Annotated in this window: 49 protein-coding genes and 5 other annotated features; of the genes, 39 read left to right on the top strand and 10 right to left on the bottom strand. The window is 36.6% G+C overall.

The genetic code is table 11. The features are described from left to right. Positions 1–231: 231 nt before the first annotated feature. From citZ to K5S59_RS22835, 4 genes are all read left to right on the top strand, one after another. A complete protein-coding gene (citZ, locus tag K5S59_RS22850; protein ID WP_170956880.1) occupies positions 232–1,380 on the top strand; it encodes a citrate synthase in 1,149 nt (382 codons plus the stop codon). Positions 1,381–1,540: 160 nt separating this feature from the next. Next, entirely contained in the window at positions 1,541–2,833 is a 1,293-nt protein-coding gene (icd, locus tag K5S59_RS22845; RefSeq protein WP_000206899.1) for an NADP-dependent isocitrate dehydrogenase, read from the top strand. Between the two features lie 19 nt (positions 2,834–2,852). Then, on the top strand, positions 2,853–3,791 hold the full coding sequence (gene mdh, locus K5S59_RS22840; RefSeq protein ID WP_000153242.1) for a malate dehydrogenase: 939 nt from the start codon (positions 2,853–2,855) through the stop codon (positions 3,789–3,791). 217 nt (positions 3,792–4,008) lie between these two features. Beyond that, positions 4,009–4,482 (top strand): MaoC family dehydratase, encoded by a 474-nt coding sequence (locus K5S59_RS22835; RefSeq protein ID WP_000914190.1) that lies wholly within the window; start codon positions 4,009–4,011, stop codon positions 4,480–4,482. A 56-nt stretch (positions 4,483–4,538) separates the two neighbouring features. On the opposite strand, the gene K5S59_RS30275 is transcribed toward K5S59_RS22835, so the two are convergent. After that, complete coding sequence (locus K5S59_RS30275; protein ID WP_001241580.1) at positions 4,539–4,670, bottom strand: hypothetical protein; 132 nt, start codon at positions 4,668–4,670, stop codon at positions 4,539–4,541. A gap of 101 nt (positions 4,671–4,771) precedes the next feature. Between K5S59_RS30275 and K5S59_RS22830 the strand changes: the two genes are divergently transcribed. From K5S59_RS22830 to K5S59_RS22740, 19 genes are all read left to right on the top strand, one after another. Continuing rightward, entirely contained in the window at positions 4,772–5,008 is a 237-nt protein-coding gene (locus tag K5S59_RS22830) for a hypothetical protein (protein ID WP_001267378.1), read from the top strand. Between the two features lie 148 nt (positions 5,009–5,156). Next, on the top strand, positions 5,157–5,876 hold the full coding sequence (gene phoP, locus K5S59_RS22825; protein WP_001065221.1) for a two-component system response regulator PhoP: 720 nt from the start codon (positions 5,157–5,159) through the stop codon (positions 5,874–5,876). Further along, complete coding sequence (gene phoR / locus K5S59_RS22820; protein WP_063262652.1) at positions 5,869–7,632, top strand: sensory box histidine kinase PhoR; 1,764 nt, start codon at positions 5,869–5,871, stop codon at positions 7,630–7,632. Before phoP ends, phoR begins: the two co-directional genes overlap by 8 nt. Positions 7,633–7,915: 283 nt before the next feature. Next, complete coding sequence (gene polA, locus K5S59_RS22815) at positions 7,916–10,549, top strand: DNA polymerase I (protein ID WP_120450919.1); 2,634 nt, start codon at positions 7,916–7,918, stop codon at positions 10,547–10,549. Between the two features lie 12 nt (positions 10,550–10,561). Beyond that, positions 10,562–11,392 carry a DNA-formamidopyrimidine glycosylase gene (gene mutM, locus K5S59_RS22810; RefSeq protein ID WP_001114500.1) on the top strand — a complete coding sequence of 277 codons (831 nt, stop codon included), beginning with the start codon at positions 10,562–10,564 and terminating at the stop codon, positions 11,390–11,392. 72 nt (positions 11,393–11,464) lie between these two features. Further along, the gene (gene ytaF, locus K5S59_RS22805) at positions 11,465–12,097 is read left to right on the top strand and encodes a sporulation membrane protein YtaF (protein ID WP_000281742.1); all 633 of its coding nucleotides are present in this window, start codon (positions 11,465–11,467) and stop codon (positions 12,095–12,097) included. Between the two features lie 53 nt (positions 12,098–12,150). Then, positions 12,151–12,753, top strand: a complete 603-nt coding sequence (coaE, locus tag K5S59_RS22800; protein ID WP_120450918.1) for a dephospho-CoA kinase — start codon at positions 12,151–12,153, stop codon at positions 12,751–12,753. 109 nt (positions 12,754–12,862) lie between these two features. Next, a complete protein-coding gene (locus K5S59_RS22795) occupies positions 12,863–13,891 on the top strand; it encodes a glyceraldehyde-3-phosphate dehydrogenase (RefSeq protein ID WP_000198978.1) in 1,029 nt (342 codons plus the stop codon). 387 nt (positions 13,892–14,278) lie between these two features. Then, positions 14,279–14,662 (top strand): adenosylmethionine decarboxylase, encoded by a 384-nt coding sequence (gene speD / locus K5S59_RS22790; protein WP_002003660.1) that lies wholly within the window; start codon positions 14,279–14,281, stop codon positions 14,660–14,662. A 285-nt stretch (positions 14,663–14,947) separates the two neighbouring features. Beyond that, complete coding sequence (nrdR, locus tag K5S59_RS22785) at positions 14,948–15,409, top strand: transcriptional regulator NrdR (RefSeq protein WP_001203687.1); 462 nt, start codon at positions 14,948–14,950, stop codon at positions 15,407–15,409. A 152-nt stretch (positions 15,410–15,561) separates the two neighbouring features. Beyond that, a complete protein-coding gene (locus tag K5S59_RS22780) occupies positions 15,562–16,968 on the top strand; it encodes a replication initiation and membrane attachment family protein (protein ID WP_212981825.1) in 1,407 nt (468 codons plus the stop codon). A 33-nt stretch (positions 16,969–17,001) separates the two neighbouring features. Beyond that, positions 17,002–17,940 carry a primosomal protein DnaI gene (gene dnaI / locus K5S59_RS22775; protein ID WP_000400114.1) on the top strand — a complete coding sequence of 313 codons (939 nt, stop codon included), beginning with the start codon at positions 17,002–17,004 and terminating at the stop codon, positions 17,938–17,940. A 278-nt stretch (positions 17,941–18,218) separates the two neighbouring features. Further along, positions 18,219–19,100 carry a putative sporulation protein YtxC gene (gene ytxC, locus K5S59_RS22770; RefSeq protein ID WP_000569620.1) on the top strand — a complete coding sequence of 294 codons (882 nt, stop codon included), beginning with the start codon at positions 18,219–18,221 and terminating at the stop codon, positions 19,098–19,100. A gap of 31 nt (positions 19,101–19,131) precedes the next feature. Continuing rightward, positions 19,132–19,360 (top strand) — a binding site (T-box leader). A gap of 47 nt (positions 19,361–19,407) precedes the next feature. After that, complete coding sequence (gene thrS / locus K5S59_RS22765; protein WP_000786073.1) at positions 19,408–21,345, top strand: threonine--tRNA ligase; 1,938 nt, start codon at positions 19,408–19,410, stop codon at positions 21,343–21,345. A 210-nt stretch (positions 21,346–21,555) separates the two neighbouring features. Further along, positions 21,556–21,676: a sequence feature (ribosomal protein L20 leader region), on the top strand. A 62-nt stretch (positions 21,677–21,738) separates the two neighbouring features. Beyond that, positions 21,739–22,242: a translation initiation factor IF-3 gene (infC, locus tag K5S59_RS22760; RefSeq protein ID WP_000973214.1), complete on the top strand. Its 504-nt coding sequence runs from the start codon at positions 21,739–21,741 to the stop codon at positions 22,240–22,242. A gap of 21 nt (positions 22,243–22,263) precedes the next feature. Beyond that, positions 22,264–22,464, top strand: a complete 201-nt coding sequence (gene rpmI, locus K5S59_RS22755) for a 50S ribosomal protein L35 (RefSeq protein ID WP_001125946.1) — start codon at positions 22,264–22,266, stop codon at positions 22,462–22,464. A gap of 37 nt (positions 22,465–22,501) precedes the next feature. Next, positions 22,502–22,858, top strand: a complete 357-nt coding sequence (gene rplT / locus K5S59_RS22750) for a 50S ribosomal protein L20 (RefSeq protein WP_001138364.1) — start codon at positions 22,502–22,504, stop codon at positions 22,856–22,858. 470 nt (positions 22,859–23,328) lie between these two features. Further along, positions 23,329–23,820 carry a dUTP diphosphatase gene (locus K5S59_RS22745; protein WP_000365056.1) on the top strand — a complete coding sequence of 164 codons (492 nt, stop codon included), beginning with the start codon at positions 23,329–23,331 and terminating at the stop codon, positions 23,818–23,820. Positions 23,821–23,889: 69 nt separating this feature from the next. Further along, the gene (locus K5S59_RS22740; protein ID WP_000163547.1) at positions 23,890–24,975 is read left to right on the top strand and encodes a M42 family metallopeptidase; all 1,086 of its coding nucleotides are present in this window, start codon (positions 23,890–23,892) and stop codon (positions 24,973–24,975) included. 40 nt (positions 24,976–25,015) lie between these two features. Here the strand turns inward: K5S59_RS22740 and K5S59_RS22735 are convergent, their stop codons facing one another. After that, complete coding sequence (locus tag K5S59_RS22735) at positions 25,016–25,633, bottom strand: TetR/AcrR family transcriptional regulator (protein ID WP_000023671.1); 618 nt, start codon at positions 25,631–25,633, stop codon at positions 25,016–25,018. A gap of 297 nt (positions 25,634–25,930) precedes the next feature. Here K5S59_RS22735 and K5S59_RS22730 point away from each other — a divergent pair, with 297 nt between their 5' ends. Both K5S59_RS22730 and K5S59_RS22725 read left to right on the top strand, forming a co-directional pair. Then, a complete protein-coding gene (locus tag K5S59_RS22730; protein WP_001071407.1) occupies positions 25,931–26,584 on the top strand; it encodes an HlyD family secretion protein in 654 nt (217 codons plus the stop codon). A gap of 12 nt (positions 26,585–26,596) precedes the next feature. Then, a complete protein-coding gene (locus K5S59_RS22725; RefSeq protein ID WP_000094776.1) occupies positions 26,597–28,396 on the top strand; it encodes a DHA2 family efflux MFS transporter permease subunit in 1,800 nt (599 codons plus the stop codon). Between the two features lie 23 nt (positions 28,397–28,419). On the opposite strand, the gene K5S59_RS22720 is transcribed toward K5S59_RS22725, so the two are convergent. The 5 genes from K5S59_RS22720 to sspI form a co-directional block, all read right to left on the bottom strand. Then, the gene (locus tag K5S59_RS22720) at positions 28,420–28,776 is read right to left on the bottom strand and encodes a hypothetical protein (RefSeq protein ID WP_000467060.1); all 357 of its coding nucleotides are present in this window, start codon (positions 28,774–28,776) and stop codon (positions 28,420–28,422) included. Between the two features lie 38 nt (positions 28,777–28,814). Then, positions 28,815–29,186 (bottom strand): DNA-binding protein, encoded by a 372-nt coding sequence (locus K5S59_RS22715; RefSeq protein WP_098872287.1) that lies wholly within the window; start codon positions 29,184–29,186, stop codon positions 28,815–28,817. 141 nt (positions 29,187–29,327) lie between these two features. Further along, complete coding sequence (locus K5S59_RS22710; RefSeq protein WP_098259097.1) at positions 29,328–30,041, bottom strand: CPBP family intramembrane glutamic endopeptidase; 714 nt, start codon at positions 30,039–30,041, stop codon at positions 29,328–29,330. 289 nt (positions 30,042–30,330) lie between these two features. Then, positions 30,331–30,888, bottom strand: a complete 558-nt coding sequence (locus K5S59_RS22705) for an HD domain-containing protein (protein ID WP_098872288.1) — start codon at positions 30,886–30,888, stop codon at positions 30,331–30,333. Between the two features lie 176 nt (positions 30,889–31,064). Continuing rightward, entirely contained in the window at positions 31,065–31,274 is a 210-nt protein-coding gene (sspI, locus tag K5S59_RS22700; RefSeq protein ID WP_000009509.1) for a small acid-soluble spore protein SspI, read from the bottom strand. A gap of 82 nt (positions 31,275–31,356) precedes the next feature. On the opposite strand from sspI, the gene K5S59_RS22695 reads away from it, so the two are divergent. The 5 genes from K5S59_RS22695 to K5S59_RS22675 all read left to right on the top strand — a co-directional run bounded on the left by K5S59_RS22695 (position 31,357) and on the right by K5S59_RS22675 (position 38,012). Then, a complete protein-coding gene (locus K5S59_RS22695) occupies positions 31,357–32,154 on the top strand; it encodes a TrmH family RNA methyltransferase (protein ID WP_120450917.1) in 798 nt (265 codons plus the stop codon). A gap of 48 nt (positions 32,155–32,202) precedes the next feature. Beyond that, positions 32,203–32,431: a binding site (T-box leader), on the top strand. 43 nt (positions 32,432–32,474) lie between these two features. Continuing rightward, entirely contained in the window at positions 32,475–33,509 is a 1,035-nt protein-coding gene (pheS, locus tag K5S59_RS22690; protein WP_000388217.1) for a phenylalanine--tRNA ligase subunit alpha, read from the top strand. 18 nt (positions 33,510–33,527) lie between these two features. Then, positions 33,528–35,948, top strand: a complete 2,421-nt coding sequence (pheT, locus tag K5S59_RS22685; RefSeq protein ID WP_098872325.1) for a phenylalanine--tRNA ligase subunit beta — start codon at positions 33,528–33,530, stop codon at positions 35,946–35,948. Between the two features lie 134 nt (positions 35,949–36,082). Beyond that, positions 36,083–36,334 (top strand) — a binding site (T-box leader). Positions 36,335–36,386: 52 nt separating this feature from the next. Then, the gene (asnS, locus tag K5S59_RS22680) at positions 36,387–37,778 is read left to right on the top strand and encodes an asparagine--tRNA ligase (protein WP_000432171.1); all 1,392 of its coding nucleotides are present in this window, start codon (positions 36,387–36,389) and stop codon (positions 37,776–37,778) included. 99 nt (positions 37,779–37,877) lie between these two features. Then, positions 37,878–38,012 carry a YuzL family protein gene (locus K5S59_RS22675; protein WP_000039594.1) on the top strand — a complete coding sequence of 45 codons (135 nt, stop codon included), beginning with the start codon at positions 37,878–37,880 and terminating at the stop codon, positions 38,010–38,012. Between the two features lie 42 nt (positions 38,013–38,054). Here K5S59_RS22675 and K5S59_RS22670 read toward each other — a convergent pair whose 3' ends face one another. Both K5S59_RS22670 and K5S59_RS22665 read right to left on the bottom strand, forming a co-directional pair. Continuing rightward, complete coding sequence (locus tag K5S59_RS22670; protein ID WP_098067718.1) at positions 38,055–38,306, bottom strand: hypothetical protein; 252 nt, start codon at positions 38,304–38,306, stop codon at positions 38,055–38,057. A gap of 228 nt (positions 38,307–38,534) precedes the next feature. After that, positions 38,535–38,711: a hypothetical protein gene (locus tag K5S59_RS22665; RefSeq protein WP_220784091.1), complete on the bottom strand. Its 177-nt coding sequence runs from the start codon at positions 38,709–38,711 to the stop codon at positions 38,535–38,537. Positions 38,712–38,853: 142 nt separating this feature from the next. Here K5S59_RS22665 and K5S59_RS22660 point away from each other — a divergent pair, with 142 nt between their 5' ends. Further along, on the top strand, positions 38,854–39,708 hold the full coding sequence (locus K5S59_RS22660) for a CPBP family intramembrane glutamic endopeptidase (RefSeq protein WP_120450915.1): 855 nt from the start codon (positions 38,854–38,856) through the stop codon (positions 39,706–39,708). A 68-nt stretch (positions 39,709–39,776) separates the two neighbouring features. Here K5S59_RS22660 and rnhC read toward each other — a convergent pair whose 3' ends face one another. Then, the gene (gene rnhC / locus K5S59_RS22655; protein WP_120450914.1) at positions 39,777–40,715 is read right to left on the bottom strand and encodes a ribonuclease HIII; all 939 of its coding nucleotides are present in this window, start codon (positions 40,713–40,715) and stop codon (positions 39,777–39,779) included. Between the two features lie 124 nt (positions 40,716–40,839). Between rnhC and zapA the strand changes: the two genes are divergently transcribed. The 8 genes from zapA to K5S59_RS22615 all read left to right on the top strand — a co-directional run. Continuing rightward, positions 40,840–41,109 (top strand): cell division protein ZapA, encoded by a 270-nt coding sequence (gene zapA, locus K5S59_RS22650; RefSeq protein WP_000082701.1) that lies wholly within the window; start codon positions 40,840–40,842, stop codon positions 41,107–41,109. 1 nt (position 41,110) lies between these two features. Continuing rightward, positions 41,111–41,650, top strand: a complete 540-nt coding sequence (locus K5S59_RS22645) for a CvpA family protein (RefSeq protein WP_220784090.1) — start codon at positions 41,111–41,113, stop codon at positions 41,648–41,650. 55 nt (positions 41,651–41,705) lie between these two features. Further along, a complete protein-coding gene (polX, locus tag K5S59_RS22640) occupies positions 41,706–43,424 on the top strand; it encodes a DNA polymerase/3'-5' exonuclease PolX (protein WP_120450913.1) in 1,719 nt (572 codons plus the stop codon). A 19-nt stretch (positions 43,425–43,443) separates the two neighbouring features. Further along, positions 43,444–45,804 carry an endonuclease MutS2 gene (locus tag K5S59_RS22635; protein ID WP_000893711.1) on the top strand — a complete coding sequence of 787 codons (2,361 nt, stop codon included), beginning with the start codon at positions 43,444–43,446 and terminating at the stop codon, positions 45,802–45,804. 195 nt (positions 45,805–45,999) lie between these two features. Then, positions 46,000–46,689, top strand: a complete 690-nt coding sequence (locus tag K5S59_RS22630) for a 23S rRNA pseudouridine(2604) synthase RluF (protein WP_000700718.1) — start codon at positions 46,000–46,002, stop codon at positions 46,687–46,689. A 108-nt stretch (positions 46,690–46,797) separates the two neighbouring features. Continuing rightward, positions 46,798–47,048, top strand: a binding site (T-box leader). Between the two features lie 114 nt (positions 47,049–47,162). After that, the gene (gene brnQ6 / locus K5S59_RS22625; RefSeq protein WP_120450912.1) at positions 47,163–48,488 is read left to right on the top strand and encodes a branched-chain amino acid transport system II carrier protein BrnQ6; all 1,326 of its coding nucleotides are present in this window, start codon (positions 47,163–47,165) and stop codon (positions 48,486–48,488) included. Between the two features lie 504 nt (positions 48,489–48,992). Further along, on the top strand, positions 48,993–49,700 hold the full coding sequence (gene isdC / locus K5S59_RS22620) for a heme uptake protein IsdC (RefSeq protein WP_001226909.1): 708 nt from the start codon (positions 48,993–48,995) through the stop codon (positions 49,698–49,700). Between the two features lie 19 nt (positions 49,701–49,719). Beyond that, a partial coding sequence (locus K5S59_RS22615) for an NEAT domain-containing protein (RefSeq protein ID WP_212981896.1) occupies positions 49,720–51,194 on the top strand: 1,475 nt, incomplete at its 3' end.

Genomic DNA, 51,194 nt, shown 5'->3' with positions numbered 1-51,194 from the left:
TTGTTTTATGTTGTTTTTATCATAAAACTCTTCGGAATTAATTTTCCTCACTAACTTGTTGTTTTGAGCGTGAGGATTCGGGGAGACATTCACGCTCATGCTTTCCATGTAAACAATGGACATAAGAGGGGAACATCGCAACAAATTTGCATGATCGTGCATTTTGCTTGCCTAAAGAGTGAACGGGCGTTCATAATTCAAAAGGGGAGCAAATAGATATAAGGAGCAAGGTTGGGAGAATTTTCAGGAAAAGGAGAGAATGTCATGACTGTTATTCGAGGTTTAGAAGGGGTAGTAGCAACAACATCATCTGTGAGCTCTATTATTGATGATACATTAACTTATGTTGGGTATAATATTGATGATTTAGCTGAGAATGCTACATTTGAAGAAGTAGTGTACTTATTATGGCATCGCAAGCTTCCGAATGAACAAGAACTAGCGAAATTTAAAGAGACTGTATCGGAATACTATAAAGTTCCAGGTGAGATTTTAACATATTTGAAACAAGTAGATTTAAAGATCGCACATCCGATGTCTGTTTTACGAACTGCAATTTCCATGCTATCATTATACGATGAGAGCGCTGAAATTATGGATGAAAACTCCAATTATTTGAAAGCGGTTAAATTGCAGGCTCAAGTGGGAACTTTAGTTGCTGCTTATGCAAGAATTCGTAAAGGTTTAGATGTTGTTGAGCCTAGAAACGATTTATCATTAGCTGCAAACTTCTTGTACATGTTAAATGATCGCGAGCCAAATGAAGTTGAAATTGAAGCTTTTGATAAGGCGCTTGTACTTCACGCAGATCATGAGTTAAACGCTTCTACATTTACTGCACGTGTTTGTGTAGCTACACTTTCAGATGTATATTCTGGTATTACAGCAGCAATCGGTGCGTTAAAAGGTCCTCTTCACGGCGGGGCAAATGAAAATGTAATGAAGATGTTAACTGAAATTGGCGAAGAAGAAAATGTAGAATCATATATTCATAATGCTCTTCAAAATAAAGTGAAAATCATGGGCTTTGGCCACCGTGTATATGAGCAGGGTGATCCGCGTGCAAAACATTTACGCGAAATGTCCAAGAGATTATGCGTGCTTTTAGGAGAAGACAAATGGTATAATATGTCTATCAAAATTGAAGACATTGTAACAAAAGAAAAAGGTCTTCCACCAAATGTTGATTTCTATTCAGCTTCTGTATACCATTGTTTAGGAATTGACCATGACTTATTTACACCTATTTTTGCAATTAGCCGTATGTCAGGCTGGTTAGCTCATATTCTAGAACAATATGAAAACAACCGTTTAATCCGTCCACGTGCTGATTATAATGGACCAACACATCAAGTGTATGTTCCAATTGCACAACGATAAGCGAAAAACACTATTTTGATAGTGAAAATACGCTTTCAAAAGTCTGATTTTTTCGGAAAGACGTAATGATTAGAATATTTTAATTTGAATAACGGTTTGAACTGAGGGGTTATTCCCTCAGTTTCATACATATGAAATTTCAAACATGGGGGTTATCACATTGACGACAGGTGAAAAAATTACTGTAACTAACGGTGTTATGAATGTACCAAACAATCCGATTATTCCATTTATCGAAGGAGATGGAATTGGTCCTGATATTTGGGCAGCTGCATCTCGTGTACTAGAAGCAGCAGTTGAAAAAGCTTATGATGGTGAGAAGAAAATCGTTTGGAAAGAAGTGCTTGCAGGGGAAAAAGCATTCAACCAAACAGGCGAGTGGTTACCAGAAGAAACTTTAAATTTAATCCGTGAATATTTAATCGCGATTAAAGGTCCACTTACAACTCCAGTTGGCGGTGGTATTCGTTCTCTAAACGTAGCACTTCGTCAAGAATTAGATTTATATGTATGTCTACGTCCAGTTCGTTATTTTGAAGGTGTTCCTTCACCTGTAAAACGTCCGGAAGATACTGATATGGTTATTTTCCGTGAGAATACAGAAGACATTTATGCTGGAATTGAATATGCACAAGGATCTCCAGAAGCAGAAAAAGTTCTTGCTTTCTTAAAAGAAGCAATGGGTGTTAATAAAATCCGCTTCCCAGAAACATCTGGTATTGGTATTAAACCAATCTCAGAAGAAGGGACAAAGCGTCTTGTTCGTGCTGCAATTCAATATGCAATTAACGAAAAACGTTCTTCTGTTACATTAGTTCATAAAGGAAACATTATGAAATTTACAGAAGGTGCTTTCAAAAACTGGGGTTACGAAGTAGCGGAACAAGAATTCGGCGACAAAGTATTTACTTGGGCTGAATATGACCGTATCGTTGAGAAAGATGGTAAAGATGCAGCGAATAAAGCGATGGCAGATGCTGAAGTGGCTGGAAAAATCATCGTAAAAGATTCTATTGCAGACATCTTCTTACAACAAATTTTAACTCGTCCACGTGAGTTCGATGTTGTTGCAACAATGAACTTAAACGGAGACTACATCTCTGATGCACTTGCTGCACAAGTAGGTGGAATTGGTATTGCACCTGGTGCAAACATTAACTATGTGACTGGACATGCTATTTTTGAAGCTACACACGGTACAGCTCCAAAATATGCAGGTTTAGACAAAGTAAACCCATCTTCAGTTCTTCTTTCTGGTGTATTATTATTAGAGCACTTAGGATGGAACGAAGCTGCGAAATTAGTAACTGCTTCTGTTGAGAACACAATTGCTTCAAAAGTAGTAACTTATGATTTCGCACGCTTAATGGAAGGTGCAACAGAAGTGAAATGTTCTGAGTTCGCTAATGAACTTATTAAAAACATGGATGTAGCGATAATCAAAAACGCATAATTAAAGCGGGGGGTAAATTATGACAATCAAACGCAAGAAAGTTTCAGTCATCGGTGCAGGATTTACAGGAGCAACAACAGCATTCTTATTAGCACAAAAAGAACTTGCAGATGTTGTATTAGTGGACATTCCACAACTGGAAAATCCAACAAAAGGGAAAGCGTTAGATATGTTAGAAGCGAGCCCAGTACAAGGTTTTGATGCTAACATTATTGGAACATCTGATTACGAAGATACTGCTGATTCTGACGTTGTCGTTATTACAGCAGGTATTGCGCGTAAGCCTGGTATGAGCCGTGATGACTTAGTAGCAACAAACTCTAAAATTATGAAAAGCATTACGCGCGACATTGCAAAACATTCACCAAATGCGATTATTGTTGTATTAACAAATCCAGTTGATGCAATGACATATTCTGTATTTAAAGAAGCAGGATTCCCGAAAGAGCGTGTTATCGGTCAATCGGGCGTATTAGATACAGCTCGTTTCCGTACATTTATTGCACAAGAATTAAATCTTTCTGTGAAAGACATTACAGGATTTGTTCTTGGTGGCCATGGTGACGATATGGTACCTCTAGTACGTTATTCTTATGCAGGTGGCATTCCGTTAGAAACGTTAATTCCGAAAGAGCGTTTAGAAGCAATCGTAGAACGTACTCGTAAAGGTGGCGGCGAGATTGTAGGCTTATTAGGAAACGGTAGTGCATATTACGCACCAGCTGCTTCTTTAGTTGAAATGACAGAAGCAATCTTAAAAGATCAACGCCGTGTATTGCCGGCTATTGCGTACCTTGAAGGTGAATATGGTTATAGCGACCTTTACTTAGGGGTACCAGTAATTCTAGGTGGTAACGGAATTGAAAAAATTATTGAATTAGAACTTCTTGCAGATGAAAAAGAAGCGTTAGATCGCTCTGTAGAATCTGTACGTAATGTAATGAAGGTTCTTGTTTAATAATTAAATATAAGCGGAAAAAGATTCGGGGCCCCGAATCTTTTTCTACTATTTATTCAAATGTTTTTTTTGGAATAATATGAAAACGCTATCATTTGGTGTATCCTATAATGAAACTATAGATTTATACTATACATTGCCCTCATCATAGTAAATTTTGGATTAGGTATCGGTTTTAGTAGGATAATAAGGTGAAAAAATCGGAGGGGGTTGTAACATGTTAAAGAAAAAAGTTCAAATTGGTCGTAGAATGGATGAAATTACAGTAGGAGAGAAATTATCTATCACTGAAAAAATTGAGGATAAAGATTTGTTATTGTACTTAGGGTTAACAAATGATGCCAATCCATTATATATTCAGCATGATTACGCATCCCAAACTCCGTATGAAAAGCCGATTGTACCAAGCATTATGCTAACGGGAATGATTACAACGGCAGTTACGAAATATTTACCAGGTCCAGGTAGTCATATTACAAGGAAGGACCTTACGTTCGTGAAGCATGTTCACCATTATGAAACGTTACAAATCCACTTTGAAGTTGTGGCTGTCTCTGAGGAGGAACATACAATTGATATGCTTGTATCTGCTCATGATGAAAAAGGAGAAACGGTTGTAAAAGGTTCCTTAACAGTAACGCCGCCTTTTAAATCAGTTTCTATTATGGAAAAAGCATTAGATAATTTTTAAAAAATGAAAATATGAATAGCGCTAGCATACCTTCTATAAGGGAGCTAGCGCTATTTTTAGTTGAAGAATCCTTGTGCAAATCCTTCAGCGAAATCGGAACAACCTGTTTTAATCGTGTCCCAGCTTGGGGCGTTGAATGTAAGAATGCACGTTACTATTAAAGACAGAATAGGTAGCACTAGTCGCATAATAGAGTCTCCTTATACCTTATATTTGGATTTTTAGATTAACAGTATTTACTATATCGTGATTTGATAATTGAAGTCAATTTAAGGAGTGGTTTTTTAAGATGAGATGGAAAAGAGAAGATGTTATCTTTGAAACGATAAGAGAAGCTGAAGTGTGGGCAGACGGGGTAGCGAATGAAATGTATGGAAGAGTATTTGATGGATATGAAACGCTAGATTATAAAATAGCGTATGCTCTTGCATTTTTGTTAGCGCAAAATCGAGAATTTAATATTTATACGAATGTGGAGTTTAATAACGATATAGAAGTGTATAAAGTATGGATAACAACACGTTAATTGGAGTGAATGAGTAATAACAATAGCACAATCTGAATCCATGTATAGACAATTATATTGAGAGGGGCCTTGTTTTCTAGTATGATGAGAATAACGGGGAAAATACTAGGATGAAGAAGGTTTCAAGTCTATAACTTGGAGGAAAAGAATGAACAATCGTATTTTAGTAGTTGATGATGAGGAATTTATCTTAACTTTAATTGAATTTAATCTACAACAAGCTGGGTTTGAAGTGATAACAGCGATGGATGGAGAAATGGCGCTTCAAAAAGCGACAACAGAACGCCCAGATTTAATTATATTAGATTTAATGCTTCCAAAAATGGATGGTATGGAAGTATGTAAAGAATTACGATTGCAGCGCGTTATGACGCCGATTTTAATGTTAACAGCAAAAGATGATGAATTTGATAAGGTGCTAGGTCTTGAACTTGGGGCAGATGATTATATGACGAAGCCATTTAGCCCAAGGGAAGTTGTTGCGCGTGTGAAGGCAATTTTGCGCCGCACGAAATTGCAACAAGAAGAACAAGTTAAAGATACATCAGATGAAGAGAGCATCACAATTGCTGAACTTAAAATTTTGCCAGAATTTTATGAGGCTTATTTCCAAGGAAGAAAGCTTGAATTAACACCAAAAGAATTTGAACTACTTGTTTATCTTGCGAAAAATAAAAGTCGCGTGTTGACACGTGATCAATTATTAAGTGCTGTATGGAACTATGATTTTGCCGGTGATACACGAATTGTTGACGTTCATATTAGCCATTTGCGCGATAAAATTGAACAAAATACGAAAAAACCGACGTACATTAAAACGATACGTGGTTTAGGATATAAATTAGAGGAGCCAAAAGGGGATGAATAAATTTCGTTCCAGGCTTCTTTTTACATTTGTTTCTCTTATTGTTTTTATTTTAGTTGGACTAGGTTTATTGCTGGAAACTGTGTTTGAAAACTACTATATAGAACATGCCAAAGAGAGAATGGTAAAAGAGACAGAGTATGTTGCAGTATTAGCAGAAGAACAGGGTTTTGATGATGTTTTAAAAAATCCATATGTATTTGAAAAGTTAGAAGAAAAAATACAGGCTTCTATTGCATTTGTAGATGAAAAAAAGAAAGTACAATATAGCGGCGGAGAACAGTCTGCGTTTAGCCAAGGGATAATGAAAGAACTTACTTCTGAAACAACGAAACAAAGAAATAAAGTCATTACGAAAGAAACAGATCAGAATAATGAATTTTACCATGCGGTTTTCGTTCAAGATGTGGCAGGAAAACAAGGGTATATTTTGGTGAAAAGTACAATTGAGCCTTTGAAAGCTGTTCATCAAAAAACGTGGGGATTATTAATTATCGGATTTGTTATCGCTTGTCTCGTAGTCGTATTTTTAGGTATGAAAATTACAGGGCAATATATTAGGCCAATTGAATCCGTTACGAAAGTTGCTATCGAATTAGCGAAGGGAAATTATAAAGCACGCGCTTATGAAAGTCATTCAGATGAAACAGGAATGCTGAGTAAAGCGATTAATATTTTAGCCCGTAATTTACAAGAGATGACACTTGAGCAAGAAATGCAACAAGATCGTCTGCATACGTTAATTGAAAATATGGGCAGCGGAATGATTTTAATTGATAGCCGCGGTTATATAAACCTTGTAAACCGTTCGTATAAGGAGACTTTCCACGTAACAGATGAAGAATATTTAGATCGTTTATATTATGAATCGTTTCATCATACAGAAATTATAGAGCTCGTGGAAGAAATCTTTATGACAGAAGTGAAAGTGCGTAAACAAATGTTATTGCCGCTTGGAATTGAGCGAAAGCATTTCGAAGTATATGGAGCACCAATTATCGGGACGAACCATGAATGGAAAGGGATTGTCCTTGTATTCCATGACATTACTGAGCTAAAGAAATTAGAACAAATGAGAAAAGACTTTTTAGCGAATGTTTCTCATGAACTAAAGACACCGATTACTTCTATTAAAGGTTTTTCAGAAACGCTCTTGGACGGTGCGATGGATAATAAAAAATTCTGCGAACATTTCTTGCACATTATTTTAAAAGAAAGTGAACGCATGCAAGGGTTAATTGAAGATTTATTAGATTTATCAAAGATTGAGCAACAAGGATTTAAATTGAGTATGGGGACCGTTGATATGAAGGGACTTCTTGAAGACATTCATATGGTGCTTGATAACAAAGCAGGAGAAAAAGAAATTTCTTTACAAGTAAATGCGCTAAAAGGAGTCTCGGTCATTGGAGATCCGAGTCGTTTGAAGCAAATCTTTATTAATTTAATAAATAACGCAATCGTATACACGCCGGCTGGAGGCGTTGTTTCTGTAGAATTAGCAGAAGATAAATATAATGCTTATATAAAAGTATCGGATACGGGAATTGGTATTAGTAAAGATGAAATTCCGCGTATTTTTGAACGCTTTTACCGAGTGGATAAAGCGAGAAGTAGAAATACTGGTGGTACAGGCCTTGGGTTATCAATTGTAAAGCATTTAGTTGAGGCGCATCACGGTACGATTACAGTGGATAGTGAAGTTGGGGAAGGGACAACATTTACAGTTGTTTTACCAAAATCAGCAACTGAAAAATAGGATGAAGGATGTTTACAATATATTAACAATGGCTTAATTAAATATTAATAAAGGTCTGTTAATATAATACATGAAAACCCCTTCATCCAAGGAGTAATTTTGGACGAGAATAGTTATGCTATTCTCGTCACTTCCCTTTTATATTAGTAAACGTTTGTATATATAATAGAAAATAGCCGTTATTTTTCTTCTCTCTATTAGTCATGTTAATATAGAGAGAGGAAAGGAACGGTTTTTTTCTGTGAAAAAAATCATTTCAAATTTGTATGGGGAGGTTTCTGTTTTGGAAAAAAAGGTCGTATTAGTAGATGGTAATAATATCGCGTATCGTGCTTTCTTTGCACTACCGCTTTTAAATAACGACAAAGGTATACATACGAACGCAATTTACGGTTTTACAATGATGTTAATGAGAATATTAGAGGAAGAAAAACCGACGCATATGTTAGTAGCGTTTGATGCGGGTAAAACAACGTTCCGTCATAAAACGTATAGTGATTATAAAGGAGGACGTCAAAAGACTCCACCTGAATTGTCAGAGCAATTCCCGTTTATTCGTGAGATGCTTGATGCATTCAACGTACCGCGTTATGAATTAGAAAATTATGAAGCGGATGACATTATGGGAACGCTAGCGAAAGAAGCAAGTGAGCAAGGAGCAAATGTAAAAGTTATTTCAGGAGATAAAGATTTACTTCAGCTTGTTTCTGATAACACGCTTGTATGCATTCCTCGAAAAGGGATTACGGAAGTAGATGAATATACGAAAGAAGCTTTATTTGAGAAATACAGCTTATCACCAAAGCAAATTATCGATATGAAAGGTTTAATGGGAGACCAATCAGATAATATTCCAGGGGTACCAGGAGTTGGTGAAAAAACTGCGATTAAATTGTTAACACAGTTTGGAACGGTTGAAGAAGTGTATGAAAATATAGAGCAAGTAAGCGGAAAGAAATTAAAAGAAAAACTGGAAGCAAATAAAGACCAAGCTCTTATGAGTAAAGATCTTGCAACTATTATTACAGATGCGCCGATTACAGTGCATGTGGATGATATGGAGTATAAAGGGTATGAAGCAAGTGATGTTATTCCAATGTTCGAGAATTTAGGATTTACATCTCTTTTAAATAAATTAGGTGTTACGCCAGAAGAAACGGCTCCAGCTGAATTAGATGATATTACATTTGATATTGTGGAAGAAGTTACAGAAGAAATGCTTCAGCAAGATAGTGCGCTTATTGTTGAAGTACAAGAAGATAACTATCATAAAGCGGACATTCAAGGTTTTGGTATTCAAAATGAAAATGGCTGTTACTTTATTCAGACAGACATTGCTCTTAAGTCAGATGCTTTTAAAGAGTGGCTTGCAGATGGAGAAATGAGAAAGCATACATTTGATGCGAAGCGTGCGATCGTTGCACTTAAATGGAACGGGATAGATATGCAAGGGATTGACTTTGATCTATTAATTGCTGCTTATTTACTTGACCCGGCTGATACGGATAAAGATTTCCGTACTGTAGCGAAAATGAAAGAAACGCATGCCGTGAAATCCGATGAAGAAGTTTACGGAAAAGGTGCAAAGCGTGCTGTTCCAGAGCTAGAAGTAGTAGCGGAGCATGTAGCTCGTAAAGTGCACGTATTATATGATGTAAAGCAAACATTCGTAGAAGAGTTACAAAAGAATGAGCAATATGAACTGTTTACAGAGTTAGAATTACCACTTGCGCGTGTATTAGCTGATATGGAAGTAAAAGGTGTAAAAGTTGATACGGAGCGTCTTCGTAATATGGGAGAAGAACTTGCAGGTAGATTAAAGGAAATGGAACAGGAAATTTATAAACTTGCGGGAACAGAATTTAATATTAATTCGCCGAAGCAGCTTGGTGTTATTCTGTTTGAGAACTTAAACTTACCAGTTATTAAAAAGACGAAAACAGGTTATTCTACGTCAGCTGATGTACTAGAAAAGCTTATGGATCGCCATGAAATCATTCCAAACATTTTACATTATCGTCAATTAGGGAAACTAAATTCAACTTATATTGAAGGTTTATTAAAAGTTGTACATGAAGATTCATCTAAAATCCATACTCGTTTTAATCAAGTATTAACGCAAACAGGTCGATTAAGTTCAACGGATCCGAACTTGCAAAATATCCCGATTCGATTAGAAGAAGGAAGAAAGATTCGTCAGGCATTCGTTCCATCAGAAGAAGGATGGATTATGTATGCGGCAGATTATTCACAAATTGAACTTCGTGTATTAGCTCATATTGCAAATGATAAAGGGCTAGTTGATGCGTTCCAACGTGACATGGATATTCATACGAAAACAGCTATGGATGTATTTGGCGTTGAAAAAGATGAAGTAACTTCAAATATGAGACGACAAGCGAAAGCTGTTAACTTCGGAATTGTATATGGTATTAGTGATTATGGTCTTTCACAAAACTTAGGAATTACAAGAAAAGCAGCAGCGGAATTTATTGAAAAGTATTTAGAAAGCTTCCCTGGTGTACAAGAATACATGGACGACATCGTAAAAGATGCGAAACAAAAAGGATATGTGGCTACATTATTAAAGCGCCGCCGTTATATTCCAGAAATTACGAGTCGTAATTTCAATTTACGTAGTTTTGCTGAGCGTACAGCTATGAATACACCAATTCAAGGTACTGCAGCAGATATTATTAAAAAAGCGATGATTATTATGGCAGATCGTTTAGAAGAAGAAGGATTACAAGCTCGTCTTCTTCTGCAAGTACACGATGAATTGATATTTGAAGCACCACAAGAAGAAATTGAAAAATTAGAGAAGCTTGTACCAGAAGTAATGGAGCATGCAATTGAACTCGCAGTTCCGCTGAAAGTTGATTATTCTTACGGTCCAACTTGGTACGACGCAAAATAAGGAAGTGATGAGATGCCTGAATTACCAGAGGTTGAAAACGTCAGACGGACACTTGAAAATCTTGTAACAGGAAAAACGATTGAAGATGTCATTGTTACTTATCCGAAAATAGTAAAACGACCGGATGATGTAGAAATTTTTAAAGAAATGTTAAGAGGCGAGAAGATTGAAAATATAAAGCGAAGAGGGAAATTTTTGCTTTTATATGTAACGAATTATGTTATTGTTTCACATTTGCGTATGGAAGGTAAGTTTTTACTGCATCAAGAAGACGAGCCAATTGATAAGCATACGCATGTCCGTTTCTTATTTACAGATGGAACTGAATTACATTATAAAGATGTGAGAAAGTTTGGTACGATGCATCTCTTTAAGAAAGGTGAAGAATTGAATCAAATGCCTCTTGCTGACTTAGGTCCGGAGCCGTTTGATGCTGAATTGACACCGCAGTATTTACAAGAAAGATTGCAAAAGACCAATCGTAAAATAAAAGTCGTATTATTAGACCAGCGACTTTTAGTAGGGCTTGGAAATATATATGTAGATGAAGTTTTATTCCGTTCTCAAATTCATCCTGAACGAGAATCGTCGTCTTTAACAGCAGAAGAAGTTGAACGAATTTACGAGGCGACTGTTACAACGTTAGGTGAAGCAGTGAAGCGTGGCGGAAGTACAATTCGAACGTATATCAACTCGCAAGGGCAAATTGGTTCGTTCCAAGAACTTCTAAATGTATATGGAAAAAAGGGAGAACCGTGTGTAACTTGCGGTACGATATTAGAAAAAACAGTTGTTGGCGGAAGAGGAACGCATTACTGCCCAATTTGTCAGCCGAGAATATAGAAAAGAAATAACATCGGATAGGCATTTGTCATATACATACAGCAGGGCTATGTATAAGGGAGGAGCTTACCGATGTACCTTTATTTATCTCTTATTTTATTAGCTTTTACATTAAGCTTAGATAGCTGTAGTGTAGGGCTAACATATGGTTTAAGAAGTGTAAGAATTCCACTAAGATCAATTATAATTATCGGAATGTGTTCAGCGGCTGTTATGCTTGTTTCAATGGGAATTGGACATATGATAGCGAAAGTATTTTCACCTGTTATCGCAACGCGTATCGGTGGGCTTGTTCTTATTGGAATTGGAATTTGGGTGTTATACCAATTTTTTCGAAGTGAGAAAAAAGAAGAACCGAAGCAAGAGGAGAAGGTTTGGAAATTAGAAATTGCTTCACTCGGGCTAGTGATTCAAATTTTACGGAAACCGACTGTTGCAGATTTTGATAAATCAGGCACCATTTCTGCAGGAGAAGCATTGCTTCTTGGTATCGCTCTTTCTATAGATTCGTTTGGTGCCGGAATTGGTGCATCTTTATTAGGGTATGCACCTGCTATGATGGCGATATTAGTTGCAGTGATGAGTTCTTTGTTTTTATTTATTGGAATGAAACTTGGAACGGTTTTATCAAATATGAAATGGTTACAAAAATTTACATTCCTGCCTGGGGTATTACTCATTATTATTGGAATTTGGAAGATGTAAGTATGGGCGTGGAACATTAGTTTCGCGCCTTTTATATTGTGAGGAGGATTATGATGACAGTAGTAATTGGATTAACGGGAGGCATTGCAAGCGGGAAAAGTACGGTATCAGAAATGTTCCGTGAACTGAGTATACCAGTTATTGATGCGGATATTATTGCGAGAGAAGTTGTAGAGCGAGGAAAACCAGCATATAACAAAATAGTAGAAGTGTTTGGAACGGAAGTATTAAAAGAAGATGGAGAATTGGATCGGCCGAAATTAGGAAGTGTCGTTTTCTATAATGAAGAAAAACGACTGCAGTTAAATAAAATTGTTCATCCTGCGGTGCGTGAGGAAATGAATAGGCAAAAGGAAATGTACATAAAAGAAGGTATGCAAGCGGTTGTGCTAGATATTCCTCTTCTGTTTGAAGGGAAATTAACAAGTCTCGTTGATCGTGTTTTAGTTGTAGCAGTTAAGCCACATACGCAATTAGAACGTTTAATGAAACGAAATAATTTTTCAGAAGAAGAAGCAACGGCGCGTATTCAATCTCAAATGCCGTTAGAAGAAAAAGTGAAGAATGCAGATGAAGTGATAAATAATGATGGCACAATTATGGGAACGAAAACACAATTACAGGTGATTTTAAAGAATTGGAACATTATTGACTAAAAAATTGTGAAATTAATGAAAATGCTTAGTGACATATCCCCTTTTTGTGTTATACTATTATTGGGATTGGAGATAAATAGTATAACGCATTCAAGGGGGATAACATATTATGACTCGTGTGGCAATTAATGGATTTGGACGTATTGGGAGAATGGTATTTCGTCAGGCAATAAAAGAAAGCGCATTCGAAATTGTAGCAATCAATGCAAGCTATCCATCTGAAACGTTAGCACATTTAATTAAATATGATACAGTTCACGGCAAGTTTGACGGAACAGTAGAAGCATTCGAAGATCACTTATTAGTTGATGGGAAAATGATTCGCCTTTTAAACAACCGCGATCCAAAGGAATTGCCTTGGACAGATCTAGGTGTTGAAGTTGTAATTGAAGCAACTGGTAAATTTAATTCAAAAGAAAAAGCAATTCTTCATGTTGAAGCTGGAGCGAAAAAAGTGATTTTAACAGCGCCTGGTAAAAATGAAGATGTAACAATTGTAGTTGGTGTGAACGAAGACCAATTAGATATTACAAAACATACTGTTATTTCAAATGCATCTTGTACAACAAACTGTTTAGCGCCTGTTGTTAAGGTGTTAGATGAGCAGTTTGGAATTGAAAACGGTTTAATGACAACTGTTCATGCTTATACAAATGACCAAAAAAATATTGATAACCCACATAAAGATTTAAGAAGAGCGCGTGCTTGCGGACAATCGATTATTCCGACAACGACAGGTGCTGCGAAAGCGCTTGCAAAAGTTCTTCCGCACTTAAACGGAAAGCTTCATGGTATGGCACTTCGTGTACCAACGCCAAACGTGTCTCTTGTTGACTTAGTAGTAGATGTAAAACGTGATGTGACAGTTGAAGCTATTAATGAAGCATTCAAAACTGTTGCAAACGGTGCATTAAAAGGTATTGTAGAATTCAGCGAAGAGCCTTTAGTATCTATTGACTTTAATACAAATACACACTCAGCTATTATTGATGGTTTATCTACAATGGTAATGGGTGATCGTAAAGTGAAAGTACTTGCTTGGTATGATAACGAGTGGGGCTACTCTCGTCGTGTTGTAGATCTTGTAACGTTAGTTGTTGACGAATTAGCGAAACAAAAAAATGTGCAACATATTTAAGTGAATAAGGGAGAGGGCAAGTGAATATTTGCCCTCTTTTTTTATTTTTTTCTGAAAAGGAAAAAAATTATAGGAGTATATTTTTGAAAGTGGACATACCACGAAACGTTGTGATTACTGTATTTGTGAATCATTTATTTTTTTTAGGGAAAAGTAAAGAGGAAAATATGACAGAAAATCGAAAAAACTGTTGTTGCAAAATGAAAATAAACAAAGTATACTAACACTCGTAAACTTAAGAGCTGAGGTACGTAGTCACTACTTAAAGGGTTAGGACCTCTCTGGACTAACTTTCCCCCGTGGTAGTGGAGCAAGCCAAATTGCAAATTAGTTTTCAATTCGAACAGTTAGAATAAATTTACAAGGGGGAACTGTAGAATGGATACTATGGATACGATGGGTCGTCACGTAATCGCTGAACTTTGGGATTGTGATTTCGACAAGCTTAATGACATGCCGTATATTGAACAATTATTTGTGGATGCAGCACTGAGAGCTGGTGCTGAAGTGCGTGAGGTTGCTTTCCATAAATTTGCACCACAAGGTGTAAGTGGAGTAGTAATTATCTCGGAATCACATTTAACAATTCATAGCTTTCCGGAGCACGGTTACGCAAGTATTGATGTTTATACTTGTGGGGATCGTATTGATCCAAATGTTGCTGCAGAATATATTGCAGAAGGTTTAAACGCGAAAACGCGTGAGAGCATCGAGCTTCCTCGAGGCACTGGTAGCTTCGAAATTAAGCAGAGAGAAACAAAAGCTCTTTAAAAAAGAACATAATTGATTTAAAATGTAAAGAGGTGTATAATGCACCTCTTTTTTAGTTTATAAAAAAGGAAAAATATAACGTACTCGTTAGTGAGATAAATTGAGCTCTTATGAATAAGTTAACGCCCCATCTATCATCTTAGTTTTGAAAACGAGATGATAAAATAATGTGCGTAAACTTAAAGTGGTAAGAGAGTTAGAATGAGTTATATAATATTATATATATATTGTCAGATGAAGTAAGTAGAGGAAAAATAAAGAGTATAGTGTAAAGGAGTGAATATATTGCGTTGTCCATCCTGTTCTCATAATGGTACAAGAGTGTTAGATTCGCGTCCGGTAGACGAGGGGCGCTCTATTCGAAGAAGGAGAGAGTGTGAAAGTTGTTTAAGTCGCTTTACAACATTTGAAAGAGTAGAAGAATCACCTCTTATCGTTGTAAAAAAAGAAGGCACACGTGAAGAGTTTAATAAAGAAAAGATTTTACGCGGCTTAATTAAAGCGTGCGAAAAAAGACCAGTATCTTTAAGGCAATTAGAAGAAGTAACTCAAAGTGTGGAACGTGAACTTCGTAATTTAGGTATATCAGAAGTGAAAAGTGATATGATTGGTGAAATTGTTATGGAAGAACTGCGTGATATTGATGATGTTGCTTACGTGCGTTTTGCTTCTGTATATCGCCAATTTAAAGATTTAAATGTATTTATTGAAGAATTAAAAGATATACTGCAAAAAGAAAGAGAGTAGAAGTTGTATTTTATTCTCTTTACATACCGTAAGGAATGAGATAAGAGAGCTAGAAGCGAAAGCTAATAGCTCTTTTTCGCTAAGAAATTATATAATGAAGATAGAACGAATGAAGTAGAGGATAGATTGGATGAGAGAAAGGAAAAGCAAGAATGGAAAAACAGTCATGGATGGAGCTATTGCCAATTGATCGTTATAAAGTAAGTGCGAAAGGGTTACTGCATAATTACGACCGAAAAGTGTTAACGATGTTGTATCAGCCGTTAGTAGGTAGTAGAGCTTTTAGCTTGTACATGACGCTATGGGGAGAGTTAGAGCAAGATCGTGTGTTTGGAAAAGAGAATACACATCATTCCCTTATGGTGACCATGCAAATGCAGCTTCCCGAAATATATGAGGAACGAGTAAAATTAGAGGCAATTGGGCTTTTGAAGGTATATATTAAGAAAGAAAAAGATATTCGAATGTTTATATACGAATTGCAACCGCCTTTATCTCCGAAACAATTTTTTGATGATATTGTGTTAAGTATCTTTTTATACAATCGATTGAGTCGGACAAAATATAATCAAGTAAAGCAATATTTCTTAGAAGAAGAATTTGATTTTGCTTCTTATGAAAATGTTACGCGTTCTTTCAATGATGTGTTTGGTTCGTTTAATCCAGGACAGCTTGAGCATGCGCAAGAAGATCTTCGTATTCCAAAAACGACAGCTATGCCAAGTAACGAGAAGGGAGACGCTCCAAAGGTTTGGAATGATTTCTTTGATTTCTCCTTATTTGTAGATGGCTTGTCCGCTCTTGTCCCTAAAAAGGCGATTACAGATCAAGTGCGAGAATGTGCCATTACACTTGCTTACGTGTACGATGTAGATGTGTTATCGATGCAAAATATCGTTCTTGGTACGGTGACAGAGATGCAGACAATTGATATCGAAAGGCTTAGAAAAGGAGCACGTGATTGGTATCAGTTCGAAAACGGTCAAGCGTTACCTGTATTAAGTGAAAGAGTACAACCGCACGCTGCACGTATGATGGAAGGGAAAGAGCCTTCTACGCAAGAAGAGATGTTAATAAAACAGTTAGAGGAAATCTCACCAAAACAACTATTGAAAGAAATCTCTGGTGGTGCAGAGGCGACAAAGGCTGACTTGCAGATCGTTGAAGATGTAATGATTAATCAAAAATTAACGCCAGGTGTTGTGAATGTACTTATTTATTACGTTATGCTACGCTCAGATATGAAGCTTGCAAAAACGTATGTGGAGAAAATTGCTGGGCATTGGGCACGTAAAAAGGTCGGTACAGTAGCTGAAGCAATGGCGTTAGCGAAAGAAGAGAATCGTCAATATCAAGAATGGGCTGAGACGAAGAAAAAAGGCCGTACGTCGAAGAAAACGATAAGAAAAGAAATGGTACCAGATTGGCTGAAAGAAGAGCCGAAAGAACAAGAGAAAGAAACAGTGAAGAAAGATGTAAGTAAGAAAAAAGATGCAAGTACGTTAGATGATGAACGAAAACGACTAGAAGAAGTGTTAAAAAAATATAAGCGTGATTAATAGAAGAGAATGAACGCTCTTTGAGGTGAGAAAATGGAGCATATTCAAAATTCATTTGCAAAGTTAATGGAAAATAAAAATTTTAAAAATAGATATGAAGTATTAAAGGCGGAAGTAATGGCACATCCGCGTGTGAAAGAATTTATAGACGAACATCAAGGTGAAGTAACAACTTCTATGATTGAGCGCAGCCTTGTGAAGTTATACGAATATATCGGACAAAGTGTAGGTTGCGCAGATTGTCCGGATTTAGGTTCGTGTAAAAACATGCTGCAAGGATATGAGCCAAAGCTCGTTATTCAGGGGAAGATGATTGATATTCAATACGATCGTTGCGTGAGAAAAGTAGCATATGACGAGAGAAAGAAATATGAAAAACTCGTTCAAAGTGTATATATGCCAACTGACATTTTACAGGCAACGATGGAAAACTTAGATCCTTCAGATTTAGATGCGCGTATTGATGCAATTGGTGCAGCTAATGAATTTTTAAGTACATATGAACCTGGTAAAAAAGTACAAGGTTTATATTTGTACGGTAAATTTGGTGTAGGGAAAACGTATTTGTTAGGAGCAATGGCGAATGAGCTTGCTCAAAAGAAAATCAGTTCGATGCTCGTATACTTCCCAGAATTTTTACGTGAAATTAAAAGTTCGATTCAAGATAATTCGATTGGGGAAAAGATTGATGCGGTGAAACGCGTACAAGTTTTAATGCTAGATGATATCGGAGCAGAAGCGATGTCAAGCTTTGTACGTGACGATGTGCTTGGTGCAATTTTGCAATTCCGTATGTTAGAAAACTTACCGACGTTCTTTACGTCTAACTTTGATTTCAAGGAATTGGAACATCATTTAACGTATACACAGCGTGGTGAAGCAGAACAAATGAAAGCAGCACGTATTATGGAACGAATTAAATATTTAGCGAAGCCAATTCCAATTGGCGGGAAAAACCGACGTCATAAGTAAAGAGTAAGCTGAAAAGCTTGCTCTTTTTTTCGTTTTGAACACTTTTTAGACTAGGTGAATTGTAAAACGAAAAGTTCTTATGGAAAATTCATTGTAGCTTGTATCATTTTTTTCTCCCTCCCTTAATATATATAAAATTAGCAAGCCATATCGAGTGGATCTTCTAACGATAGGAAATGTAATTCTACTAAGAGTGAACTTCACGCGGGACGGACTCTTATAGGATTTGTAACGTATAGATACAATCCTTTAGAGCAGGGATAAAAGGGGGGACAAAAGTGATTGAAATTTGCTTCGAAGAAAAAAATGATGCTATGCATGTATATAGACAACTACTGAAAAGGGCGGAACTGTTATATAAGGAAACGAGTGTGTATTTACAGGAACAAAAAGTGGTGATTCACATACCAGTATGTGAATCGAATTATATTGAAAAGATTTTATTGCCAGTCATGGTATATTTCATTGTGAATGTAAAGCAAAATGAGTGGATGTATACAATCTTAAAAGAAAAGTTTTTTTATGAAGAAGAGGAAGAGTGTCATCAAATATTGCATATGGCACAAGAGATTTTAAAAGGAAGAAGAAAAGGGATTGCTCATGAATTAACACGTCATACATTTGAATCGTATATTAAATCTTCTTTAAATAACTGGCTTTGTGATCCGCTTTCGTTCTCGTTTTCATCATATGTTCGTTTTCGCCTTCGTACATATAGGGAAATGGTAGCTAAGCTTGCTGAAGTGTCGATTGATGAGTATAAGTTGGAACAAGAATATCAAATGTTTATTGAGACGCTAAGGCAACAAGTGCGTAGCCGAAAATCGCGTTTGTCCTGTGTGCATCTTATTTTTGATGAAAGTTTTATTTTCTATGATGATAAAGGTAGACGTTTAAAACAGGAGAAATTGGTCCAATATATAGATGAGGAATTATTAAAGCAAAAGGATGTATATATTGATACGAAAGTAATTGCACCACTTCTCTCTATTTCGCCGAAAAAAATTTATTTATATACGAAAGAACAAGACCATAATATGATTATTACTTTGCGAAATGTATTTCAAGAACGGGTCCAATTACATGGATTACATGAGTTTGAGCGCAATGTGAAAAATTTAAAAAATAAAGGTAACGCCCTTGATTTTCTAAGTTTTTGAGCATATAATTACCTACATAAATGAAATATATTGAAATGTCATGATGAGGACATGAGTAGTTTTCTACGATTTTCAGAGAGGGAAGCCTTAGGGTGTGAGCTTCCTAGTACGGGATTATTACTTACCACCTCTAAACTTTAGCAGTGAACGGTTTTTCTAGTAATTGCTAACGGACAACACCGTTATGTTGAACTTGAGCAATTAACAATAAGGTTAATTGGAACAAGGGTGGAACCACGAATTCAACACTCGTCCCTTTTTACGGGATGAGTGTTTTTTATTTTGAAAAAAAGAGGAGTGACCAGTGATGGCAGATGTAGTTAAAATTACTTTCCCTGATGGAGCTGTGAAGGAGTTTCCAAAAGGCGTAACAACTGAAGAAATCGCAGCTTCTATTAGCCCAGGCTTAAAGAAAAAAGCTGTGGCTGGAAAATTAAACGATGAGATGATCGATCTTGTTACACCAATTGAAGAAGATGGTGCAGTTTCTATTATTACATTAGATTCTGAAGATGGCTTATACATTTTACGCCATTCAACAGCCCACCTTTTAGCGCAAGCGTTAAAACGTTTATATAAAGATGCTAAGCTTGAGCTTGGTATTGGTCCAGTAATCGAAAATGGCTTCTACTACGATATTGATATGGAAGAAGCAATTACAGTTGAAGACTTCAAGAAAATTGAAAAAGAAATGCAAAAAATCGTGAACGAGAACTTAGAAATCGTTCGTCATGAAGTACCACGTGCAGAAGCCCTTCGTCGCTTTGAAGAAATCGGCGATGAGTTGAAATTAGATTTAATTAACGATCTTCCAGAAGATGCGGTTATTTCAATCTATGAGCAAGGCGAATTCTTCGACCTTTGCCGTGGTGTTCACCTTCCATCTACAGGGAAAATTAAAGTATTTAAATTATTAAGCGTTGCGGGTGCTTACTGGCGCGGCGATAGCAATAATAAAATGCTACAACGTATTTACGGTACTGCATTCGTTAAGAAAGCAGAATTAGATGAGCACTTACGTATGCTTGAAGAAGCGAAAGAGCGCGATCACCGTAAATTAGGTAAAGAATTAAAACTATTTACTAATAGCCAAAAAGTAGGACAAGGTTTACCACTTTGGTTACCAAAAGGTGCAACTATCCGCCGCATTATCGAGCGTTACATCGTTGATAAAGAAGCAAGCTTAGGCTATGATCACGTATACACTCCAGTACTAGGAAGCAGAGAGCTTTATGAAACTTCTGGTCACTGGAATCACTACCGTGATGGTATGTTCCCATCAATGGAAATGGATAATGAAGAGTTAGTTCTTCGTCCAATGAACTGCCCTCACCACATGATGGTTTATAAAAATGATATTCACAGTTACCGTGAACTACCAATCCGTATTGCGGAACTTGGAACAATGCACCGCTATGAAATGTCAGGTGCGTTATCTGGATTACAACGTGTACGTGGAATGACTTTAAACGATGCGCACATTTTCGTTCGCCCAGATCAAATTAAAGAAGAGTTAAAACGTGTTGTAAACTTAACTCTAGAAGTGTATAAAGATTTCGGTTTAGAGAACTATTCATTCCGCTTATCTTATCGTGATCCAGCTGATACTAAAAAGTACTATGCTGATGACGAGATGTGGGAAAAAGCACAAGGTATGTTAAAAGAAGCTATGGATGAAATGGGTCTTGATTACTATGAAGCTGAAGGTGAAGCGGCATTCTACGGTCCAAAACTTGACGTTCAAGTTCGTACTGCTCTTGGAAAAGACGAAACACTTTCAACTGTACAATTAGACTTCTTACTTCCAGAACGCTTTGAATTAGCTTATGTTGGTGAAGACGGTAAACAACATCGTCCAGTTGTAATTCACCGTGGTGTTGTATCAACTATGGAACGTTTCGTAGCCTTCTTAATTGAAGAATACAAAGGTGCATTCCCAACTTGGTTAGCTCCAGTTCAAGCACAAGTAATTCCAGTTTCTCCGCAAGTACATTTAGACTATGCGAAGAAAGTGCAAGATGAACTACGCCGTGCTGGTATCCGTGTTGAATTAGATACTCGTGAAGAAAAAATTGGTTACAAAATCCGTGAAGCACAAATGCAAAAAATTCCGTACATGCTTGTAGTAGGTGACAATGAAGTAACTGAAAACGGCGTAAACGTACGTAAATACGGTGAACAAAAATCAGAAACAATCGCATTAGATGCTTTTGTTGATATGATTAAAGTAGAAGGAAAACGATAAGACAGAGCCGCGGTATACCGCGGCTTTCGTATGTATTATAAAAAAGAAAAACTAGAAAAAATAACCAAACAATACTTATCATAAAAAAGTATTGCAAGTATGTTAGTTGTTTGTTACAATATTTCTTGTTGTTAGTAAAACACATCGCGTCTTCTTGACAGACGTCATGTCCTATGGTAAACTCATCAAGGATAATAGAATATTGTTTTGTGGAACAAGTAGAAGCACCCGCTTCTCACCTGATGGACGCATTCGCAGTTTACAGGTAAATGTATTTCTTACTTAAGAATTTACAAGTGTGGGTGTCGTATGCCCGCACTTTTTTTGTCGGGTTCTATGACTACAAAAGATGTTCTGAAAAAACCTTGGAGGTGGCTTACTATTAGCAAGGATATGATGATTAACGAGCAAATTCGTGCACGTGAAGTACGTTTAGTTGGTGCAAATGGCGATCAACTTGGAATCAAGTCTCGTAATGACGCTTTAGACTTAGCTGCAAATCTTAATCTTGATTTAGTATTAGTTGCTCCAAATGCGAAACCGCCAGTATGCCGCATTATGGACTACGGTAAATTCCGCTTTGAGCAACAGAAGAAAGAAAAAGAACAGCGCAAAAATCAAAAAGTAATTAGCATGAAAGAAGTTCGTTTAAGTCCAACAATTGATGAACACGACTTTAACACAAAACTTCGTAATGCTATCAAGTTTTTAGAGAAAGGCGACAAGGTTAAAGCGTCAATTCGCTTTAAAGGACGTGCCATTACTCATAAAGAAATCGGTCAACGTGTTTTAGATCGCTTCTCAGAAGCTTGTGCTGAAGTTAGTACAATTGAATCTAAGCCTAAAATGGAAGGACGTAGTATGTTCTTAGTTTTAGCACCGAAAAACGATAAGTAATAGATAGAGGAGGAAATACCTATGCCTAAACAAAAAACTCATCGCGGCTCTGCAAAGCGTTTCAAAAAGACTGGATCAGGTAAACTGAAACGTTCTCACGCTTACACAAGCCATTTATTCGCTAACAAATCTACAAAAGCTAAACGTAAACTACGTAAAGCTGGTGTAGTAAGCGCTGGTGACTTCAAACGCATTCGTCAAATGCTTGACAACTTAAAATAAGTTCGGCTGATATATAGAACAATTAGGAGGTAATATTATGCCAAGAGTAAAAGGTGGTACAGTTACTCGTCAACGTCGTAAAAAAGTTATAAAATTAGCAAAAGGTTACTACGGTTCTAAGAGTACATTATTCAAGGTTGCTAACCAACAGGTTATGAAATCTCTAATGTATGCATTCCGTGACCGTCGTCAAAAGAAACGTGACTTCCGTAAATTATGGATTACACGTATCAACGCAGCTGCTCGTATGAATGGTCTTTCTTACAGCCGCTTAATGCACGGTCTTAAAAATGCTGGCATCGAAGTTAACCGCAAGATGCTTGCTGACTTAGCTGTTCATGACGAAAAAGCTTTCGCTGAATTAGCAACAGTTGCAAAAAACAACATTAACTAATTAATTAGTTGAAACCTTAGAAGATTTTTCTTCTAAGGTTTTTTTATTTGTATGCAAAAGGAAGTATGTCGTTATGGATATGACAAAATCAATATAAAAGCTATAGCGATATAGAAGAATATATATATGAAGCCAGGAGAATTCTCCTGGCTTTTTTCAATTATCTCCCTTTGGAAAGAAGAGTATCTTTCCTACCTGAAACGACACTGCTATAATGGAAAGATGATATGGAACTTTCATCAGATAAAATAAAATTTTTATCAGTGGACAATCCCCGGATAATGATTAACTATCACCAATCGGAGTGAACAATCTAATAGTGATGATTGAAACGTATTTGTAAATTAAGGACAAGCTATTTTGTAAAGAGATAAATGGCTGACTTATTAATAAGAAACGAAAAATAATAATGAACTTTGAGATGAAACAACATTGTTGCGTAAAATGCGATGTTGGAGGAGGACAATAGAATGGACTTACTACAACTATTTAAATTACAAAAAGAATTAGATGACCGTATTGTGAAAGAGCATGACTTACAACCGAAAAAATTGTTAAAAGAAAAAATGTTAGCTCTTCTTGTAGAAATTGGAGAACTTGCAAATGAAACACGTTGTTTTAAATATTGGAGCAACAAACCAGCATCAGAACGTGAAGTAATATTAGAAGAATACGTAGATGGTTTGCATTTTATTTTATCAATCGGAATTGATTTAGGTATTGATAAAAACTTCCTATTCTATAAATGTGCACAAACGAATAAAACACAAGTAGAAATTTTCTTAGACACATATGCGAAGGTGATTCGCTTTACAGATCAACCATCTATTACGAACTATATTGAATTATTTACAAGCTACCTTCGACTTGGACAGGCGCTAGAGTTTGAACAAGAAGAGATTGAAAAGGCATATTTAGATAAAAACGAAGTAAATCATGAGCGTCAAACACAAGGATACTAATTTAATTTTTGAATATTTCAGTTTCCTTTTGTATAATGAAGTGACTGAAGAAAAAGGAGGGTGTTGGCAATGACAAAATTAGACGCGACATTGACAATGCTAAAAGAATTAACAGATGCACGTGGTATTGCGGGTAACGAGCGTGAACCACGTGAAGTAATGAAGAAATATATTGAGCCGTTTGCGGACGAACTTTCTACTGATAATTTAGGAAGTTTAGTTGCGAAAAAAGTAGGGGAAGAAAATGGCCCGAAAATTATGGTTGCAGGTCATTTAGATGAAGTTGGCTTTATGATTACGCAAATTGATGACAAAGGTTTCCTTCGTTTCCAAACAGTTGGTGGCTGGTGGTCACAAGTTATGCTTGCGCAGCGCGTGACAATTGTAACGCGTAAAGGAGATGTAACAGGTGTAATTGGTTCAAAACCACCGCACATCTTACCTCCAGAAGCGCGCAAAAAGCCAGTTGATATTAAAGACATGTTCATCGATATTGGTGCTTCTAGCCAAGAGGAGGCAATGGAGTGGGGCGTACGACCAGGAGATCAAGTTGTACCTTACTTTGAATTCCAAGTGATGAAGAATGAAAAAATGTTACTTGCAAAAGCATGGGATAACCGAATCGGTTGTGCAATTGCAATTGATGTATTAAAACAATTAAAAGATGAAAAGCATCCAAACGTTGTATATGGCGTAGGGACTGTACAAGAAGAAGTCGGTCTTCGTGGTGCGAAAACATCTGCAAACTATATTAAACCAGATATCGCGTTCGCAGTAGATGTTGGTATCGCTGGTGACACGCCTGGTGTAACGGCAAAAGAAGCGCAAAGTAAAATGGGTGATGGACCACAGATTATTTTATATGATGCGTCTGTTATTGGTCATACTGGTTTACGTGACTTTGTAGTTGATGTTGCTGACGAATTAGAAATTCCATATCAATATGATTCAGTAGCGGGCGGTGGAACGGATGCAGGTGCAATTCACATTGCTGTAAATGGTATTCCGTCTATGGCAATTACGATTGCAACGCGCTACATTCATTCTCATGCGGCAATGTTACACCGTGATGACTATGAAAATGCAGTGAAGTTAATTGTAGAAGTTATTAAACGTCTTGATAAAGAGGCTGTACATAACATTACATTTAATTAATAGAAAAAGCGAAGGAGTCTCTCCTTCGCTTTTTTATGTTTTAAAAAGGTCTCTCTAATCCAGCGGCAGTATGAGCTCCTAAAATAATTAAACGAGTTAATTGCATGGCCATAAAATGCGGAGTATATATCATCCCTCTTTTTAACCATGACATAATCATCCCGATATGAGCCCCTGTTACATAGCTAATTAAAATATCACGAGGAACCATAAGATCTTTATCATCTGGTTGTGAAATAGATAAGCTTAATGTTAAATGAGTTTGTATTGTTTTCATCATTTTATAAGAGTAGTTTCCAGCAGCTTTATCACCAAGCATAACGTTATAGAAGTTCGCATTTTCTGCAATATGTTCGAATAAGGCTAGAAAGGTTGGATTTGGTGAATCAAATGTAAGTTGAAACTCTTCTTTATTTCTATTTTTGGGTTTAATAACTTCTGTTAGCTTCTCTAACATTTCTTCAATGCTTTTGTCTAATAAGTCATATTTATCATGGTAATGACTATAAAACGTAGCACGATTTACAGGAGCGCGTTCTGCGATATGTTGAACAGTTACATTTTCAAAGCCCTTTTCGCCTACTAAAGCGACAAAAGCATCCTGTATGAGTTGTCTCGTCCGCTTTACACGTGGATCATTTGTATTTTTAATAGACATTGTTACTTCTCCTCGTTTAATTTTTTATACTTAAACAACACGATGGTATTATATTGTTGTTTAAGCGACATTTCATACGGAAATTGTCGGTTGTAGTTTCAAAATAATTATTTATAATTATAAACGATAGTCCTTCAGAAATCAGCACCGCTCGCAGGTAGACATATTCTCGTTTACGCTGTAAATGGTGTGATTTTTTTGTTTAAAGGTTAATATAATTAACAATTAAACAATCTAAACAATAAGGACGTAAATAGTTTAGAAAAAAATTATATGCGATATAAGGAGAGGAATGCAATGAATCAGTTTCGAAGAATGGTGATTATCAACATTATCACATTAATTGTACTAGTTGGCGGCGGTATTGGCGGTTATTATTATTACAATCAAGCGGAAAATTACTTGAAAACAGACAATGCAAAAATTGATGGAAAGGTAATTTCGATTGCATCACCAGTAGCAGGTAAATTAACTGACTGGAAAGCTGAAGTAGGTAAGAATTACAATGAGAACGATAAATTAGGTGCTGTGACTGTAGCGGCAGCAAATGGGGAACAAACAGTAGATGTAACAATTCCGCAAAATGCAACAGTTGTACAATCAAACGCGACGACAAATGCTTTCGTTGGAGCAGGTAGCCCAATTGCTTATGCATTTGATATGAACAACTTATGGGTAACAGCAAACATTGAAGAAACAGATGTTGACGATGTACAAAAAGGTCAAGACGTAGATGTGTATGTAGATGCATACCCAGATACAACGTTATCAGGAAAAGTAGAGCAAGTCGGATTAACAACAGCGAACACATTCTCTATGTTACCATCAAGCAACGCAACAGCGAACTATACGAAAGTAACACAAGTAGTACCAGTTAAAATTTCTTTAGATCATAGTAAATCAGTAAATATTGTTCCTGGAATGAATGTGTCAGTTCGTATTCATAAGTAAGGGGGAGATGAGATGTCCTCAATTGCAATTGTAGGATATGCACTATTTTGTATAATCGTCTTCTTCCTTGTAAATCGTCTTTTACGAAAGAAAAAAACGAACGTGGGAGAAGAACAAGTCCCAGCCGTAAATAAAATAGAAGTAAGTAAAGTAGAAACAGAAGAGAAAGAAATAGAACGAAAGCAAGAAAAGGAAATTTCTAATGTAGTTGAGTTAGAAACCGGAAAGCAAGAAGAAGTAAAACAAGAAAATGAAGTGCCGAAAAAACAAATGTCTACGCCTGTAGAGAATGTGAACGTAAAAGCAGTTGTAGCTGTATTAATTCTTGGCATGTTCGTTTCTATTTTAAACCAAACAATCATTAACGTTGCATTGCCTCCGTTAATGAATGAATTTAACGTATCAACTTCAACAGCACAATGGTTAATTACCGGTTTCATGCTTGTGAATGGTATTTTAGTACCGATTAGTGCCTTTTTGGTTTCACGATTTACGTACCGTAAATTATTTGTAGCGGCAATGTTATTCTTCACGGTAGGATCTATCATTTGTGCTACTTCAGGAAACTTTACGATGATGATGACAGGCCGCGTTATTCAAGCGGTTGGAGCAGGTATTTTAATGCCGGTTGGTATGAATATCTTCATGACGTTGTTCCCGCCTCATAAGCGCGGAGCGGCGATGGGATTACTAGGTGTAGCGATGATTTTAGCTCCAGCTATCGGACCAACTGTAACAGGTTGGGTAATTGAAAATTACAGCTGGAACTTAATGTTCTATGCGATGTTTATTATCGGTTTAATTATTACGTTCCTATCTTTAAAATTCTTTACACTAGCTCAGCCAGTATCTAAAACGAAATTAGATATATTTGGTGTTGTTAGTTCAAGTATTGGACTAGGAAGCTTATTGTACGGATTTAGTGAAGCTGGAAATAATAGTTGGACTAGTGCAGAAGTTATTATTTCACTTGTTATCGGTGTAATTGGGTTAGCATTATTTATTTGGAGAGAGTTAACAACGGACAATAAAATGCTTGATTTACAAGTGTTTAAATATCCGGTATTTACGTTTACTTTAGTAATTAATGCAATCGTTACGATGGCATTATTCGGAGGTATGTTATTGCTTCCGGTATATCTGCAAAACATTCGCGGTTTCACACCGATAGAATCAGGTTTATTATTACTTCCAGGATCATTAATTATGGGGATCATGGGACCTATTGCAGGTAAACTATTTGATAAATATGGTATTCGTCCGTTAGCGATTGTTGGATTAGCCATTACAACGTTTGCGACATATGAATTCACAACGTTATCGATGGATACACCATATAGCGTTATTATGACGGATTATATTATACGTTCAATTGGTATGTCATTCATTATGATGCCAATTATGACAGCTGGTATGAACGCACTGCCGATGAAATTAATTTCTCACGGTACAGCAACGCAAAATACATCAAGACAAGTAGCTGGTTCAATTGGAACAGCGATATTAATTACACTTATGACGCAACAAACGACTGCTCACGTAGCAGATTACGGCAACATGTTAACGACGTCAAACCCAATTTTAGTTGATAAAGTACATGGTATGGGCCAAAGTTTAGCAGCGATTGCCGGATCAGCTCAAGCAGGAGATGCGATGAGCACGCAACTATTATTCGGACAAATTTCAAAGCTATCTGCAATTAACGGTATTAACGATGCCTTCTTAATTGCAACGATACTCGCAGGTATTGCTTGGGTGTTATCGTTCTTCTTACCATCAGGCAATAAACCAAATAGAAAAGCAGGGAATTAATTTCCCTGCTTTTTTGTGCTTTTTTATGCAGTTAGATATAAAAGATGATAACCAGTTACGGAGCACAGCCCTGTTATAACTAAAATCGTCCCCATAGAACGAATACTCGATATTTGTCTTCCGCTTATAATAGCTAATAGTCCAGCTAAAGAGAAGAAGCACCAATATAAAGTTCCTGAAATTGGAACAATCCCCTCTAAATCTATTCCAGAACCTATACAAATGATAGGAACAACGATAAGTAATATGCTAATTAAACCTGCTATAAGAGTAAGTAATTTACGGTGTTTCATGCCAGCAATAATTAAAAAAATGCCGACGATGAGCTCGCATAACATCAAAGTAAGAGCTAAAATCATCCAAGTTAATATTCCGAACACTTTTGTATTACCTCCAATTTATCGGTTTCTAAAAACTATTATATATAGTATGAATCACCTACAGTCATGAGTAACCAGAAGATAACCCCTAACATACCAGCGATAAAAATAATGAATCCCATATTACGTATACTTTTAATTTTTGCTTGTAATCCACTTAATCCTGCCAATAATCCAGTTAAAGAAAACAGTATCCAATATAAAGTAGTTGAAATAGGGAGGGTTGTAGTGCTCTCCACTCCCATGCCCCAAAAAACAAAAGGTAGTGTGACAAAGGAAAAGCTAAGTAGCCCCATTAAACCGACAAATAATTTACGGTGCTTCACGCTAGTAACAATTAAAAAAATACCACCGAAAAATCCGCATAAAACAAGAAGTGGCATATAAACAACCCAAAGTAAGCTCAACATATGTAATCTCCTTCTATGTAATCAGTTATATTTTACTACATGAGGTTTATTTTAGGTATTATTAATAAATATGTATAAATTGATAGAAATGAGAAGTAACAATACGAATTAATAAAAGAGGTATCGCAATGATACCTCTTTTTAACTCAAGAATGCTAACGTATTATTCATAATATGGAATAACATAGCTGGAATAATGGATTTTGTTTTTTTACATAAAATAGCCATTAATAATCCCATGAAGAAAGTAATTACCATTACTCCAAGTGAGTATGTATGAGCGATACCGAAGAAGAAACTTGTTATGATGGCTGCAATCCAAAATGGAAAGCGCTCTGAGAAGAAGCGAAGTATAAAGCCACGGAAAATAAGCTCTTCAAAAATTGGTGTAAGTATTGCGAAACCGATAAGTAATAATATTTGATACTGCTTAAAAACGTCTAAGTTTAATGCGGAAGATTGCTGTTTTGTTGCGTCTTGGAACACATAATTTAACAAGATGTAATTGAGTATAATGTTTATAGCGAAGAAGAGAAGTAAGTATACGTATGTACGCCATTCTTTAAGTGCTTTAAAGTTAAATGATTGTAGTAGTAATTTTTTTGCGGGTTCGAATTTAAAAATGAAGAATAACAACACGGCTAGTTGTAATACGATACTTGTAGTATTTACGATAGATTCATACAGGGCAATTTGTTTTTTATCTGTAAGACCTGCTGTATAAATTGTTAAGGGCATTGTGAGGAACACAGTAATAAGTCCGGTTCCGAAAAAAGCGAATAAAACGGAGCTAATAAATTGTCCCCATGACATAGAGTATTTCTGTTCATTAGAAAGTTGTGTAGCGGGTTGCATTTATAAAATCACCTCTTTATATTTGTATATTTAATTATAAAGTATTTTGTTTTTATATGTAACATTTAAATATTACATATAAAGTGAAACTTTAATCAGTGGGGAGGTTCATCCCACACTGATTATTAGTTGAACCAATCGGGCTTTTACGGGCAGTTGATTCCCCTACCTAATTTCTTTACTTCCGCTGAATTTTGAGGTGGGGGTCTTACTGCCCGTTAATGCGGGGTAAAGGTGTATTTTCCATAAAATAATAAAAGAGGTATCACCCTATAGTGATGCCTCTTTCTCATTGATAACTATGTTCTGCCTTGTTATTCGATTTTGATTGCTCTATTTGTAATTCACGCTCTACCAATCGATCTAACTGCTGAATTGCTTTTAGTGCTTTTTCATAAGAGATAGTTCGATAGTGGTGTGCGCCGCCTGGTTCTTCGTCTGCTTCATCTGCCCACTTAATAATGTTTTGTAGAGGTGTTCTTTCAATTGATTGTTCTACTAGGAAAGAATCAGTATGCAATAGAATTGCAACAGAAATTTCTTTGGCTTGTTTCGGATGTTCGCCTAATCGGATTAATAACTTATGAGCTCTTTCAGCGCCTTTAATTGCATGGATATCATTCTTTTTATATAAGTCATAGTCCCATTCGCCGCCTGTGTACCAAGTATGATGTCCCATATCATGAAGGAAACCAGCTTTTGTTGCAGCATCGACTGAGGCATGATGCTTTTTCGCTAAGTGAAACGCATGGTAAGCGACAGCAATCGCGTGGACCATTCCAGAACGGTTTACATATTTTTGTGTAATGTGGTGTTTAAAAACTTGTTCAAGCGTAATACGTTGCATAAAACATTCACTCCTTTTATCTAATGGTGTCTGTGAAGAAAATCGATCGGTTTAAATGTATTTTGAACATTGTACTCCATCCGGGTAGCGTTAGTAAAGTAGAAATGTTTAGGAGAAGAAAAAAATTTTCCGCAAAAAAATCACCTTAGCTTATGCGAAGGTGATTTTCAAATTGCTTATTTTTTTAATCCTTGCTCTAGCGTTTCTAACATTTCGTGCTTTTCATTTTCATCAGCGTTTTTCCAAATGACTTCGAATAAAACACCAAGACCTGGAAGCATTTTTTCTTCACCGCTTTGAATTGCATCGACAATTGTTTCTTGTAATTGGTCTTGTGAATTTCCAGATACATTTGCTAATACAGCACCACGTAAATTAAAACTCATTGCTTTCACCTCTTCTTCAGAATTGAAACTGACGTTAGTTTTTGTTCTTTTTTATGTAAATATGTATGAAAAATAGGCTATAATGATAAGACAAGAAGAGAGGGAAATACATATTATGAAAAACATTGATTCAGTACAAAATCCGCGTGTGAAGCAGTGGAAAAAGCTGCAGACGAAAAAAGAGCGCGATAAAAAAGGTTTATTTTTTGTAGAAGGATTCCACTTAGTCGAGGAAGCTTTAACAGCAGGAGTTGTAACAGAACTTATCGTTTCTGATCAGACAGATCTTCCGAAAGATTGGACAGTTGATGATGTGGAAATGTATATCGTACCTGAAGCAATCGTAAAGATACTTCGTGAAACAGAAACGACGCAAGGTGTGTTTGCTGTTTGTGAGAAACACGAGAGTGAAGTAGCTCTTGCAGATGGTAAGTTTCTTTTATTAGATGGCCTTCAAGACCCAGGAAATTTAGGGACAATTATTCGTACAGCTGATGCAGCTGGTATTCATGCCGTTGTGCTTGGAGAAGGATGCGTTGATGCATATAATAGTAAAGTGCTTCGCTCTACACAAGGTTCTATTTTCCATTTACCAGTTGTAAAAGGTAACTTAGAAGAATGGGTAGACAAGTTAAAAGAAAACAACGTTCCTGTATATGGAACAGCTCTTGAAAATGGAGTTCCGTATGGTGAAGTAACACCAGCTGGTAGTTTTGCATTGATTGTAGGAAATGAAGGAAGCGGCGTAAGCCAAGAAATTCTTGCAAAAACGGATCAAAACTTGTATATTCCGATTTACGGCGGGGCAGAATCATTAAATGTTGCGGTTGCAGCAGGGATTTTAACGTATTATTTGCAAAGCCCAGTTGCGAACAAATAAAAAACTTCTTATAATAAGTTGAAGTATATTATATTAAAAGTTAAATAACGAAAAACGTTGATAGAGAAAAGTAACTTACAAAATCGCCATATAGGGAGAGAATGCCTTAGACTGAAAGCATTCTTATGGTAGACGGAAGTGAATTCACCTCTGGAGTTGACGCCAGGACCATGTATATGTAAAGGCGTTCCGGTCAGAATTGATCGTTATAACTAATGAGTGGGCAGACTTGTTCTGTCAATTTAGGGTGGTACCGCGAATTTACCTCGTCCCTTTTTGGGAGCGAGGTTTTTTTATTTTTAAAATTAGGAGGGTTCCAAATGGAAGCACGTTTAAAAGAGCTAAAGCAAAAAGCGTTAGAGCTTATTGAAGAAGCGAAAGAGCTAAAGGGCTTAAACGACGTACGCGTAGCGTATTTAGGGAAAAAAGGTCCAATTACAGAAGTATTACGCGGCATGGGAAAATTATCAGCAGAAGAGCGTCCACGTATGGGAGCATTAGTAAATGAAGTACGTGAAGCGATTCAAACGCGTTTAGACGACAAAATTGGTAACTTAGAAAAAGCAGTAATTGAAGCGAAGTTAGCTACTGAAACAATTGATGTTACACTACCAGGTCGTCCTGTTGAAACAGGTTGTCATCATCCGTTAACAGCTGTTGTCGAACAAATTGAAGATGTATTCATCGGTATGGGTTATGAAGTAGCTGAAGGAACAGAAGTAGAAAAAGACTACTACAACTTCGAAGCATTAAATTTACCGAAAGATCACCCAGCGCGTGATATGCAAGATACATTCTACATTACAGAAGAAACGTTACTACGTACACATACATCTTCTGTGCAAGCACGTACGATGGAAAATAATAAAGAAAAAGGCCCGATTAAAATTATTTGTCCTGGTAAAGTGTATCGCCGCGATGATGATGATGCGACGCATTCACACCAGTTCATGCAAATTGAAGGTCTTGTAATTGATAAAAACATTCGCATGAGTGACTTAAAAGGTACACTACAAGTATTCGTGAAAAAGATGTTCGGTGAAGATCGTGAAATCCGTCTTCGTCCAAGTTTCTTCCCATTCACAGAGCCATCTGTAGAGATGGATATTTCTTGTATGATGTGTCACGGCAAAGGTTGCGGCACTTGTAAAGGAACTGGCTGGATCGAAATTTTAGGCGCAGGTATGGTTCACCCGAACGTACTTGAAATGGCTGGTTATGATTCAAAAGAATATCAAGGTTTCGCATTCGGTATGGGCGCAGAGCGTATCGCAATGTTGAAATACGGCGTAGATGACATTCGTCATTTCTATACAAATGATGTACGTTTCTTACAACAATTCAAACGAGCGTAAGGGAAGGAGAGGATAAGTATGTTCGTATCATATCGTTGGTTACAAGAGTATGTAGATATTAAAGATGTAACAGCACAAGAACTAGCAGATAAAATCACGAAAAGTGGTATTGAAGTAGAAGGTGTTGAAGTATTAAATAAAGGTGTAAAAGGTGTTGTAGTTGGTCACGTATTAGAATGTGAAAAACACCCAGAAGCTGATAAATTAAGCAAATGCTTAATCGATATCGGTGAAGAAGAGCCAGTTCAAATTATTTGTGGAGCTGCTAACATTGCAAAAGGTTTAAAAGTACCAGTTGCAAAAGTTGGAGCTGTACTTCCTGGCAACTTCAAAATTAAAAAAGCAAAACTACGTGGTGAAGCTTCTCACGGTATGGTTTGTGCTCTTCAAGAGCTTGGTATTGATGGGAAACTAGTTGCGAAAGAATACGCAGACGGTATCTTCATCTTCCCAAGTGACGCTGAAGTTGGTGCAGATGCACTTGAAATTTTAAACTTACATGACGAAGTACTTGAGCTTGGTTTAACACCAAACCGTGCAGATTGCTTAAACATGTTAGGTGTTGCATATGAAGTCGCTGCTATTTATGGTCGTGAAGTAAAACTTCCAGCTATTAGCTTACAAGAAGCAACAGAAAAAACTTCTGATTACATTTCTGTAAGTGTAGAAGCGAAAGAAGAAAACCCATTATATATTGCAAAAATGGTGAAGAACGTAAAGATTGGTCCATCACCAATGTGGATGCAAACGCGCCTTATGGCAGCTGGCATTCGTCCAATTAGCAATGTAGTTGATATTACAAACTACATTTTAATGGAATACGGCCAACCGTTACATGCATTCGATTACGATAAATTAGGTTCAAAAGAAATCGTTGTTCGTCTTGCAAAAGAAGGCGAAAAAATTGAAACGTTAGATGATCAAGAGCGTACGTTACAAAGCCACCACCTTGTAATTACAAACGGAACAAAAGCTTTAGCTGTTGCTGGTGTAATGGGCGGAGCGGATTCTGAAGTTACAAATGAGACAGTGAACGTTTTAATCGAGTCTGCATACTTTGCAGGTCAAACAGTACGCCGTACATCAAAAGACTTAGGTCTTCGTAGTGAATCAAGTGCACGTTTTGAAAAAGGAATCGATCCAACACGTACATTTGAAGCAATTCAACACGCAGCTGCTTTAATGGCGAAATACGCTGGCGGAGAAGCACTTGAAGGTGTAGTGGAAGCTGACAACTTACAAGTACAAGAGCATACAGTATCTGTTACTGCTGAAAAAGTAAACCGTGTATTAGGTACAAATATTTCTGCAAGTGAAATGGGTACAATGTTCACAAACTTGAAGTTCCCATTCACAGAAGTAGAAGGAACATTCCATATAAATGTACCGGCACGTCGTCCTGATATTACAATTTCAGAAGACTTAGTAGAAGAAGTAGGTCGCCTATACGGTTATGACCACATTCCAGTTACATTACCTTCTGGAACAATGACACGTGGTAAATTAACATCAGCACAAACGAAACGTCGTAAAGTACGTCGCTTCTTAGAAGGTGCTGGTTTATATGAAGCAATCACGTATTCGTTAACAAGTGCTGACAAAGCGAAACAATATATGGTTGAGCCAAACGAAAAGGCGCCTGTAAATCTTGCACTTCCAATGAGTGAAGAACGTAGCCAACTTCGTTTAAGCCTAGTGCCACAATTGTTAGAAGCAGTTTCATACAATGTTGCACGTAAAAACGACAGTGTAGCTTTATACGAAGTAGGTTCTATCTTCTTACCAACAGAAGCAGGAGAACTTCCGAAAGAAGAACAACATCTTGCAGGTGTTATGACAGGTCTTGCTCTTCACCATGCATGGCAAGGTGAGAAAAAAGTAGTAGACTTCTTCGTTGTGAAGGGTGTACTAGAAGGATTATTTGACGTACTTGGCGTTGCAAACCAAATCACTTATGCACCAGCAAAACGTGAAGGTATGCACCCAGGTCGTACAGCTGACATCGTATTAGATGGCGAAGTAATTGGTTTCATCGGTCAATTGCACCCAGAAGCAGAAAAACAATTAGATGTGAAAAATACATTCGTATTCGAACTGTCTCTTGTAAAAGTATTCGGTGCAGATGCTGAAGAAACTTACTACGCAGCAATTCCACGTTTCCCATCTATGACACGTGATATGGCTGTTGTCGTAACGAAAGAAACAAAAGCTGGCGAAATGAAGCAAGTTATTGCTGAAGCTGGCGGAGAACTTCTGAAAGACGTAACACTATTCGACTTATACGAAGGTGAAAAAATGGAAGAAGGCAAGAAATCACTTGCATTCTCTATGACTTACTTCGATGCAGAACGTACGTTAACAGACGAAGAGGTAACAGAAGCACATAACCGTGTATTAACAACGGTAGAAGAGAAATTTGGTGCGGAGTTACGTAAGTAATGAGAAATTGCCGGATTCATTCCGGCAATTTTTTTATGGCACGATTGTCGATCTATGATAAAAATCGCCGATAAATATCAAGGTATCTTGCATCTTTCTCTCGAATGTAGTACATTAATTTTAGTTTAACAAAATGAAAGACGATGATAAGGAAAAGTAGTATATACTATAATCCAAAGCGAGTCAGGGACGGTGAGAGCCTGATGAGGCGGTATATGTGAAGAACACCTTGGAGTTGCTAACCGAAATTGAATCTTGTATTCAAGAGTAGACTTAGACGGGAATCCGGCCTGTTACAAACCGGGAAGTATGTATTACATACGAGTTAAAGTTGGTCTTTATGACAAATTGGGTGGTACCGCGAAGTTTAACCTTTCGTCCCTTTATGGATGAAAGGTTTTTTTGTATTTAAATATATGTGCAAAGGAGAATTTCACTATGGAAAACACATTAGTAAAAAGTCTGTATAGAGATACAGATAAATACGCAGGTCAAACAGTACAAGTATCAGGGTGGATTCGTAACTTACGTGATTCAAAAGCATTTGGTTTCATCGAATTAAACGACGGTAGCTTCTTCAAAAGCGTTCAAATCGTTTTCGATACAGAGTTAGAAAACTTCAAAGAAATTGCAAAGCTTCCACTTAGTTCTTCAGTTAAAGTAGAAGGTAAAGTAATTGCAACGCCTGGAGCGAAGCAACCATTTGAAATTAAAGCAGAAAAAATTGATATCGAGGGCTTATCAGATTCTGATTACCCACTTCAAAAGAAACGTCACACGTTTGAATACTTACGTACAATTGCTCACTTACGTCCAAGAACAAATGCATTCTCTGCAACGTTCCGTGTACGTTCTGTCGCAGCATTTGCAATTCACCAGTTCTTCCAAGAGCGTGGATTCGTACATGTTCACACACCAATCATCACTGGTAGTGATACAGAAGGTGCAGGCGAAATGTTCCGCGTAACAACGCAAGATTTAAACAACGTACCAAAAGGCGAAGACGGACAAGTTGATGAATCAAAAGACTTCTTCGGCAAAGAAACAAACTTAACAGTAAGTGGACAGCTGAACGCTGAAGCTTATGCATTAGCATTCCGTGACGTATACACATTCGGACCTACATTCCGTGCGGAAAACTCAAACACAACTCGCCATGCTGCTGAGTTCTGGATGGTTGAGCCGGAGATTGCATTCGCTGAATTAGGCGATGTAATGGATCTTACAGAAGATATGCTGAAATATGCAATGAAATACGTACTAGAGCATGCACCAGAAGAAATGGAATTCTTCAACAGCTTCGTTGATAAAACAGTTCTAGAGCGCATGAACAACGTAATCAACTCTGACTTCGGTCGTATCACATATACAGAAGCAATTAAAGTGCTTCAAGAGTCAGGTGCTGACTTCAAATACCCAGTAGAATGGGGTATTGACTTACAAACAGAGCACGAAAGATACTTATCAGAAGAAATCTTCAAACGCCCTGTATTCGTAACTGACTATCCAAAAGACATTAAAGCGTTCTACATGCGTATGAATGAAGATGGAAAAACAGTAGCTGCTACTGACCTTCTAGTTCCTGGCATCGGCGAATTAATCGGCGGAAGTCAACGTGAAGAAAGAATGGACGTTTTAGTAGATAGAATTAAAGAACTAGGCATGAACGAAGAGGACTACTGGTGGTACTTAGAACTTAGAAAATACGGCGGTACAAAACACGCTGGATTCGGTCTAGGTTTCGAGCGCTTCCTAATGTACATCACTGGCATGGCTAACATCCGTGACGTAATTCCATTCCCAAGAACTCCAGGTTCTTCTGAGTTCTAAAATATGGAAAAAGCGAGAGGGTTTCCTCTCGCTTTTTATTTTGTATATTGTATAGTTTATTCTCCCGTAGCAAAAAGTAACGCGAAGGGGTGAATATAAATGAGTAAAAAAGTGAAAAAAGATCATTCAAGATCAAGCCTAGGTTCTCCAGAAGTAGAAGGACAAGGAACGACGACACATGAAACAGGTTCTCATAAAGTATCTTCATCAAATAAGAAGCAGAAAAGAAGCTAACATAAAAAAGGGAGAGTCTTGGCGGCTCTCCCTTTTTGTGTATTATATCTTATTATCATTGATCTCTTTTGTAATCTTATCTACATCTTTGTCTAATCGATCTAAATAGAAAAACCATAGTAAGCTTATGAGCACGTAGTAGATGGCCATTACACCAAGATTATCAGATATATTTTCGAATGTGGATTTAGTAGTGAAAAAAACGCCCCAAATGGTAGAAATAGTGAGGAAAGAAAGTGGGCCAACGAGATGTACGAAAACATATAATAACTTTTTAACTTTTACAGCGTTCATATGAACTCCCTCCTTATGTAAACAATCCTTTTCTTCTAATCATAAACTCAAGTTCCTCACAGAAGTGTTGTAATTTTGCTGGATTATGTATTAACAAGCGGGCATCGTGTTTCCCGATAAAGTGAAACTTTAATCAGTGGGGGGTTTCTTCATCCCCCACTGATTATTAGTTGAACCAATCGGACTTTTATGGACAGTTGATTCCCCACCTAGCTTCTTTGCTGTCCATTAAAGCGGGATAAACCTTCGAATCCGAAAGTTTAATAAGAAAGACCGGCCATAACGCTCTATTAAATCGTTGAACTCTCGTTGCTCACTGAGTAGCTGAATGTTTTCTCTAATTTCGAACTGTCTTTCGTGTGGATCACCTAGTAAAATATTTAGAATTATTTGTAGAAGTAGCAATGGGAATCTCCTCCGTTGTTGCAATTTAATTCTGTATATTTAGATTATAACAAAAAAGGATTTTTTTGTAAATTTTATATGTTATGATGAAATAAAAAGTGATTTAGGGATGTTTATATAATTGAGGAGAGGGAGTAATGATTTGACAAATAATGCATTGTTTAGATTGAAATTTCGTTATATCTTGCTATATTTATTAGTTGGATTTTTCCTTATGGAATGCTTAATTAGATTGCCATTATTTTATGGAGTATCTATGTCGTTAAAGCGGGAAATGGGTTTACGCAGTGTGTTATATGTTATACCAGTTTTATGGTTTTATAAATATTGTAGAAGGCATAGTATAAATTTTCAGGAGACGTTTTTCGCAAAACCGACTGTAATATCTACTAGAATAGTTGTTATGCCAGTTGTCATGTTATTAGTATTTCAACTAGGTTGTCTTATGGCACTCAGTGTTTTAATATTAAGTTTTAGTTCTGAGGAATTGGCTACTTCAAGTGTTGCAAAAACAAAAGAAACGGGAGATGTATTACAAGTATGGATTCGTTGTATTGTGGTAGCATTTCTTGCACCTATTGCTGAAAAAATAATGTTCCGTGGGTATTTGTTACGTAAGTTACATTTGAAATTTAGTGTGAAAACGAGTGTAATAATCTCCTCGGTTATATTTGGTATATTGCATTTGCAAGCAACATTTAGTGCTATTCTTTTTGGAGTGGTTATGTGTTTATTATATATAAAATCTAGAAGTCTTGTCCTACCAATTATCGTACATATGATACACAACATATTAATAGTAACAAAAGATGTTATTAGTATTTCTAATCCATCTGAATCTACCAGTGCATCTACTGCTCCTATGAGTATAACGATTGGAATTATCGCAGCATTAATCTTTTTAGGAGTCGGATTATTATGGATTATTCCATTTTTAAAAAGAAATTGGCATGACTGTATGGAGAAGGGGTTGCCGAAAATAATATATCATCCATAAAGGCGAAAAGAATCCAATTCTTTTCGCCTTGTTTAGTTCATGCAAATCATGTCGATACTAAAAAATAGTTATTTTTTCAATAAGCGAAGCGCCTTCTCCCTATTAGCAAAATGCATTTTCACAAATTCAGGTAATCGTTCTTCACCAAGTTTCTGAATTAATTTAGCAGCGGCGATATCAACTTGTTTACCGGCACCTTTTGGAAGTGGCATACCAGCTTTTTTGCTTAGTTCGTCAAACTGTTTTACGAATGAGTAACGAGCTAAAATAGAAGCTGCAGCTACTGCTAAATGGACGCTTTCGCCTTTCGTCGCGAAGTAGACATTTTCACGCTGTACCTGTTTTTGTTTAGCTAAATATTTGTAGTATGTATCAGGTTGTGTGAATTGATCGATTAAGACGCCTTCAGGTTTTGTAGGTGCGATTTTTGCTAATAAGTTTGTAATAGCTTTATTATGTAGTAAAGCTTTTAACTTACCTTGGTTGTTTCCTTTATCAAATAGCTCATTATATTTTTCGTTATGAAGGACAAGAGAGCTGTAAGGAACAACGTGTAGAAGTTGTTTCGCAATGGCAGAAATTTGATCGTCATTTAAGTTTTTAGAGTCTTTTACACCAAGTTCTTTTAAAAGTGGAATTTGCTTTGCATCCACATACACAGCAACGACTGTCATCGGTCCGAAGAAATCGCCAGTACCAACTTCATCTGAACCTACGATAGACATTGTACCGATGGAAGCTGGCGGTGCATAACGGTGTGAATCGACAGATTTTTTTACAGCTGTTTTCGGTGTTTGAGAGACAGTTTGCCAACGAGAAGCTTCTGCTTCAGCACGTCCACCTTGGAACATTACTTTTCCAGATTTATACGCTGTAATTGTGCAAGATGGCACCTTTGCCATGAAGATTCCGCCTTGTGGAATCTTCGGGCTAAGCGATTGTTTATATTGTTGTTTCATGTCTTCAATTACTGTAGAATTTGTTTGAATTACGATAGAATTTGACATAGTGGTCGCCCCTTTTTTTATATTATTATTTTTATCATATCGGATTGTTCTTTCTGTTTCCATAATATGATGGTTCATGGTATGATAAACTTTAGGATTCTGTACGTGATTGGAGGCCGGTGAGTTGTCACAACAAAAGGGAAAGAAAAGTCGAATTAATGTAGAAATCTATGGTCAACAATATTCAGTTGTTGGCGATGAAAGTACAAGTCATATCCGCATGGTAGCAGCGATTGTGGATGATAAAATGCGCGAACTCAATGCCAAGAATCCTTCGCTTGACACGAGTAGACTAGCGGTATTGACGGCGGTAAACGTCATACACGATTACATAAAATTAAAAGAAGAACATGAGAAATTGAAAGAAAGTATGACAAAAAAAGGAATGGAATAACATGATTGATATTATTATCATTTTACTGCTTGTTATGGGATTTTTCCTCGGCTTACGCAGAGGGTTTATTCTGCAACTTGTAAAGTTAACAAGCTTTATTATCGCATACCTTGTTGCATACTGGTACTGTAAAGATTTAGCGCCAGCACTTGCGAAATTTATTCCGTATCCATTTGATAAAAACGTATCTGTTCCAGAATGGATTGATGCAAATAATATTGAGACAGTATTTTATCAAGCGCTTGCGTTTATCATATTGTTTATTATTACAAAAATTGCACTTTCATTACTTGGTAATTTGTTAAATATGTTTGCAGAAATACCGGTTTTAAAGCAAGTCAATGCGTTCGCGGGGGCAATCCTCGGATTTTTAGAAGTATATATTATTTTGTTTGTGTTAATTATCATTGGAAACATTCTTCCGATTGAACAACTACAAACACCATTACAAAAATCATCAATTAGCAAAATAATTGTAGACGATACACCGATTCTCTCTGAAAAGGTGAAGGAACTATGGCAGACAGGTAGCAGAGGATAACTTCTCTTTTTTCGGAAAGAGGAGTTTTTTTCTATGAAAGAAAGGCGGGGTAATGATGAAAGTAAATAAAAAACAAGTTATTAAATTATTAGAGACAATCGGCCTGTTTATGGAACTAAAGGGCGCGAATCCATTTAAAATATCTGCATTTCGTAAAGCGGCAGCAGCACTAGAAAGTGATGATCGTAGTCTTTCTGAGATTGAAGATTTCACGAAGATTCCGGGCATTGGAAAAGGAACAGCAGCAGTTATTCAAGAATATATAGAATCGGGAACATCTGAAGTATTACAAGAGCTTGAACAAGAAGTGCCAAGTAGCTTATTGCCGTTATTAAAATTGCCAGGCCTTGGTGGTAAAAAGGTAGCTAAGTTATATAAAGAACTTGGTGTTGTTGATATGGAATCGTTAAAAGCGGTTTGTGAGGAAAATAAAGTACAAGCTTTAGCAGGTTTCGGTAAGAAGACAGAAGAGAAAATATTAGAAGCAATCGATCAAGTAGGATCTCGTCCAGAGCGTTTACCAATCGCGATGGTATTGCCTATTGCCGGGGAAATAGAGGAGAAATTGTCGAATATTGCTGAAGTAATTCGTTTCTCTCGCGCTGGTAGTTTGCGCCGCGTTCGTGAAACGGTGAAAGATTTAGACTTTATCATTGCAACGTCAGAACCAACTGCAGTACGTGAGCATTTACTGCAATTTGATAATATGATTGAAGTAATCGCAAGTGGAGATACGAAAGTTTCTGTTCGTCTTCAATATGAATATGATATTTCAATCGATTTCCGTTTAGTAAAACCAGAAGAATTTATTACAACTCTTCACCATTTCACAGGATCAAAAGACCATAACGTAAAAATGCGTCAAATCGCGAAAGATAGAGGCGAGAAAATTAGCGAGTACGGTGTAGAAAACTTAGAAACAGGTGAAGTGAGAACATTTGAAACAGAAGAGGAGTTCTTCGCTCATTTCGGTCTTCCATTTATCCCGCCAGAAGTGCGTGAAGATGGAAAAGAAATTGAATTAATTAAAGAGTATCCAAACTTAATTCAATTCTCTGATATACAAGGTGATTTACATATGCATACAACATGGAGTGACGGTGCTTTTTCAATTGAGGAAATGGTACAGGCATGTCGTGCTCGTGGTTATAAATTTATGGCAATTACCGACCACTCTCAATACTTAAAAGTAGCGAACGGTTTAACGAAAGAGCGCCTTCGTGAACAAGCGAAAGAAATTGAACGCATGAACGAAAAGTATCCAGACATTACAATTTTACGCGGAATTGAAATGGATATTTTACCGGATGCAACACTTGATTTTGATGATGAAGTATTAGCAGAATTAGATTATGTTATTGGAGCGATTCACTCTAGCTTCTCACAAGACCGTGAAACGATTATGAAACGTCTTCGCACTGCGCTAGAGAATAAGCATGTCACAATGATTGCGCATCCGACAGGACGTCTTCTTGGGCGACGCGCAGGCTATGATGTAGATACAGATTTATTAATCGAACTCGCAAAAGAAACAAATACAGTTTTAGAATTAAATGCGAATCCAAACCGTCTAGATTTAAGCGCGAAATTATTAAAACAAGCACAAGATGCTGGTGTAAAAGTAGCGATTAATACGGATGCTCATACGCTTGAAATGTTAGAAGATATGGAAACCGGTGTAGCAGCAGCACGTAAAGGTTGGATTCAAAAAGATAACGTGATTAACACGTGGGATATTGAACGTTTATTAGATTATATTAAACGTAATAAGTAACACAAGGGGGACCTGCAACATGTTAGAAAGAACGTTGCGTGTATTAGAATATAATAAAGTAAAAGAACAATTACTTGAACATACAGCCTCTTCACTTGGCCGTGATAAAGTGAAACATTTAGTGCCGAGCACTGATTTTGAAGAAATTGTAGAAATGCAAGATACAACGGATGAAGCAGCGAAAGTCATTCGTTTAAAAGGTAATGCACCATTAGGTGGTATTACGGATATTCGCTCAAATGTGAAGCGTGCAAAGATTGGAAGTATGTTAAGCCCAAATGAACTACTTGATATTGCCAATACGATGTATGGTAGTCGCAATATGAAACGTTTCATTGAAGATATGGTTGATAATGGTGTCGAGTTGCCAATTTTAGCAACTCATGTCGCTCAAATTGTATCTTTATATGATTTAGAAAAGAAAATTACAAATTGCATCGGTGACGGCGGAGAAGTAGTCGATAGTGCGAGTGATAAACTACGTGGTATTCGTACTCAAATCCGTACTGCGGAAAGCCGTATTCGTGAAAAGTTAGAAAATATGACGCGTTCTTCAAACGCGCAAAAGATGCTATCTGACGCGATTGTAACGATTCGAAACGAACGTTACGTAATCCCAGTAAAACAAGAATACCGCGGCGTATATGGCGGTATTGTTCACGATCAATCAGCTTCTGGGCAAACGTTATTTATTGAACCACAAGTCATTGTAGAGTTAAATAATGCGCTTCAAGAAGCACGAGTGAAAGAAAAACAAGAAATTGAACGCATTTTATTAATGTTAACAGAAGAAGTGGCAGTAGAAGCGGATATTGTTTTATCTAACGTAGAAGTAGTTGCGAATCTTGACTTCATTTTTGCGAAAGCTTTTTATGCGAAGCGAATTAAAGCGACAAAGCCAATCGTAAATAACGAGCGTTATATGGATTTAAGACAAGCTCGTCATCCGCTAATCGATCCAGAAATTATCGTGCCAAATAACATTATGTTAGGTAAAGATTTCACGACAATTGTTATTACAGGACCGAATACAGGTGGTAAAACAGTTACGCTGAAAACAGTTGGTATTTGTGTATTAATGGCGCAATCGGGTCTTCACATTCCAGTAATGGATGAGTCAGAGATTTGTGTATTTAAAAATATCTTTGCTGATATCGGTGATGAGCAATCGATTGAACAAAGTTTAAGTACGTTCTCCTCACATATGGTGAACATTGTTGATATTTTAGAAAAAGCTGATTTTGAAAGCTTAGTTTTATTCGATGAATTAGGTGCTGGAACAGACCCGCAAGAAGGGGCTGCACTAGCAATTTCAATTTTAGATGAAGTATGTAATCGTGGTGCTCGCGTTGTTGCTACGACGCATTACCCAGAATTAAAAGCATACGGATATAACCGTGAGCAAGTTATTAATGCGAGTGTAGAGTTCGACGTGAATACATTAAGCCCAACGTATAAATTATTAATCGGTGTACCAGGACGTAGTAATGCCTTTGAAATTTCGAAGCGCCTTGGCTTATCTGATCGCGTGATTGATCAAGCTCGTAACCACATTAGTACAGATACAAACAAAATTGAAAATATGATTGCGAAGTTAGAAGAAAGTCAAAAGAATGCAGAGCGTGACTGGAACGAAGCAGAAGCGCTTCGCAAACAATCTGAAAAACTGCATCGCGAATTACAGCGTCAAATTATTGAGTTTAATGATGAGCGCGATGAAAAATTATTAAAAGCGCAAAAAGAAGGGGAAGAAAAAGTCGAAGCTGCAAAGAAAGAAGCAGAAGGCATTATTCAAGAACTTCGTCAATTGCGTAAAGCACAGCTTATAAACGTGAAAGATCATGAGCTTATTGAAGCGAAGAGCCGTCTAGAAGGTGCGGCGCCAGAGCTTGTGAAGAAACAAAAAGTAAATGTGAAAAACACTGCGCCGAAACAACAATTACGCGCAGGCGATGAAGTAAAAGTATTAACGTTCGGCCAAAAAGGGCAATTACTTGAAAAGGTAAGTGATACAGAGTGGAGCGTACAAATTGGTATTCTGAAGATGAAAGTGAAAGAGTCCAATATGGAATACATTAATACACCGAAACAAACAGAGAAAAAAGCAGTCGCAAGTGTGAAGGGTAGAGATTACCACGTTTCATTGGAACTTGATCTTCGCGGTGAACGTTATGAAGATGCAATGATGCGCGTTGAAAAATATTTAGACGATGCACAGCTTGCAAGCTATCCTCGTGTATCAATCATTCACGGTAAAGGAACAGGAGCACTTCGCCAAGGTGTACAAGATTACTTGAAGAAGCATCGCGGTGTGAAGAATTACCGTTACGGTGACATGGGCGAGGGAGGCCTAGGCGTAACAGTTGTCGAATTAAAATAGCAAACAACGAAACAAAGGGGAAACCATTATATGTTTATGGACAAACTTGCAAAAGTATTGTTAGCTTGTTGTGGAATATTTTTGGTGATAGGGGTTATTTATTTAGTTGTTTTTGCGAAGTGAAAGAGCGTCAATCGTGGCAGAGTGATATTGCCATAGATTGACGCTTTTAATATATAGGAAAAGGAATAAAACATGAAAATCAACCAATACATAAGCGAAGCAAAATCTTGCTCAAGGCGCGAAACAGACTGTCTCATTAAAGCAGGACGCGTGGCTATTAACGGTGAAATATGTACGCACGGTGCACTTGTGAGCGATGGTGATGTTGTAACGATTGATGGACAGGTTATTGCAAAGGAAGAGAAAGAAAAGGTGTATATTGCCTTTCATAAACCAGTTGGCATTACTTGTACAGCAGCCGATCATATTGAAGATAATATTATTGACTATATTAATTATCCAGAACGAATTTTTCCTGTGGGACGATTAGATAAAGCATCGGAAGGACTTATTTTATTAACGAATGATGGCGCCATTGCCCATCAAATTTTACATGGTGATCATGAGCACGAGAAAGAATATGTTGTTACTGTCGATAAGCCGTTTACAGATTGGTTTATTAATGAAATGTCCAGCGGTGTAAAGATTAAAGATGGAATGACGAAACCATGTAAAGTGACGAGAGTGGATCAATCTACATTTCGCATCGTTTTAACGCAAGGAATGAACAGACAAATTCGTAGAATGAGCCGTGCTTTCGGGTTTACTGTAACAAAGCTAAAGCGAGTTCGTATTATGAATATAGAACTAGATAATCTAGAAGTGGGAAAATGGCGGAGCGTTACATCTGAGGAATTAGAAATATTAATAGGGCAGTTATAGGGAGGGAAAATTTTCTCCCTATATTTTTTTGTCAGAAAAAATAAAACTATTGATTTTTTAAAAAATAGCCCATATAATAAAAAACAACAAGTTTCGACAAGATATTTTATAAAAGTAATGATGAGGACATGAGTTGTTTTTGACGATTCTCAGAGAGGGAAGCCTAGGCTGTGAGCTTCCTAATACGGAAAGACAAACTTACCACCTCTAAACTTCAAGAGTGAACTGCTTGATGCATTGTAATTCTTGGCGGATAAAACCGTTATCAATTTACACGAGCTATAAAATGAGCTTATTTTGCTATAAATTCATTTTATTAGAATAAGGGTGGAACCACGATTTCAACACTCGTCCCTTTGTTAGGGACGGGTGTTTTTTGCGTTCTTTTACGGGGAAGTATGCTTGAAAGAGGACATATGACGGATTTTGATTCAGAATATTTTGTCAATAAATCATTTAGGAGGTTAGTAGAAATGAAATCATCTTTAAAGTTTTCTGAGATGTTTGCAATAAGTTTAATGTTATTTGCACTATTTTTCGGTGCAGGTAATATGATTTTTCCGCCAGCGTTAGGACAAGGTGCTGGAACAGATGTATGGATTGCGTTGTTTGGTTTTATCGTAACAGGTGTTGGATTGCCTTTATTAGGAGTTATTGTTATAGCTCTAAAGGGAGATATTAATGAGCTAGCGGGACGTGTACACCCTGTATTCGCACTTGTTTTTATTACTGCAATTTATTTATGTTTAGGCGTATTCGTAAGTGTGCCGCGTACAGGAACTGTTGCTTATGAAATGAGTGTTGCACCATTTTTACCAAGTGAGATAGCTGGTCAATCGTATCCACTTGTTATCTTTACATTCATTTTCTTTGCCGTAACTTTCTATTTAGCTTTAAACCCATCGAAATTAGTGGGCCGCATCGGTAAAGTATTAACTCCGATTTTATTAGCTGTTATTGCAATTATCGTAGGTAAAGCACTTATTACACCAATTGGAGAATTTGGTGCACCGACAGAAGCATATAGTGCTCCGCTCTTTAAAGGTTTTATTGATGGATATTTAACTTTAGATGGACTTGCAGCACTTGTTTTCGGAAATGTTGTTATTAATGCGTTAAAAGCAAAAGGTGTTACAAATAAGAACAGCATTGCAAAAGTAACAATCTTTGCAGGGTTTATTGCAGCGCTTGGTTTACTACTTGTTTATTTAGCGCTTGCTTACCTTGGAGCTTCTAGTGTATCTCTTGGAATGGGGGCAAACGGAGGAATTATTTTAACAAACGTTGTAAATCATTTATTTGGTAGTTATGGCACTCTATTACTAGGAATCGCAATTACAGCAGCATGTTTAACAACTTCTGTAGGTATTGTTGCAGCTTGTGGGGAATATTTTTCTTCCTTATTACCAAAGCTTTCTTATCAAAAGGTCGTTTTCATTTTCTGTGTATTAGCATTTATGGTAGCAAACCTTGGGTTAACTCAGTTAAACGCATTAGCATTACCGATTTTAATTGCAATTTATCCAATTGGTATCGTACTGATTGTATTATCAATTGTTGAAAACTATATTCGTCTTCCATTAGCGATGTATGTAGGCGGTATTGTAGGTTCATTTGCAATTAGCTTCTTTGATGGATTGCATAATGCAAATCTTCAAGTAGCGGCCCTTGCTCCTATCTTAGATAAGATTCCATTATATAGTGTAGGGATTGGTTGGCTAGTTCCGGGTATCATTGGAATTGCAATTGGATATGTAGTTTCTTTATTTCAAAAGCAAGAAGTTGCTGTAGAAAAATAGCGAAAAGAGGCTTTCTTTCATAGAAAGCCTCTTTTTTTGTAGGGAAAATTGCATATAGGGAAAATTAGATATTAAAAATTTTATACGTAATATAGTTGACAAAAAAATTAGCATTAGGCTAAGATTGACTTAGTTGTGGAAATATTGGAAGGAAAGTGAGGAGTGAAAGGTTTAAGGTTTTCTATAACGATATCATTTTGTAGATAGAGGTGATAGAGTAGGAGAATGGTTAGTTTTATTTTTTTTGACCTTCATTGAGAATGATAATCACCAAAAGAAATAGGGACTTATGTTAAAATGTAAATCGCTCTTTATAAGGAATAGGGAGGGATATTATTTTTAACACGTAGTGAGAATGATAATCAATAATATCTATATTACATAAATAAATTACAATTAAATAATGATAGAATAGAGGATTATTATTTTTTTCTCATAAATTGAGAATAATTATCATTTTCAAAAAAGTATGGATGAAAGATAAACAAGGAGGAAGTAAGCCAAATGAGAAAGATTTCTGTATTACCCGCTTTTATTATGACATTCGTATGTATGCTAGCTTTTTTCGTAGTGCCATTTGGACAAGCTTCGGCAAATGTAGCTGACGGTACTTATGATATTAACTATGTCATACAAAAAGCAGAAAATGATTCAGCTTCAATGGCAAATGATTATTTTGAAAAACCAGCTAAGTTAATTGTGAAAAATGGTGAGATGAGAGTACAAATTCCGATGAATCATAGTGCTTGGATTACAGAATTTAAAGCACCAGAGAACGGGAACTTTGTTGATGCAAAAGTTGTTAGTAAAGATGAATCAGCAGATAAAAGAACTGTAGAGTTTAAAATAGACGATTTATCTAAGCCAGCAGCTGCAAAAATTCATGTTGTTGTACCTAACGTAAATTATGACCATAACTACACAATTCGCTTTGCGTTTGATGCAAATGTAAAAGCGGTAGGTGGAGAAAATAAAGCAACTGCTGCAACAAAGAATAATGATCAGACAAAAACAGATACAAAAGTAAAAGAAGAAGTGAAGAAAGAAGAGAATAAAGAAACAAATAAAGAGGCGAACAAAGGAACAAATGAAAGTGGTAAAGCTGAAAAAACAGATAACCCAAAAACAGGAGATGAAGCACGCATCGGATTATTTGCAGTGTTAATTCTTATTTCAGGTGTTTTCTTAATTCGTAAAGTACGTCAAAACTAAATAAAGGAGCGTTATCCCATTGAATAGATATCTTAAAATTGTTGTTGCGATGTGTTTAATGATATTTACATTCGTATCAACATTACAACCTCTTGCAGTTCAAGCAGCAAGCCAACTAGTTGACGGTGAATATTCAATCGGTTTCAAAGTTCTTAAGGATACATCAGATGAAGAATCTATGATGAATCAATACTCTGTAAGTCCAGGAACTTTAAAAGTAAAGGATGGGAAGAAGAAGGTATCCTTTACGTTAGAACATAGTTCATGGATTACGAAGTTTGAAACAGAAAAAAGTGGCCAGTTTGTTGCGACAAATGTAATTAGTGAAGATAAAGAAAAAGATACACGAGTAGTAGAATTTGAAGTGGACGATGTAGAGAAAGTATTAAATGCGAAAGTAAAAGTAGACATAGACTTTTTAAGTTATCATCATGACTATGATGTGCGTATTGCATTTGATCAAAATAGTATTACACCGATTCATGTAGAAAAACCAAATGAAAAAGAGGATCCAGCAAATAAGCCAGATCCAAATGAAAAACCGGATCCAAGTCAGAAGCCCGACCAAAAGCCTGACCCAGATCAACAACCCAATTCTAACACAATTAACGATGGGAATTATAGTATTCCATTTAAAGTGTTAAAAGATCAAACAGATGAAGAATCTAAGATGAATACTTACATGGTAAATCCAGGAGTATTAAAAGTAGAAAACGGTAAGAAAAAGGCAATTGTAACACTAACAAGTAGCTCATTAATTAAAAATTTCCAAACGGAAAAAGATGGTGCATTTGTTGATGCAAAAGTAGTGAGTGAAGATAAAGAAAAAGATACAAGAGTAGTAGAGTTTGAAGTGGACGATTTATCTAAAAAAATAAATACAAAAGTATTTATTGAAGTGGCATCACAAGGTTACAAGCAAACACATAATGTACAGCTTTTATTTGAACAAGATAAACTTGAACAAATTAAAAATGAAGAAAAACAACCGGATGGAGATAAAAAGCCGGAAGTAGAAAAACCAGAAGTTGAAACAATTAAAGATGGAGATAAAAAGCCAGAGGTAGAGAAACCAGAAGTAGAGAAGCCGAATGTTGAAACAATGAAAGATGGCGAATACAGCATCAGTTTCAAAGCTTTAAAAGATCAAACAGAAGAAATTTCAATGATGAACACGTATACGAAGAGTCCGGGCGTGTTAAAGGTGAAAGATGGTAAAAAATATGTATCATTCACATTAACGAATAGTGCATGGATTACAAAGTTTGAATTTGAGAAAAATGGTTCGTTCGTTGATGCGAGTGTATTAAGTGAAGATAAAAAAGCTGATACACGCGTAGTGGAAGTAGAAGTAGATGATTTATCTAAAAAGTTAAATGCAAAAGTAAAAGTAGATATCGATTCAATGAATTATCATCATTTCTACGACATTCAATTCGCATTTGATAAAGATAGCGTTAAACCGTTAGACAATCAAGGCGGAAACGATAACCA

Source organism: Bacillus sp. BML-BC051 (assembly GCF_019656175.1).
Classification (GTDB): Bacteria; Bacillota; Bacilli; order Bacillales; family Bacillaceae_G; genus Bacillus_A; species Bacillus_A mobilis.
The sequence above is the reverse complement of the archived record's forward strand: the minus strand, read 5'-3'. Positions and strand labels throughout refer to the sequence as shown.

What these genes read in the sequence shown, in the direction of transcription:
- K5S59_RS22740 (WP_000163547.1), top strand. Translation starts at nt 23,890, where the DNA reads ATGACAAAATTAGACGCGACATTGACAATGCTAAAAGAATTAACAGAT.
- K5S59_RS30275 (WP_001241580.1), bottom strand. Translation starts at nt 4,670, where the DNA reads ATGCGACTAGTGCTACCTATTCTGTCTTTAATAGTAACGTGCATTCTT.
- K5S59_RS22695 (WP_120450917.1), top strand. Translation starts at nt 31,357, where the DNA reads ATGATAAGACAAGAAGAGAGGGAAATACATATTATGAAAAACATTGAT.
- rplT (WP_001138364.1), top strand. Translation starts at nt 22,502, where the DNA reads ATGCCAAGAGTAAAAGGTGGTACAGTTACTCGTCAACGTCGTAAAAAA.
- brnQ6 (WP_120450912.1), top strand. Translation starts at nt 47,163, where the DNA reads ATGAAATCATCTTTAAAGTTTTCTGAGATGTTTGCAATAAGTTTAATG.
- rnhC (WP_120450914.1), bottom strand. Translation starts at nt 40,715, where the DNA reads ATGTCAAATTCTATCGTAATTCAAACAAATTCTACAGTAATTGAAGAC.
- K5S59_RS22795 (WP_000198978.1), top strand. Translation starts at nt 12,863, where the DNA reads ATGACTCGTGTGGCAATTAATGGATTTGGACGTATTGGGAGAATGGTA.
- pheT (WP_098872325.1), top strand. Translation starts at nt 33,528, where the DNA reads ATGTTCGTATCATATCGTTGGTTACAAGAGTATGTAGATATTAAAGAT.
- K5S59_RS22735 (WP_000023671.1), bottom strand. Translation starts at nt 25,633, where the DNA reads ATGTCTATTAAAAATACAAATGATCCACGTGTAAAGCGGACGAGACAA.
- phoP (WP_001065221.1), top strand. Translation starts at nt 5,157, where the DNA reads ATGAACAATCGTATTTTAGTAGTTGATGATGAGGAATTTATCTTAACT.
- polX (WP_120450913.1), top strand. Translation starts at nt 41,706, where the DNA reads ATGAAAGTAAATAAAAAACAAGTTATTAAATTATTAGAGACAATCGGC.
- asnS (WP_000432171.1), top strand. Translation starts at nt 36,387, where the DNA reads ATGGAAAACACATTAGTAAAAAGTCTGTATAGAGATACAGATAAATAC.
- K5S59_RS22630 (WP_000700718.1), top strand. Translation starts at nt 46,000, where the DNA reads ATGAAAATCAACCAATACATAAGCGAAGCAAAATCTTGCTCAAGGCGC.
- K5S59_RS22645 (WP_220784090.1), top strand. Translation starts at nt 41,111, where the DNA reads ATGATTGATATTATTATCATTTTACTGCTTGTTATGGGATTTTTCCTC.
- infC (WP_000973214.1), top strand. Translation starts at nt 21,739, where the DNA reads ATGATGATTAACGAGCAAATTCGTGCACGTGAAGTACGTTTAGTTGGT.
- K5S59_RS22705 (WP_098872288.1), bottom strand. Translation starts at nt 30,888, where the DNA reads ATGCAACGTATTACGCTTGAACAAGTTTTTAAACACCACATTACACAA.
- K5S59_RS22835 (WP_000914190.1), top strand. Translation starts at nt 4,009, where the DNA reads ATGTTAAAGAAAAAAGTTCAAATTGGTCGTAGAATGGATGAAATTACA.
- K5S59_RS22675 (WP_000039594.1), top strand. Translation starts at nt 37,878, where the DNA reads ATGAGTAAAAAAGTGAAAAAAGATCATTCAAGATCAAGCCTAGGTTCT.
- dnaI (WP_000400114.1), top strand. Translation starts at nt 17,002, where the DNA reads ATGGAGCATATTCAAAATTCATTTGCAAAGTTAATGGAAAATAAAAAT.
- speD (WP_002003660.1), top strand. Translation starts at nt 14,279, where the DNA reads ATGGATACGATGGGTCGTCACGTAATCGCTGAACTTTGGGATTGTGAT.
- rpmI (WP_001125946.1), top strand. Translation starts at nt 22,264, where the DNA reads ATGCCTAAACAAAAAACTCATCGCGGCTCTGCAAAGCGTTTCAAAAAG.
- K5S59_RS22715 (WP_098872287.1), bottom strand. Translation starts at nt 29,186, where the DNA reads ATGTTGAGCTTACTTTGGGTTGTTTATATGCCACTTCTTGTTTTATGC.
- K5S59_RS22725 (WP_000094776.1), top strand. Translation starts at nt 26,597, where the DNA reads ATGTCCTCAATTGCAATTGTAGGATATGCACTATTTTGTATAATCGTC.
- K5S59_RS22635 (WP_000893711.1), top strand. Translation starts at nt 43,444, where the DNA reads ATGTTAGAAAGAACGTTGCGTGTATTAGAATATAATAAAGTAAAAGAA.
- coaE (WP_120450918.1), top strand. Translation starts at nt 12,151, where the DNA reads ATGACAGTAGTAATTGGATTAACGGGAGGCATTGCAAGCGGGAAAAGT.
- K5S59_RS22745 (WP_000365056.1), top strand. Translation starts at nt 23,329, where the DNA reads ATGGACTTACTACAACTATTTAAATTACAAAAAGAATTAGATGACCGT.
- K5S59_RS22710 (WP_098259097.1), bottom strand. Translation starts at nt 30,041, where the DNA reads ATGCAACCCGCTACACAACTTTCTAATGAACAGAAATACTCTATGTCA.
- isdC (WP_001226909.1), top strand. Translation starts at nt 48,993, where the DNA reads ATGAGAAAGATTTCTGTATTACCCGCTTTTATTATGACATTCGTATGT.
- mdh (WP_000153242.1), top strand. Translation starts at nt 2,853, where the DNA reads ATGACAATCAAACGCAAGAAAGTTTCAGTCATCGGTGCAGGATTTACA.
- sspI (WP_000009509.1), bottom strand. Translation starts at nt 31,274, where the DNA reads ATGAGTTTTAATTTACGTGGTGCTGTATTAGCAAATGTATCTGGAAAT.
- phoR (WP_063262652.1), top strand. Translation starts at nt 5,869, where the DNA reads ATGAATAAATTTCGTTCCAGGCTTCTTTTTACATTTGTTTCTCTTATT.
- K5S59_RS22780 (WP_212981825.1), top strand. Translation starts at nt 15,562, where the DNA reads ATGGAAAAACAGTCATGGATGGAGCTATTGCCAATTGATCGTTATAAA.
- mutM (WP_001114500.1), top strand. Translation starts at nt 10,562, where the DNA reads ATGCCTGAATTACCAGAGGTTGAAAACGTCAGACGGACACTTGAAAAT.
- K5S59_RS22830 (WP_001267378.1), top strand. Translation starts at nt 4,772, where the DNA reads ATGAGATGGAAAAGAGAAGATGTTATCTTTGAAACGATAAGAGAAGCT.
- K5S59_RS22730 (WP_001071407.1), top strand. Translation starts at nt 25,931, where the DNA reads ATGAATCAGTTTCGAAGAATGGTGATTATCAACATTATCACATTAATT.
- thrS (WP_000786073.1), top strand. Translation starts at nt 19,408, where the DNA reads ATGGCAGATGTAGTTAAAATTACTTTCCCTGATGGAGCTGTGAAGGAG.
- K5S59_RS22670 (WP_098067718.1), bottom strand. Translation starts at nt 38,306, where the DNA reads ATGAACGCTGTAAAAGTTAAAAAGTTATTATATGTTTTCGTACATCTC.
- ytaF (WP_000281742.1), top strand. Translation starts at nt 11,465, where the DNA reads ATGTACCTTTATTTATCTCTTATTTTATTAGCTTTTACATTAAGCTTA.
- pheS (WP_000388217.1), top strand. Translation starts at nt 32,475, where the DNA reads ATGGAAGCACGTTTAAAAGAGCTAAAGCAAAAAGCGTTAGAGCTTATT.